This is a genomic window from Streptosporangium pseudovulgare (genome assembly GCF_014648055.1).
Classification (GTDB): domain Bacteria; phylum Actinomycetota; class Actinomycetes; order Streptosporangiales; family Streptosporangiaceae; genus Streptosporangium; species Streptosporangium pseudovulgare.
In genome coordinates, this window is sequence record NZ_BMQJ01000024.1 from 55855 (window position 1) to 97566 (window position 41712).

General features: G+C 73.6%; 35 protein-coding genes (1 of these 35 only partly in view). 19 read left to right on the forward strand and 16 right to left on the reverse strand.

Features of this window, described 5'->3' with window-relative positions; translation table 11 throughout:
• Positions 1 to 624, reverse strand: partial view of a sulfite exporter TauE/SafE family protein gene (locus IEZ10_RS33490; protein ID WP_189250529.1) — the 5' portion only. The gene continues 354 nt to the left of window position 1, outside the view; 624 of the gene's 978 nt are visible here — the first part of the coding sequence; the start codon lies at positions 622 to 624; its stop codon lies beyond the left edge, outside the window.
• 259 nt (positions 625 to 883) lie between these two features.
• On the opposite strand from IEZ10_RS33490, the gene dhaK reads away from it, so the two are divergent.
• Genes dhaK through dhaM form a run of 3 tightly spaced genes read left to right on the forward strand, consistent with a single transcriptional unit; the run spans position 884 to position 3145 of the window.
• Positions 884 to 1876, forward strand: a complete 993-nt coding sequence (dhaK, locus tag IEZ10_RS33495) for a dihydroxyacetone kinase subunit DhaK (RefSeq protein WP_189250530.1) — start codon at positions 884 to 886, stop codon at positions 1874 to 1876.
• 58 nt (positions 1877 to 1934) lie between these two features.
• Positions 1935 to 2774 (forward strand): dihydroxyacetone kinase subunit DhaL, encoded by an 840-nt coding sequence (dhaL, locus tag IEZ10_RS33500; RefSeq protein WP_189250531.1) that lies wholly within the window; start codon positions 1935 to 1937, stop codon positions 2772 to 2774.
• Positions 2774 to 3145: a dihydroxyacetone kinase phosphoryl donor subunit DhaM gene (gene dhaM, locus IEZ10_RS33505; RefSeq protein WP_189250532.1), complete on the forward strand. Its 372-nt coding sequence runs from the start codon at positions 2774 to 2776 to the stop codon at positions 3143 to 3145. The genes dhaL and dhaM overlap by 1 nt, the downstream gene beginning before the upstream one ends.
• Before the next feature lie 30 nt (positions 3146 to 3175).
• Here the strand turns inward: dhaM and IEZ10_RS33510 are convergent, their stop codons facing one another.
• The gene (locus IEZ10_RS33510) at positions 3176 to 5026 is read right to left on the reverse strand and encodes a glycoside hydrolase family 15 protein (protein WP_189250533.1); all 1851 of its coding nucleotides are present in this window, start codon (positions 5024 to 5026) and stop codon (positions 3176 to 3178) included.
• Between the two features lie 368 nt (positions 5027 to 5394).
• On the opposite strand from IEZ10_RS33510, the gene IEZ10_RS33515 reads away from it, so the two are divergent.
• Positions 5395 to 6768 carry a condensation domain-containing protein gene (locus IEZ10_RS33515; protein ID WP_189250534.1) on the forward strand — a complete coding sequence of 458 codons (1374 nt, stop codon included), beginning with the start codon at positions 5395 to 5397 and terminating at the stop codon, positions 6766 to 6768.
• Between the two features lie 59 nt (positions 6769 to 6827).
• On the opposite strand, the gene IEZ10_RS33520 is transcribed toward IEZ10_RS33515, so the two are convergent.
• The 9 genes from IEZ10_RS33520 to IEZ10_RS33560 are packed head-to-tail and all read right to left on the reverse strand — an operon-like array spanning position 6828 to position 18573.
• Positions 6828 to 8420 (reverse strand): amylo-alpha-1,6-glucosidase, encoded by a 1593-nt coding sequence (locus tag IEZ10_RS33520; protein ID WP_189250535.1) that lies wholly within the window; start codon positions 8418 to 8420, stop codon positions 6828 to 6830.
• A gap of 2 nt (positions 8421 to 8422) precedes the next feature.
• Entirely contained in the window at positions 8423 to 9286 is an 864-nt protein-coding gene (locus tag IEZ10_RS33525) for a carbohydrate ABC transporter permease (protein ID WP_189250536.1), read from the reverse strand.
• A gap of 10 nt (positions 9287 to 9296) precedes the next feature.
• On the reverse strand, positions 9297 to 10235 hold the full coding sequence (locus IEZ10_RS33530) for a carbohydrate ABC transporter permease (RefSeq protein WP_189250537.1): 939 nt from the start codon (positions 10233 to 10235) through the stop codon (positions 9297 to 9299).
• 5 nt (positions 10236 to 10240) lie between these two features.
• Positions 10241 to 11542: an ABC transporter substrate-binding protein gene (locus tag IEZ10_RS33535; RefSeq protein WP_189250538.1), complete on the reverse strand. Its 1302-nt coding sequence runs from the start codon at positions 11540 to 11542 to the stop codon at positions 10241 to 10243.
• A 42-nt stretch (positions 11543 to 11584) separates the two neighbouring features.
• Positions 11585 to 12340, reverse strand: coding sequence for an SDR family NAD(P)-dependent oxidoreductase (locus IEZ10_RS33540; RefSeq protein WP_189250539.1), 756 nt, complete (start codon positions 12338 to 12340; stop codon positions 11585 to 11587).
• Positions 12337 to 13629 (reverse strand): ATP-NAD kinase family protein, encoded by a 1293-nt coding sequence (locus tag IEZ10_RS33545; RefSeq protein WP_229811901.1) that lies wholly within the window; start codon positions 13627 to 13629, stop codon positions 12337 to 12339. The genes IEZ10_RS33540 and IEZ10_RS33545 overlap by 4 nt, the downstream gene beginning before the upstream one ends.
• Positions 13626 to 15185 carry an aminomethyl-transferring glycine dehydrogenase subunit GcvPB gene (gene gcvPB, locus IEZ10_RS33550; protein WP_189250540.1) on the reverse strand — a complete coding sequence of 520 codons (1560 nt, stop codon included), beginning with the start codon at positions 15183 to 15185 and terminating at the stop codon, positions 13626 to 13628. The genes IEZ10_RS33545 and gcvPB overlap by 4 nt, the downstream gene beginning before the upstream one ends.
• On the reverse strand, positions 15182 to 16564 hold the full coding sequence (gcvPA, locus tag IEZ10_RS33555; RefSeq protein ID WP_189250541.1) for an aminomethyl-transferring glycine dehydrogenase subunit GcvPA: 1383 nt from the start codon (positions 16562 to 16564) through the stop codon (positions 15182 to 15184). The genes gcvPB and gcvPA overlap by 4 nt, the downstream gene beginning before the upstream one ends.
• Positions 16561 to 18573 (reverse strand): beta-galactosidase, encoded by a 2013-nt coding sequence (locus tag IEZ10_RS33560; RefSeq protein WP_189250542.1) that lies wholly within the window; start codon positions 18571 to 18573, stop codon positions 16561 to 16563. Before IEZ10_RS33560 ends, gcvPA begins: the two co-directional genes overlap by 4 nt.
• Positions 18574 to 18682: 109 nt before the next feature.
• Between IEZ10_RS33560 and IEZ10_RS33565 the strand changes: the two genes are divergently transcribed.
• Together IEZ10_RS33565 and IEZ10_RS33570 are read left to right on the forward strand one after the other, a co-directional pair.
• Positions 18683 to 19321 carry a GntR family transcriptional regulator gene (locus IEZ10_RS33565; RefSeq protein ID WP_189250543.1) on the forward strand — a complete coding sequence of 213 codons (639 nt, stop codon included), beginning with the start codon at positions 18683 to 18685 and terminating at the stop codon, positions 19319 to 19321.
• A 62-nt stretch (positions 19322 to 19383) separates the two neighbouring features.
• A complete protein-coding gene (locus tag IEZ10_RS33570; protein WP_189250544.1) occupies positions 19384 to 19545 on the forward strand; it encodes an SDR family NAD(P)-dependent oxidoreductase in 162 nt (53 codons plus the stop codon).
• Between the two features lie 91 nt (positions 19546 to 19636).
• On the opposite strand, the gene IEZ10_RS33575 is transcribed toward IEZ10_RS33570, so the two are convergent.
• A complete protein-coding gene (locus IEZ10_RS33575) occupies positions 19637 to 20206 on the reverse strand; it encodes a TetR/AcrR family transcriptional regulator (protein ID WP_189250545.1) in 570 nt (189 codons plus the stop codon).
• Between the two features lie 205 nt (positions 20207 to 20411).
• Between IEZ10_RS33575 and IEZ10_RS33580 the strand changes: the two genes are divergently transcribed.
• The gene (locus IEZ10_RS33580; RefSeq protein WP_268246402.1) at positions 20412 to 21719 is read left to right on the forward strand and encodes a DHA2 family efflux MFS transporter permease subunit; all 1308 of its coding nucleotides are present in this window, start codon (positions 20412 to 20414) and stop codon (positions 21717 to 21719) included.
• Between the two features lie 94 nt (positions 21720 to 21813).
• Here the strand turns inward: IEZ10_RS33580 and IEZ10_RS33585 are convergent, their stop codons facing one another.
• Positions 21814 to 22068 carry a Smr/MutS family protein gene (locus tag IEZ10_RS33585; protein ID WP_189250546.1) on the reverse strand — a complete coding sequence of 85 codons (255 nt, stop codon included), beginning with the start codon at positions 22066 to 22068 and terminating at the stop codon, positions 21814 to 21816.
• Positions 22069 to 22407: 339 nt separating this feature from the next.
• Here IEZ10_RS33585 and IEZ10_RS40350 point away from each other — a divergent pair, with 339 nt between their 5' ends.
• On the forward strand, positions 22408 to 25749 hold the full coding sequence (locus IEZ10_RS40350; RefSeq protein WP_308426330.1) for a S8 family serine peptidase: 3342 nt from the start codon (positions 22408 to 22410) through the stop codon (positions 25747 to 25749).
• Between the two features lie 164 nt (positions 25750 to 25913).
• Here the strand turns inward: IEZ10_RS40350 and IEZ10_RS33595 are convergent, their stop codons facing one another.
• The gene (locus IEZ10_RS33595; RefSeq protein ID WP_189250547.1) at positions 25914 to 26342 is read right to left on the reverse strand and encodes a CBS domain-containing protein; all 429 of its coding nucleotides are present in this window, start codon (positions 26340 to 26342) and stop codon (positions 25914 to 25916) included.
• A gap of 172 nt (positions 26343 to 26514) precedes the next feature.
• Positions 26515 to 27714, reverse strand: a complete 1200-nt coding sequence (locus IEZ10_RS33600; RefSeq protein WP_189250548.1) for a PucR family transcriptional regulator — start codon at positions 27712 to 27714, stop codon at positions 26515 to 26517.
• Positions 27715 to 28006: 292 nt separating this feature from the next.
• Here IEZ10_RS33600 and IEZ10_RS33605 point away from each other — a divergent pair, with 292 nt between their 5' ends.
• The 7 genes from IEZ10_RS33605 (at position 28007) to IEZ10_RS33635 (ending at position 36419) form a co-directional block, all read left to right on the forward strand.
• A complete protein-coding gene (locus IEZ10_RS33605; protein ID WP_373287445.1) occupies positions 28007 to 28840 on the forward strand; it encodes an ABC transporter ATP-binding protein in 834 nt (277 codons plus the stop codon).
• A 37-nt stretch (positions 28841 to 28877) separates the two neighbouring features.
• On the forward strand, positions 28878 to 29858 hold the full coding sequence (locus IEZ10_RS33610; RefSeq protein WP_189250550.1) for an ABC transporter ATP-binding protein: 981 nt from the start codon (positions 28878 to 28880) through the stop codon (positions 29856 to 29858).
• Complete coding sequence (locus IEZ10_RS33615) at positions 29855 to 30745, forward strand: branched-chain amino acid ABC transporter permease (RefSeq protein ID WP_189250551.1); 891 nt, start codon at positions 29855 to 29857, stop codon at positions 30743 to 30745. The genes IEZ10_RS33610 and IEZ10_RS33615 overlap by 4 nt, the downstream gene beginning before the upstream one ends.
• 97 nt (positions 30746 to 30842) lie before the next feature.
• A complete protein-coding gene (locus IEZ10_RS33620; protein WP_229811908.1) occupies positions 30843 to 32048 on the forward strand; it encodes a branched-chain amino acid ABC transporter permease in 1206 nt (401 codons plus the stop codon).
• A 9-nt stretch (positions 32049 to 32057) separates the two neighbouring features.
• On the forward strand, positions 32058 to 33374 hold the full coding sequence (locus IEZ10_RS33625) for an ABC transporter substrate-binding protein (RefSeq protein WP_189250552.1): 1317 nt from the start codon (positions 32058 to 32060) through the stop codon (positions 33372 to 33374).
• A 241-nt stretch (positions 33375 to 33615) separates the two neighbouring features.
• On the forward strand, positions 33616 to 35034 hold the full coding sequence (locus IEZ10_RS33630; protein WP_189250553.1) for an aminopeptidase P family protein: 1419 nt from the start codon (positions 33616 to 33618) through the stop codon (positions 35032 to 35034).
• Between the two features lie 773 nt (positions 35035 to 35807).
• A complete protein-coding gene (locus IEZ10_RS33635; protein ID WP_229811903.1) occupies positions 35808 to 36419 on the forward strand; it encodes a hypothetical protein in 612 nt (203 codons plus the stop codon).
• A 17-nt stretch (positions 36420 to 36436) separates the two neighbouring features.
• Here IEZ10_RS33635 and IEZ10_RS33640 read toward each other — a convergent pair whose 3' ends face one another.
• On the reverse strand, positions 36437 to 37426 hold the full coding sequence (locus IEZ10_RS33640; RefSeq protein WP_189250555.1) for a cation diffusion facilitator family transporter: 990 nt from the start codon (positions 37424 to 37426) through the stop codon (positions 36437 to 36439).
• 154 nt (positions 37427 to 37580) lie between these two features.
• On the opposite strand from IEZ10_RS33640, the gene IEZ10_RS33645 reads away from it, so the two are divergent.
• The 4 genes from IEZ10_RS33645 (at position 37581) to IEZ10_RS33660 (ending at position 41461) form a co-directional block, all read left to right on the forward strand.
• Complete coding sequence (locus IEZ10_RS33645; protein ID WP_189250556.1) at positions 37581 to 38171, forward strand: malonic semialdehyde reductase; 591 nt, start codon at positions 37581 to 37583, stop codon at positions 38169 to 38171.
• Positions 38172 to 38505: 334 nt separating this feature from the next.
• The gene (locus IEZ10_RS33650) at positions 38506 to 38985 is read left to right on the forward strand and encodes a MarR family winged helix-turn-helix transcriptional regulator (RefSeq protein WP_229811904.1); all 480 of its coding nucleotides are present in this window, start codon (positions 38506 to 38508) and stop codon (positions 38983 to 38985) included.
• 207 nt (positions 38986 to 39192) lie between these two features.
• A complete protein-coding gene (locus IEZ10_RS33655) occupies positions 39193 to 39873 on the forward strand; it encodes an LppX_LprAFG lipoprotein (RefSeq protein ID WP_189250557.1) in 681 nt (226 codons plus the stop codon).
• 4 nt (positions 39874 to 39877) lie between these two features.
• Positions 39878 to 41461 (forward strand): MFS transporter, encoded by a 1584-nt coding sequence (locus tag IEZ10_RS33660; RefSeq protein ID WP_189250558.1) that lies wholly within the window; start codon positions 39878 to 39880, stop codon positions 41459 to 41461.
• The last annotated feature ends 251 nt before the right edge of the window (positions 41462 to 41712 follow it).

Below are 41712 nucleotides of genomic sequence, written 5' to 3' on the forward strand. Positions count from 1 at the left end.
GCGCTCCTCCGCTCCCGCGTCGCGGGGCGTGCCGTACGGCGTGTCGTACGGCGGGCCACCCGCGGGATCGCCCGCACCGCCCGGCGGGTCGTCGTCCGGGCCGCCGGAAGGACCGCGGGAAGGACCGCAGGAATGACCGCGGGAAGGACCGCGGGAAGGACCGCGGGAAGGACCGCGGGAAGGACCGCGGGAAAGGCCGTCGGAAGGACCGCCGGGCGGGCCGCCCGCCGTACCGGGGCGGGCGCCGGCGGCCAGGCCGGGCAGCCGGGGCGGGCGGATCAGCGTCAGCGAGGCGACCGCGACCAGCCACGGCACGATCGCCTCGAATGTCCGCGACGGCGTGAGCAGCAGCAGGGCCGCGCCCGTGGCGCCGCCGAGCGCCGTCACCCAGCCCATGCGCAGCACCAGCCCGCCCTGCCCGGCCAGTTCGGGCCGCGACCCGGCGGCCGCCCCGAGGCCGGTGAAGACCAGCGCGGTCGTGTTGGTGACGTTCGCGGTCAGCGGGGGCAGTCCGAACGCCAGCAGCGCCGGGTAGGAGACGACGGACGCCAGGCTCACCACCGTGCTGACCACACCGGCCAGCACCCCCACCCCGGCGAGTCCCAGCACCTCGGTGACGTTCACAGGGATCAACCCAACCACACGGCGTTCCGGTCCCGGACACCCGGTGAGGCGGCGGCGCCCGGCGGTGACACGGGACGCCCGGTGAGGGCACTGGACGCCCGGCGGGAGCGCGGAACGCCCGGTGGGGACGAGGGACGCCCGGCAGGGGCGCGGAGCCCCGGACCGTCCGGCGGCGGGCAGCGGCGCGTCCGGTGGCGGGTGCCGAGGTTTTTCGGTCACGGCGCTTGCCCTCCCCGCCGAACGGGCAGATCTTCGGGATGTGAAGAAGCTCATCAACAGTGCTGATTCGGTGGTCGCCGACGCGCTGCGCGGGCTCGCGGCCGCGCACCCGGACCTGCGGGTCGACGTGAAGAACCAGTTCGTGACACGCGCCTCCGGGCCGCGCCGGGGCAAGGTCGGCCTGGTCTCCGGCGGCGGCTCCGGACACGAGCCGCTGCACGCCGGTTTCGTCGGGTACGGCATGCTCGACGCCGCCTGCCCCGGTGAGATCTTCACCTCGCCCGTGCCCGACCAGGTGATCGCGGCCAGCACCGCCGTGGACGGCGGGGCCGGGGTTCTGCACGTCGTGAAGAACTACACCGGCGACGTCCTGAACTTCGGCATGGCCGCCGAGCTGTGCGCCGACGAGGGCGTGGAGGTCGCGGCCGTGGTGGTCGACGACGACGTGGCCGTCCGCGACTCCCTCTACACGGCGGGCCGTCGGGGAACCGGCGCCACGGTCTTCGTCGAGAAGATCGCCGGAGCCGCGGCCGAGGCCGGGGCGCCGCTGGCGGAGGTACGGCGGGTGGCCGAGGAGGTCAACTCCCGAAGCCGGTCGTTCGGCATCGCGCTGAGCGCCTGCACCACCCCCGCCGCGGGCGTGCCCACCTTCGAGCTGGGCGACGACGAGGTCGAGCTGGGCATCGGCATCCACGGAGAGCCGGGCCGCGCCCGGTCGGCCATGCGCGGGGCGCGCGAGCTGGTGCGCGTCGCGATGGACGCCCTCCACGAGGACATGCCGCTCGACGGGGACGTCCTGGTCATGGTGAACGGCATGGGCGGCACCCCGCTGATCGAGCTGTACGTCGCCTTCGCCGAGGTGGCTGCCTACCTGGAGGAGAAGGGCGCGACGCCGTCGCGCAACCTGGTGGGCGACTACATCACGAGCCTCGACATGCAGGGCTTCTCGGTCACGGCCTGCCTGCTGACGCCGGAGCTGACCCGGCTGTGGGACGCGCCGGTGCAGACGCCCGCGCTGCGGTGGGGCCGCTGACATGGCCGGGCCGGACGACCGCGCGCGTGGCACGGGCGGCACGGGGAACGCCGACGGAATGAGCGACACGAACGGCACAGGCGGCACGGGCGGCGCACACGAGGCGAACGCCGCGAATCACACGACCCGGGCGGGCACCGCGAGCGGCGTGAGCAGCGCGAGCGGCGCGGCCGGCGGCACGGCCGACGCGGGCGGCCTGGACGCCGCCCTCTTCGCCGCGTGGGCCGAGGAGATCGCCGCGGCGGTCCGGGCCGACCGGGACCGGCTGACCGCGCTGGACTCCGCGATCGGCGACGCCGACCACGGGGCCAACCTCGACCGGGGCTTCACCGCGGTCGCCGAGGCGCTGGCCGGCGGCCGGCCGGACACCCCGGGAGCGCTGCTGTCCCTGGTGGGCAACACGCTGATCCGCAAGGTCGGCGGGGCGTCCGGGCCGCTGTACGGCATGGCGTTCCGGGAGGCGGGCAAGGCGCTGGGCGACGCCCCCGAGGTCTCCCTCGCCGACCTCGACGCGGCCCTGGCCGCCGGGCTGGCCGGGATACGGAGGCTGGGATCCGCCGCAGAGGGCGACAAGACCATGGTGGACGCGCTGGCCCCGGCGCTCCGGGCGCTGACGCAGGCCGTACAGGAGGGGCTGGCCCCGGCGGAGGCGGTCGGCGCGGCGGCGGAGGCGGCGCTGGCCGGGGCGCAGGCCACGATCCCGATGCAGGCCCGCAAGGGCCGGGCCAGTTACCTCGGCCCGCGCAGCCTGGGGCACGAGGACCCCGGCGCCGCGTCCACCGCCCTCATCGTCCGGGCGCTGCACGCGGCGGTGTCCCGTACGGCGGGCGCCCCGGGTGAGCGGTCCGGGCCCGCCCCGGGAGAGACGTCCCGGCGGGCCCCGGAAGGACCGGCGTGATGGTGGGCATCGTCCTCGTCTCCCACAGCGGCCCGCTGGCCGACGAGCTCGTGCGGCTGGCCCGGCAGATCGGCGGCGCGGACGTGCCGCTGGCCGGGGCGGGCGGCACCGACGACGGCGGGCTCGGCACCAGTCCCGACCTGGTGTCCAGGGCGATCGAGGAGGTGGACCGGGGCGACGGGGTGGTCCTGATCCCGGACCTGGGCAGCTCGGTGCTGACCGCCCGGCTCATGGAGGGTCCCGGCGTGGTGATCGCGGACGTGCCGTTCGTGGAGGGCACGATCGCGGCGGTCGTCTCGGCGGGCTCCGGCGCCTCGCTGGAGGACGTGGTCGCCGCGGCCGAGGAGGCCAGGACCTTCCGCAAGCTCTGAGGGACGCCGGCGAGGCTTCTCACCATGAGGTCAGCCGAGGGCGCGGTCGAGGTTGACGGCGGCGCTGATCAGGGAGAGGTGGGTGAACGCCTGCGGGAAGTTGCCGAGCTGCTCGCCGGTCCGGCCGATCTCCTCGGCGTACAGGCCGAGGTGGTTGGCGTAGGTGAGCATCTTCTCGAAGGCGAGCCGGGCCTCGTCGAGCCGTCCGGCGCGGGTGAGCGCCTCGACGTACCAGAACGAGCAGATCGAGAACGTGCCCTCCTCGCCGCTCAGCCCGTCGGGGCTCTCCCCGGGGTCGTAGCGGTACACCAGCGAGTCGGCGACGAGGGTACGGCGGAGCGCGTCGAGGGTGGACAGGAACTTGGGGTCGGTGGGGGCGATGAACTTGGTCAGCGGCATCATCAGCACGGCGGCGTCGAGGACGTCGCCGTCGAAGTGCTGGACGAACGCGCCCAGCCGGTCCGACCAGCCGCGCCGCATGACCTGCCGGTAGATCTCGTCGCGGGAGCGCTGCCAGCGCTGCGTGTCGGCGGGCAGCCCGCGGCGGCGGGCCATCCGCATGGCCCGTTCGATCGCCACCCAGCACATCAGCCGCGAGTAGACGAAGTCGCGGCGTCCGCCGCGGGTCTCCCAGACGCCCTCGTCGGGCTGGTCCCAGTTGGCGCACACCCAGTCGACCAGCGTGCAGGTCTGTTCCCACTGGTCGCTGGAGATCGGCTGGTACAGCTTGTCGTAGAGGTAGACGGAGTCGATGAGGGCGCCGTAGATGTCGAGCTGGAGCTGTCCCGCGGCGGCGTTCCCGGCCCGCACGGGAGCGGAGCCGCGGTAGCCCGCGAGGTGGGACAGTTCGACCTCGGGCAGGTCGGTGCGGCCGTCGATGCCGTACATGATCTGCAGGGGGCCCGCCGAGCCGTCGCAGCCGCAGCTGACGTGCTCGGACAGGAAGCCCATGAACGCCGCGGCCTCCTCGTCGAAGCCCAGCCTGATCAGCGCGTACATGCAGAAGGCCGAGTCGCGGATCCAGACGTGGCGGTAGTCCCAGTTGCGTTCGCCGCCGACCCGCTCGGGCAGGCTGGTGGTCACCGCGGCGACGGTCCCGCCGGTCGGCGCGTAGGTGAGCAGTTTCAGCGTCAGCGCCGAGCGGTGCACCATCTCCCGCCAGCGGCCCCGGTAGCGTGACCGGGACACCCAGCGCCGCCAGTAGGCGACCGTGGCGGCGAACTCATCCTCGGCCTCGGTGAGAGGACACGCCCGCATCTCGACGCCGTCGCCGTACCGGTCGAGGGCGAACACCGCGCACTCGCCCTCGGTCAGCTTGAACACCGACAGCACGTCGCGGCCGTCGGTCTCCAGTGGCGCGCTGGAGGTCAGGGTGAGCGAGAGCGACGGCGAGGTGAAGACGGCCCGGCCCTCGCGCAGGTCCACGGTGTGGGTCTGGCGGCCGTAGTCGAACCGGGGGGCCACCCGCGCGCGGAACGGCAGCGTCCCGCGCACGCACCTCACCCGGCGGATCAGCCGGTGCCGGTCGATCTCGCATGTGTCTCCGGTGACCGGCATGAAGTCGTGGATCTCACCGACCCCGTCGGGGGCCATGAACCGGGTGATCAGCACGTTGGTGTCGGGGAAGTAGAACTGCCTGGTCCTCGCGGGCACGTCGGCGGTCAGCTCGAACGCCCCGCCCCGGTCGGCGTCCAGGATGGCGGCGAACACGCTCGGCGCGTCGAAGCGCGGGAAGCAGTACCAGTCGATCGTGCCGCGCGTGTCCACGAGCGCGGCGGTGCGCAGGTCGCCGATCAGCCCGTGGTCGGCGATGGGCGGATACCGACCGGCGTCCGGCGCGTCCGGCGCGTCCGGGCGGTCCGCGAACTCGGCTGCCGTCATCTGCGGCCTTCCGTCGTCGGGCCCTTATGACCTCACGGTAATGCCGCCGCCCGCGGCCCCGGCCCGGCCGGCGCCAAGGGACGGGCAGGTTTCGGGAAAGCGAGGGGGCGTGGTGGCCGGGGACGCCCTGTGCGGGGGTCCACGGCCACCGGCCGCGGGGCGACCCCTCTGACCTGCGGATGAACGGATTCCCCGACCCGGTGTGTCAAGGGCCGCCGGAATCGGGCGGTGGATGCCGTGAACCTTGACGGGGCGTCGGCGCTGTCTCTAGCCTGCCCAGGACTGGGAGCGTTCCCACCGGAACCGCCGCCGGACCCCGGCCATGATCGGCTAACCGGCGGGACCCGCGATCCTCTGGGAGGACGAGCATGGAGGCCCGCTTCGCCACGGAACGGGCCGGGACGGTTCCCCTGGCCTGGGGACAACGGGCCATCTGGGGCGCGATACGCGACGTCGGCCCGGGAAGCGACCATTACTACAACGTGCCCAGGATGGTGCGCCTTCCGCGCAGCTGGAGGATCAGCCCCGACGCGGCGGTGGCGGCGATCGGGCGGTTGCTGGCCCGGCACGACGCGCTGCGCAGCCGCCTGTGCCAGGAGGGGCAGGCCGATCCCCTGCAGACGGTGGAGGCCCGCGGCGCCATCGCCGTCGAGGTGACCGAGGCTCCCCCGGACGGCGCCGGCGCCGCGGCGGAGGCGCTCCGCGGACGACTGGCCGGCCGCCGGTTCTCCTACGCCGAGGATCCGCCGTTGCGCGCCGGCCTCGTGACCGGCGGCGGCGTCGTCAGCCACGTGGTCCTCGTCCTGTGCCATCTGGCCGCCGACGCCTTCGCCGCCGACGTCGTCGTCCGTGACCTGCGGCTCCTGCTCAGGGGCGGCGCGCCGCCCGCGCCGCATCAGTTGATGGACCTGGTCGCCGCCCAGGGCGGGCGCGCGGCGCGCGGAAGCGCCGCCGCGCTCGAATACTGGGCCGGCCACTATCGGGCGATCCCGCACACGATGTTCCCGGAGGCGCGGGGAGCCCCCGGGAGCCCGCGCTTCCAGCAGGCGGTGATCGTGTCCCGGGCGATCGGCCTGGCGGCCGGGACGCTCGCCCGGCGGCACGGCGTCAGCACCGCGACCGTCCTGCTCACCGCGGTGGCGGCGCTGGTCTCGGCCGTCTCGGGCCACCGGACGGTCGCGGTCACCCCGCTGGTGAACAACCGGTTCGTGCCGGAGAGCAGGACGCTCGTCACCTCACTGTGCCAGCTCGGCCTGTTCGTGCTCGACGTCGAGGCGACCGGGGCGGCGACGTTCGACGAGCTGCTCGCCCGGACCAGGCACCTCGCCCTCCAGGCCTACCGGCACGCCCGGTACGACCAGGCCGAGTGGTACCGCATGGTGGACGCGGTGAGCGGGGAACGCGGGCTCCCGGTCTTTCCCGGCTGCTGCTTCAACGACCAGCGGGCCGCCGACCCGCCGGGGCGGGACGCGCCCGTGGATCCCCGGCAGGTGGTCGCGGCCCGGGCGGAGACCCGCATCCGGCGGCCACCCGGCGTGGAGCGGCTCAACTGCGGGTTCTGCGTTCACCTGGTCGACGACGAGGGCGGTGTCCCGGGCGTCAGCCTGACCGCGGACACGGTCACCATGCCACCCGACCTGGTGGACCGGTTCCTGTACGCGGTCGAGGCGCTCGTCGTCGGCGCGGCGACGGCGGGCACGCCGCTGTCGGCGCTTCCGGCCCTGGTCGACGGCGCGCCCTGACCCCGGCCTCGCCAGACGGAACGCCTCGCCACGCGGAACGCCTCACCGCGCGGAACGCCTCACGGGCGGCGCCCGGCCCGGCGGTGGGCCAGGTCCAGGAAGAGCGCGGCGGACCAGCCGAACCCGGTGGTGGCCCCGCGGGCGCGGGCGCCGGTGAGCGGGTTCCAGTACTCGTACAGGCCGCCGCCGGCGTTCACCATGTCCAGGGTCCGGCCGGTCAGCTCCTCGGCCTCGGCGGCGAAGCCGGAGTGACGCAGACCCTCGATCAGCAGGTAGTTGACGTTGAGCCAGACCGGGCCGCGCCACATGGCGTCCGGGTCGAAGGCCGGGTCGTCGAAGGCGACCGTGGGCACCGGGCGCTCGCCCCAGAAGGCCGGCGACAGCAGGTCGGCCACCAGCCGTTCGGCGATCTCCCGGGGCAGGCGGCCGGTGAGCAGGGGCATCAGCTCCAGCGGGGTGCGGGTGGCGACCTCGGCCGCGGCGCCGGACGCGAACTTGGTCAGCGTGACGAACCGGCTGCCGTTCCAGCGGCGGGCGACCAGCAGTTCGACGTGCCGGGCGGCCTGCCGCCGCCACTCCCCGGCCTCCGCCGTACGGCCCAGCGCCTCGGCGATGTCGCCCAGCCGGTCGGCCTGCAGGGCCAGGTAGGAGTTGAGGTCCGGCGGTTCCGCCCGGGGGCCGTGGTCCCAGATGGGGCTGTCGTCCAGGCCGGAGGAGTAGGGGTGGAGGTACTCGGCGAGGCCGTCCCCGTCGGGGTCGGAGACGGTCAGCCACCACCGCTGGGAGCGGGCGATCGGCCGGTAGACCTCGTCGAGGAAGCCGAGGTCGGGGGCGGCCTCGTGGATCTTCCAGGCGGCCCAGGCGGTCAGCGGCGGCTTGGTCACCGGGACGACGCCGCCGATCGGCTCGCCCGGCGCGGCGGGGCCGCCGACGTGCTGGGCGAGCCGGTCGTGGTCGGAGCGGGGCAGGTCGGTGGTCTCGGCGAGCACGCCCCGGTCGTGGACCACGTCGGGGATGAGTCCGTCCGGGCGCTGGTGGTCGAGGAGGATGCGGAGCTGGTCGCGGGCCAGTTCCGGGTCGGCGTGGCGCAGGGCGACGGCGTGGAAGTAGGAGTCCCAGTTCCAGATGCCGACGTATCCCAGCTTGGAGGGGACCACGCCTTCGCGGCCCCCGGCGAACGCGACGGGCAGCAGGTTCACCCCGAGCGTCCACCACGCCTGCTCGGCCCGTTCCCGCAGCTCCGCGGGTACGGCCGGCATCCGCGCGAACCACTCCCGGCGGCGCTCCGCGGCCCGCGCCAGCAGCTCCCCGGCGTCGTACGGGCCCGCCCGGCCGACGAGCACGAGGGTTCCGTCGATCTCGCCCGCGCCGCCGTCCCAGACGGCCCGCGCTCCCGAGCCGGTCAGCACCAGCGTCCCGGGGTCGGCGAAGAGCAGGTCCACCCCGGCCCCGAAGGAGACCCGGTCGGGGAGGGCCCGCCGTACCGGCAGCTCGCGGTCGCCGGAGAACAGCCGCAGCCCGGTGAGCACGGTCGTCTCCGACAGCCGGGTCTCGTACTCGGCGCGGGCGACGCGGAGCGAGCCGTCGGACTCGGCCAGCACCAGCAACCGGGAGCCCCGCTCGGTGAAGGGGGTCGCTCTCAGGTCGAGCATCGTCAGCGTCCTCCCAGGCCGGACATGGCCATGCTGTTGAGAATGCGCCGCTGGCCGATCAGGAAGGCGATCATCATCGGGATGACCGAGATGGCCGAGGCGGCGAGGGTGAGGCCGTAGTCGGTGGCGCCGTGCTGCCCGGCGAACTGGCTGACCAGCAGCGGTACGGTGGCCAGCTCCGGCGAGTTCAGGAAGATCAGCGGGAAGAAGAAGCCGTTCCAGCTCGCCAGGAAGACGATGATGCCGAGCGCGCCCAGGCCGGGCCGGACGTTGGGCAGCACGATGCGCCAGAAGATCGTCCACCGGCCGGCTCCGTCGAGGCGGGCGGCCTCCTCCAGCTCGATGGGCACGGCCCGGATGAATTGCCGCAGCAGGAACACCGCGAACGGGTTGACGAAGCCCGGCACGATCAGCGCCAGGTGGGAGTCGACCCAGCCCAGCTCCGCCAGCATCAGGTAGAGCGGGACGACGGTCACCTGCTGCGGCACCATCTGGGTCGCCAGGAACAGGCCGAACAGCAGTCCGGAGCCGCGGAAGCGGATCCGGGCGAAGGCGTAGGCGGCCATCGCGGAGGTGAACAGGGTGAGCACCACGTTGAGGACCGCGATGTAGAAGCTGTTCCAGTAGGCCTGGGCGAAGGGCAGCGCGCCGAACGCGTCGGGGTAGTTCTGCGCCCGCCACGGGTTCGGCAGCCAGTCGAGCGGCGTGTTGAGCATCTGGTGCGCGCCCTTGAACGAGGTCAGCAGCATCCAGACGAACGGGAACAGCATCAGCAGTCCGCCGGCGGCGAGCGCGGCGTGCAGGCCGATCCGTCCCAGACGGCGGGCACCGGGACGGGAACCGGGAGAGGCAGGGATCACAGCCATCGACGGTCCCTCAGGAGTCGTAGTGGACGAGGCGCTTCTGCGCCGCGAACTGGACGAAGGTGACGAGCAGCGTCAGCGCGAGCAGGATCAGCGCGGCGGCGCTGCTCATCCCGAACTCGAACTTCTGGAAGCCCAGGTCGTAGACCTGGTAGACGATCGTGCGGGCCCCTTCGTTGTGGTCGGGGTTGACCAGCACGTAGATCTGGTCGAACGCCTGGAAGGAGCTGATCACCGCGACGACGGTGGAGAAGAAGATCGTCGGGGAGATCATCGGCAGCGTCACCGAGCGGAGGACGCGGACCGGGCCGGCGCCGTCGATGCGGGCGGCCTCGGTCAGCGACGGCGGGATGGTCTGCAGCCCGGCCAGGAAGATGACCACGTTGAGGCCGAGCGAGGACCAGATCGTCACGACCGCGATGGCCACGATGACCCAGCCCGGGTCGTCCAGCCAGTCGGGCGGCGTGACGCCGAACCACCTGTGGAGGGTGCTGTTGAGCACGCCGTAGTCGCCGCTGGCCAGGATGACCTGCCACATCACGGCCACCGCGACGGAGCTGGTCACCACGGGCAGGAAGTAGACGACCCGGTAGAAGGTCCTCCCCCGCACGTTGTTCAGCGCGAGGGCGACGAGCAGCGCGAGCGTCAGGCCGATCGGGACCGTCAGCAGGGCGAGCTTGACGGTGTTCCAGACGGCCGTGCCGAACTCGGGGTCGGTGAGCTGGGCGGCGAAGTTGTCGAAGCCGACCCAGGACTTCTCGCCGAGCCCGTCCCATTTCATGAACGCGAGCACGACGGCGAAGCCGAGGGGGAAGACCAGGAACGCCAGCAGGCCCAGCACCTGCGGCGCGAGGAAGAGCGCGGCCCACCAGCCGTCCCGGTTCCGCACGCGCTGCGCCGCGCGCGCGGGCCGGGTCCTGGGGGTGGGGCGCGCCGGGGTGACGACGCCCACGGCCGTTATCCGATCCTGCCGTCGACGAGGGCCTGCAGCTTGGTCATGCCCTCGTCGAAGCCGACCTTGCCGGTCCAGACCTTCATCAGCTCGTCGTTGATGTCCTTGGTCAGGCCGGGCACCGCGACCTCCTCGGGGTAGTTCGCGAAGCCGGTGTCCCGGACGTCGAGGAGGGTCTGGGCGTGCGCCGGGTAGCCACCCTCCAGCACGACCTGCTCGGCGCCCTTGATGGAGGGGACCGCGCCGCCGCTCTTGAGCCGCAGGAGCTGGCCTTCCTTGCTGACGAACTCGGTGAGGAAGGTGAACGCCTCGTCGGGGTTGCGGGAGTCCTTGTTCAGCGCGAGGTAGGAGGCCGCGACCGCGCCGGGCATCGGGGCGCCGGTCTCCGACGGGAACGGCACGATGTCGTAGTTCGCCTGGTCGCCGCCCTTCTTGATCACTTCGATCATCCACCGGCCGCCGGCGTAGAAGCCGGCCTTGCCGCGCAGGAACTGGGTGTTGGCTCCGTTGCTGGCGGGCAGCACGTCGGCCGACAGGAAGGTCTTGTCGGCGTATCCCTTGGCCAGGGCCGAAAGGGCCTCGCGGGACTTGGGGTCGGTGGTGGCGACGAACCTGCCGCCGTCCCAGACCTTGCCGCCGAAGCCGCCGATGACGCTGTAGGTGGAGCCGTACCAGTTCCAGAAGATCGAACCGGCCTTGCCCGCGGCCTTGAGCTTGGCGTTCATCTCCATGTACTTGGCCATGGTCCACTTGCCGGCGGCGTTCAGCTCGGCGGGGTCCTCGGTGATCCCGGCCTCCCGGAGCGCCTTCTTGCCGTACCAGAGCACCTCGGGGTTGGTGTCGTTCGGGACGCCGTAGATCTTGTCGTCCTTCTTGGCGCCACCGTAGACGCCCTCGAAGAAGTCCTCGGGCCTGCTCTTGCTGGCGGGGCCGGCGAGCCGTTCGTTGAGCGGGGCGAGCACCCCGGAGGCGACGAACTTGCCGATGTTGTCGTCGCCGACGAAGAAGACGTCGGGCGCGGTCTTCGAGGTGAGCTGGGTCAGGAGCTTGGGGTGGTAGTCCTCGTACTTGGGGACCGTCTCCATCTTCAGCACGATGTTCGGGTGGCGCTTCATGAAGTCGTCGTTGAAGGCCTTGTACAACGCGACGTCCTCGGCCGACCCCCAGGTCGACCAGCGGATGGTGACCTTCCCGGCGGTGGCCGGGCCTCCGGCGCCGCTGCCGCTGCCGCTGCACGCGGTCGCGACGGCGGCGGTCAGGGCCAGTGCCGCCGCGGCGAGGGTCTTCTTGGACGGAGGGAAAGACACGGGGTGCCTCCTGGGGGGGTTTCGCGGGGGGTGGGGGGTGGGTCAGGCGAGTCCGCCGCCGTCGACGACCAGGGCCGCGCCGGTGACGTAGCTGGCGGCGTCGCTCGCCAGGAAGAGGACGGCCTGGGCGATCTCGTCGGGGGATCCGGCGCGGCCCATCGGCCGGTCGGCGGCGTCGGCGGCGAAGGCCGCCCAGTCCTCCGAGAGCTGGCGGGCCTCGTCGCGGAGCATCGGGGTGTCGGTGTCGCCGGGGTTGACGGAGTTGACGCGGATTCCGGCTTTGGCATGGTCGATGGCCAGGGCCCGGGTCATGTTGACCACGGCGGCCTTGGAGGCGCAGTAGGAGATGGCGTTGCCGCCGCCCTTCAGGCCCCAGCCGGAGCCGGTGTTCACGATCGAGCCGCCGTCCTTCATGGCGGGGATCGCGTGCTTGCACATCAGGAAGACCGATCTGACGTTGACCGCCATGACGCGGTCCCACTCGTCGGCCGACAGGTCCAGCGCGGTGGTGCGGCGGATGATCCCGGCGTTGTTGAACAGCACGTGCAGCCCGCCGAAGGTCTCCACCGCGGTCCGTACGGCCCGCGCGCAGTCGGCCTCGGCGGCCACGTCCGCCTCGACGGCCACGGCCCTGCCGCCCTCGTTCCCGATCTCCTCGGCGACCGCCACGGCGCCGGCGGCGTCGATGTCGGCGACCACCACGGCCGCGCCCTGGCGGGCGAAGAGCAGCGCGGTGGCCCGGCCGATGCCGGAGGCGCCGCCGGTGACGATGGCGACCTTGTCAGTCAGGGCGGTCATGCTGTGAACTCCTCGGTAGCGGGTCGGATCCGGTACACCGCGCTCTCGCGGTGCCCGGTGATGACGGAGACGTGGCCCGCGACGAGGGCGTCCGCCTCCGGGTCTCCGGTGTCGGCCAGCAGCGGCCGGCCGCCGAGACCGGCGAGCTTCTGCTGGGTGGCCAGGACGAGCAGCCCCCCGGAAGCCATGATCTTTTTGAGTACGGCGGGGCCGATCTGCTGGTTGCCCCGGCCGAGCACGAAGCCCTGCCCGCCGATGACCGACAGGACCGCGCAGGTCTCGTGCCCCTCGACGAGGCCGAGCAGCCGCCGTTCGGTCACGTCCGCGGCGACCAGCTCGCCGTCCTGGACCACGTCCACGCCGAGCAGCGTGGTGTCCAGGCCGAGCAGCCGCCCCACGGCCATGGTGGTGGCGCCGGGGCCGAGGACGTAGCGGACGCCGGGCCGCATCCGGGCCGCGACCTCCCGGGCGATCGCCTCGGCCGACCCGGGGGCGGCGGCGGAGGAGCCGACCTTGCGGCCAGACAGCCGCGCCCGTGCGGCGGGTACCCGCAGGGTGCCGTAGAGCAGGGGGCTGACCCGGCCGCTCCGGTAGGCGTCCTCGTCGAGATCCACCACCTCGGCGGCGAGGGTGCTCCCCGTGCCTCCCGTGCTCGTTGGGCTGCCCGTGCTTCCGGCCCGTCCGGCGTCCCGGCCGAACTCGGCGGCCGTGGTCCCCGCCGCGGCGGGGCTGACCGCGAAGCAGCCGGAGTAGACCTTGACGCCAGCCGGGACGCCGAGCACCGGGCAGGACGGTGAGCCGTCGAGGACGTCCCTGGCGGTGCCGTCCCCTCCGGCGAACAGCAGCAGGTCGACGTCCCGCATCGCCTCGACGGCCGCCGTCGTGTCCCGGGGCGAGGAGGGGTCGCCGGGGGCGAGCCGTAGGAGTTCGGGGACGCCTCCGGCGGCGCGCACGCTGTCCTCGCCCATCGGGCCCGCGACGGTGACGATCCTGGTGTCCGGGCGGCGGGCCAGCAGCGCCCGTACGGCCAGCGCGGCCCGCTCGCCCGCCCGGGGGGACGCGCCCCGGGCGAGGGCCTCCAGCTGCACGCCGGCGCCGTCGCTGCCCTTGAGCCCGGCCGGGCCGCCGATCCCCGCGACCGGGTTGACGATCAGCCCGACCGTGAAGGCCGCGCCGCCCGGGGGGCCGGGGCGGGCGGCCCGCCCCGGGTCCCCGGTTCCCCCCGCGGCGCGGGAGGAACCGGGGTGCCCGGCGGCGGTGCGGGAGGGATCCGGCCGGTCGGTGGTCATGACAGGTGCTTGCGGGTGTAGGCGCGCCAGGTGGGCGACCACCGCTCGGGATCGTCCAGCGACGACGGGTCGATCCGGTGGACCGTCTGGTTGTACGGGGCTCCCTTGACGAGCCCGGGGTCGCGGCGGGCCTCGTCGGCGACGTGCTCCAGGATCGCGGCGTACTCGTCGAGGTCCTCCTTGGAGTACGACTCCGTCGGCTCCAGGGTGAAGGGCTCGGGGACCACGTAGGGGTGGTGGCTGGTCCAGTAGTGCACGCCGAAGTCGGCGGCGCGCACGCCGATCTCCTCCGAGTGGACGCCCGTCTCCTCCGACAGCTCCTGCCAGGAGTAGCGGACCTGCTCCAGGCGGTTCCGCCCCCAGGGCGCCGAGGCCCCCTTGATCTGCAGGATCCTGTGCATCAGGTAGTTGTTGTTGAGCACCGCGGTCTCGGCGACCTCGCGCAGGCCCGCGGCGCCCAGCGCCATGATCCAGGCGTAGGCGCGGACCACGTTCGGGGTGACGCCGAGGAACGGGCGCATCTTGCCGACGGAGAGCGGGCGGTCGGCGTCGAGGTGATACCGCGATCCGTCGAACTCCACGGTCGGTCCCGGCAGGAACGGGGCGAGCGCCTCGGACACGCCGCTCGCGCCGGCCGCCGGTCCACCGCACGCGTGCGGGGTGGAGAAGGTCTTGTGCAGGTTGAAGTGGCACAGGTCGAACCCGGCGTCCGCGGCGCGGGTGACGCCGAGCAGGCCGTTGGCGTTGGCCTGGTCGTAGCAGGCCAGGCCGCCCGCCTCGTGCACCAGCGCGACGAACTCGGCGATGCGCGGGTTGAAGATGCCGGTGTCCTCGGGGTTGGTGATCATCAGGGCCGCGGTGCGGGGCCCGACGGCGGCGCGCAGCGCCTCGATGTCGGGGCATCCGTTCTCGTCCGGCATCAGCGTGATGACCTCGTACCCGGCGGTCTTGGCGCAGGCGGCGTTGGACGGGTGCGAGAACATCGTGGTGATGACCTGGTCGCGCCGCTCCCCCTCGCCGCGGGAGGCGTGGTAGGCGCGGATCATCGCGACGTTGGCGTAGATCGCCGCCGACCCGGAGGCGGGCTGGAGCGAGACCCGGTGCATGCCGGAGATCTCGGCGAGCATCCGCTCCAGCCGCCAGTAGATCTCCAGTACGCCCTGCACGGTGTCGTCGGGCTGGAGCGGGTGCAGCTCGGCCACCTTGGGGTCGGTGACGAAGCGGTCGTTGACCTTCGGGCTGTACTTCATCGTGCAGGTGCCCTGGCCGACCGCGATGGCCTGGTCAACGCCCAGGTTCTCCTGCGACAGCCGGACGTAGTGCCGCAGCACGTGCAGCTGCGACATCTCCGGCAGCCTGGGCGGCTCGGCCCGCCGTACCGTGTCGGGCAGTTCCACCGCGGGCACGCCCGGGGCCGGTACGGCGATGCCCCGCCGTCCGGGGCGTGACTGCTCGAAGATGATCGGCTCGTCCCAGCGGGCCTGGTGGAACCGGCGCAGCCGCGGCTTGGGTGCGACCGGCAGCTCGGCGAACGGCTCGCCCGCGTGCCCGCTCACGCCGTCTCCCCCGCCGCCGGCGTACCGGCGCCCTCGATGGTTCCGCTCACGCCGATCCCCTCCCGCACGGCTGCCGCCAGCCGGTCGATGTCGTCCCTGGAGTGCCGCTCGGTCACGCAGACCAGCAGCGTGCGGTCGTCCAGCCGGACGCCGCCGAAGATGCCGTGCTCGCGCAGCGCGGCGAGGAGGCCGTCCGCGGAGGGCACCTCGATCGCGAACTCGCGGAAGTGCACCGCGTCGGGGTGCAGCACCCGGGCGCCGGCGGCGGCGAGCCGCTCCATCGCGTAGCGGGTGCGGGCCAGGATCGTCTCGCCGAGCTCGCGCATGCCCTCGGGGCCCATCAGCGCGAGGTAGACCCCGGCGGTGATGCCCCACAGGGCGGCCGCGGTGCCCACCCACTCCTTGCCCTCCTCGCGGTGGGCGAAGGAGGTCCGGTCGTAGAAGACGTCGCCGAAGCCGTACTCGCCGGGGACCTCGGTCGGCGCGAGGCCGAACAGCCGCGAGGGGAACTCCGCGACCAGGCGTTCCTCGTCGCGGGTGGCGATGTACCCGGCGTGGCCGCCGCCGTGGGCCTGGTGCATGCCGAGCGACTGGATGTCGCCGCAGGCGATGTCGGCGCCGTAGGCGGCGGGCGGGGCGAGCACGCCCAGCGAGATCGGGTCGGCGGAGACGACGAGCAGCGCGCCGGCGGCGTGCGCGAGCTCGGCGAGCTCGCGGCCCCGGGTCTCCACGACGCCGTAGACGTTCGGGGTCTCCAGGTAGATCGCGGCGAAGGTCTCGTCGATCCGCGCGTCGCCGATCTCGCCGCCCGGCCCGACCGGGGCGACGACCAGCTCGACGTCGTGGTCGAGGAAGTCGCGCAGCTTGCTCATCTTGTCGGCGGCGACGGCCCCGCTGACCAGCACCTTCGACCGGCCGGTGTAGCGGACGGCCATCCGGATCGCGGTTCCGGCCGCCTGGTAGCCGTCGTAGGTGGGGACGTTGACGACGTCCATCTCCAGCAGCTCGGCCATCATGCTGACGTACTCGAACAGGGCCTGGAACCGGCCGTGGTCCTCGTACGGCTCGCCCGCGTAGGCGGTGAGGAACTCGCCGCGCCCGTTGATCTCGTCGCAGACGGCCGGCACGTGGTGCGGGTAGCAGCCGTGGCCGAGGAAGCTGAGCGCCTCGGTGGTGTCGGTGTTGCGGCCCAGCAGCCCGCGCATGTGCGCGACCAGCTCGTGCTCGGAGGCCAGCGGCTCGGGCAGGTCCAGCGGCCGGTCCAGGCGCAGGTCCGCCGGGATGGCGGCGTAGAGCTCCTCGACGCTCGCGGCGCCGATGGCCGCCAGCATCTCGGCCCGCACGCCCGGTTCGGCGTTCGGGATGTAGGGGTGTGTCACCGTTCTCCTTCGGTCGGTCCGGCGCCGGTGCGGAGCACCACCGCGTCGCGGGCCGGGATCTCGATCCGGCCGCGCAGCTCACGGCCGGTCAGCAGGTCGGTCCCCGGCTCGGCGAGGTCCATCCGGGCGGGGGTCGTCGCGTGGTTGAGCAGGAAGAGGTAGGGGCCCCGGCGGGTGGCCTCCACGCCCTCGGGAACGTCGGCCACCGGCCGGACGCCCGCGGCGGCCAGGACCTCCGACAGCACCGGGGTGACGTCGTCGAGCAGGCAGCTCAGGTAGGTCGCCCGCCCGCGGCGGGTGATCGCCGGCTGCCCGTCGAGGTCGCCGCCCTCGTAGCGGGCGAGCACCTCGGCGTCCTCGACGCGCAGCCACTCGGCCCAGGTCCGCGCCGGTACGGCCGCCGCGTCGGCGCACGCCCCCGTGACCGTCCCGGTGACGGGCCGGACCCGCTGGACCTGTCCGTCGGGGAGCGGCCAGAACTCGTCGACCGTCAGGCCGAGCAGTTCGCGCAGCGGGCCGGGGGCGCCGCCGTCGTGCACCTGGTCGGCCGTGTCGACGACGCCGCTGAACGGTCCGACGACGAGGTGCCCGTCGAAGGCGGCCAGGTGCCGGGCCTGCTCCGGCGTGCACAGGTAGAGGTTGGGCGCGATGGCCACCCGGTAGCCGGACAGGTCTCGGCCCGCGGGGACGAGGTCGACCGCGACGCCGCGGGCGTGCAGCGGCCGGTACCAGGACAGCAGGAGGTCCTTGAGCCTGAGCCGGTCGGACGGCATCGACTCGGGGGCCTCCAGGCCCCACCAGCTGTCCCAGTCGAGGAGGAGCGCCACGTCGGCGCGTGTCCCGGTTCCGGCGATTTCGGCGAGGCGCCGCAGGTCGGCGCCGAGCCGGAGGGTGTCCCGCCAGCCGCGGGCGGCGGTGCCGCCGTGCGGGAGCAGCGCGGAGTGGAACTTCTCCGGGCCGTAGCGGGCCTGCCGCCACTGGAAGAACATCGCGCCGTCCGCGCCGTGGGCCAGGGCCTGCAGGCTGTGCAGGCGCATCATGCCCGGCGGCTTGGGCGCGTTGACCTCCCGCCAGCTCACCGCGCTCGCGGCCTGCTCCAGCAGGATCCACGGCCGCCGCTTCAGCGAGCGCATCAGGTCGTAGCTGAGCGCGACCGCCACGTGCGATTCGGGGTCGGCGGGGTCGGGGTAGGCGTCGTCGCTGACCACGTCCTCGGCGGCGGCCCACTTCCAGTAGTCCAGGCCGTGCAGGATGCTCATGAAGTTGGTGGTCACCGGCACGTCCGGGGTGACCTCGCGCAGTACGGCCCGCTCCAGCTCGAAGCACTCCAGCAGCGCGTCGGAGCAGAAGCGGCGCCAGTCGAGGACCTGGGTGGGGTTGACCGGCCCGGGGGCCTTGCGGGGCGGTTCGACCTGGTCGAACGCGGTGTAGTGCTGGCCCCAGCAGGAGGTGCCCCAGGCGGCGTTCAGCCCGTCGACCGTCCCGTAGCGGCTCTCCAGCCAGGTCCGGAAGTGCCGGGCCGACTCGGCGCAGAAGCATTCGAGGACGTGGTCGGCGTACTCGTTGCTGATATGCCACAGGGCCAGGGCGGGGTGCCGGCCGTACCGGGCGGCCATGGCGCGGACCAGGCGGACGGCGGCGTCGCGGAAGACCGGCGAGCTGGGGCAGTAGCTCTGCCGGGAGCCGAACTCCAGGCGCGTCCCGGCGGCGTCCACCGGCAGCACCTCGGGGTGGTCGCGGACCAGCCAGGGCGGCGGGGTCGCGGTGGCGGTGGCCAGGTCGGCGGCGACGCCGTGCTCGTGCAGCAGGTCGAGGACGCGGTCCAGCCAGCCGAAGTCGTACTCCCCGGGACGCGGTTCGAGCCGGGACCAGGAGAAGACGGCGACGGTCGCCATGTTGACGCCCGCCTCGGCCATCAGCCGGACGTCCTCCTCCCAGACGTGCTCCGGCCACTGCTCGGGGTTGTAGTCACCGCCGAACAGCAGACCGGAAACCCTGGTCAGCCCCACCCGAAACTCCAATCTGTGACATGTAATATTTTGTATGCAGAATTCATAGTGCAGTGTGCTGAATGCCGTCAAGCGGTAGGCTTCAGCCGAGATCAATCCAAGGAGTGCAATGGCGATCGAGCGGCGCCCCCTCCGCGATCAGATCCGCGAGGAGCTGATGCTCCGGCTCGAACGGGGCGACTTCGCCGCGGGGACCGACATCAACGAGGCCGTCCTGGCCGGAGAGCTCGGCGTCAGCCGGACCCCGCTGCGCGAGGCCCTGATCACCCTCGCCGGCGAGGGCGTGCTGGAGAGCAACCAGGGCAGGGGATTCCGGTTCGCCCCGGTCAGCCGCAAGGAGTTCAGGGAGCTGTGCGCGATCGTGGCGGCCCTGGAGGCGCTGGCCCTGGAGAGCTCCGACCCGGCCCACCTGCGCGAGATCGCCCCGGAGCTGCTCCGGCTCGCCCGGGAGTTCTCCGTCGACGTCGCCGCGCGCCAGGAGATCGAACGCCACGACGACGAGTGGCACGACCTGCTACTGAGCGGCTGCGGCAACGAACGGCTGCTCGATCTGATCACCAGCGTCAAGGCGGGCATGCGCCGCTACACCCATCTGATGTCCGGCGACGGCACCCCGACGGCGCGCGCCGCCGAGGAGCACCGCCGGATCGCCGAACGGCTGCTCGAAGACGACCTTCAGGGCGCGGTGAGCGCCCTGCGGGACAACTGGGTCAACGGCATGGAGCGGATGATCCCCCGCATCCCCTGACCGCCGCCCGGCCCGGCCCGCCCGCCGGGGGGCGAGTGGCGGGAGCGATCCTCATCATCCGGGTGGAGGGTTCCACGAGGGTCTGGTTCGTCACGGGCGCCTCGCGTGGGTTCGGCCTGGAGATCGCACGCGAGGCGCCGGCCGAGGGGGATGCGGTGGTCGCCAGCGCACGGAACGCCGAACAGGTCGAGGCCGAACTCGCGGGTACCGGCAGGCTCCGTTGACCGAGCGGGTCCGAACACGTCGCGGGACTCAGACCTCGCGGCCGGGTCCCGTTCCCCGCCTCGGCGCCCTCACGCGCCCGCGCCGGACCGATCAGGCGAGCAACCGGTCGGCCAACCCGTCGAGGTAGTCAGGGGTGAGCGGGCCCACGTCGAACAGGACGCGCATGTAGATCGGCGCCAGGAGATGGTCCAGCACCTCCAGCGCGTCGGGCGGGTCCTCACCGCGGTCGCGGGCGCGGTCGAGCATGGCCTGCAACTGCCTGGTGCGGTCGGCCAGGAGCTCGTCGCGCGCCTGAAGGCCCGGCTGACCCTCGCCCGACAGCGCGATGGTCAGCCGCACCACCGCCAGGCCGTCGGGTCCGGTGACCTCGCGGGCCACGATGGCGGCGTAGGCGCGCAGGTCGCCGGCCAGGCTCCCGGTGTCAGGCATCGGCGCCTGCGCGTTGAGCCGGGTCAGCAACACGTCGCTGAGCAGGGCTTCGAGGTTGCCCCACCGGCGGTAGAGGCTGGTGTCGGCCACGCCCGCGCGGGCCGCGACCTCGCCGACGGTGAAGTTTCCGTAGCCGCGCTCGCCGACCAGGTCGGTAACGGCCTGGTGCACCGCCGCGCGGACCCGGGCGCTGCGCCCGCCGGGCCGCCTGGCCCGCCCCTGCTCATCCATACCCCACATTAAAGCAGTCGAGACTTGCGTTAGAGTCTCCCCCAAACGCAGCCAATAACTGCTTTTAGGAGAGATGTGCGGAAAGCGTTGCTCACCCTGACCTGCGCGGGTCAGTTCATGGTGTTGCTCGACAACACGATCGTCGGCGCCGCCCTGCCCGACATGCAGCAGCGGCTCCACACCGGGCTGACCGGATCTGCAGTGGATCGTCGACGCCTACGTGCTGCTGGTGGCCATGCTGCTGCTGTCGGGCGGCGTCTTCGCCGACCGGTTCGGCCGCAGACGGGTGTTCCTGGCCGGGGTGGTGGTGTTCACGGCCGCGTCGGTGGTGTGTTCGCTCGCGCCCTCGATCGGCTGGCTGATCGCCGGGCGGGTACTGCAGGGCGCCGGGGCCGCGGCGCTGAGCCCCGCCTCACTGGCGCTGCTCACCGCCGCGTATCCCGCCCCGGGGGAGCGCGTCAGGGCGATCGGGTTGTGGGCCGGGTTCAGCGGCATCGGCCTGGCCGCCGGACCGCTGGCGGGCGGGATCCTGGTGGAGGCCTTCGGCTGGCCCGCCATCTTCCTGGTCAACGTGCCCATCGGGGCGGTGCTGCTGCTGGCCGGGCTGCGCGTGCTGGGGGAATCCCGCAACCCGAGCGCGCCGCCGATCGACGTCCCCGGCACGGTCCTGTCCGTCGCGGGCGTGGGCGCCGTGACCTACGGCCTGATCGAAGGCGGTTCCCGAGGGTGGACCTCGCCGGTGATCCTGGGCGGCTTCGCCGCCGGACTGGTGCTCCTGGCCGCGTTCGTCGTGGTCGAGAGCCGTGTGGCGACGCCGATGCTGCCGCTGCGGCTGTTCCGCCGGCGGCTGTTCACGGTGTCCAACACGGCGATGGTCGTGGTCGGGTTCGCGCTGATGGGGTCGTCGTTCTTCTTCTCCCAGTTCTTCGTCTACGTCCAGGGCACTTCGGTCCTGGTCGCCGGGCTGCGGACCCTGCCCACCTCGCTGGCCATGGTGATCGTCAGCCCGTACGCGGGCCGGTTCGCGGCCAGGTACGGCTTCCGCGTCGTCGTCAGCATCGGCCTGGCGCTGGCCGGGCTGGGGCTGCTGGCGCTGGGCTCCGTCCACGCCGATACCGGCTACGGGAACGTGTGGTGGCGGCTGGCGGTCGTCGGCATCGGGTTCGCTCTCACCATGTCGCCGCTGACCGGGGCCGCCATCCAGGCGGTCAGCCCGCAGGAGGGCGGCCTCGCCTCGGGCGTCAGCAGCACCACCCGGCAGATCGGCGCGGTGCTCGGCGTGGCGTTGCTCGGGGCGATCGTCCACACGCGGGAGTCCGGTGGCGCCTCCTTCGAATCCGGCCTCGACAGCGCCTTCCTCGCGGCAGGTGCCGTGACGCTGGCCTGCGCCGTGTTCACCGGCCTGATGCTGACCGCGACCCGGACGCCGAGGAGCGTCCGGGCCGAACGGCCAGGAGGCCATGCGGTCAGTGAGCCGCCGCTGACGGTTCCTCCCGGTCGGCCCGCGTCCTGAGCCGCTCGGCGTAGGACCGCCGGGTCATCCGCAGCCCTCGGCGCGGGCCGGCGCGGCCTCGGCGGAGGACGCCCGTCCGCGCCGGCGTACGCGGCTACTTGTGGCGGAAGTAGACGAACAGCCGGCCGTGGTTCTTGGAGTCCTTGTCGATGCGGTGGTAGAGGGCCTTGATCTCCTTCTGCTCCAGGAAGCGCAGCACCTTCTTCTTGAGCTGGCCGGAGCCCTTCCCGGGGATGATCTCGACCTCGGTGGCCCTCTTCCTGATCGCCTCGTCGATGACGCCGCGCAGCGCCTTGTCGATCTCGCCACCGCGGTTGAAGATCGGGTGCAGGTCGAGCTTGAGCTTCACGGTGTTCCCTCCGCCGGGCGGTCCTCGTCGCCGGGCACGCCGGCCCCCTCAGGCTACGGCCCCGCCTCCGGTTTCGGGGAGGCCGCCCTGCCGTCGGCGATCACGTGATCAGATTTGCCCAAGCAGGGTGTTTATTGTGGCAATTTCCGTCTCTAGCCAAGCAAATGGCCGCTGACTAGTCTCCCAGTCAGGTCGGCCGCCCTCACGGACGGTCGATCGCTCGTCACCCACGGGGAGGGCCGAGACCTCCTCAGCCATGCCCGCGGCCGGGCACGGCCGGGTGACCCGGGACCTCCACGCGGGGTGACGCGCCCATGTGTCCCCCACAGGGAGGTCTCCTTGCCCAGTACCCCCCAGCCGCCCGGGATCAGGCGGGTGGCGGTGCTCGCCGCCGCCCTCGGGCTCGTCGCGGCGATGACGCCGCCGGCGAGCGCGGATCCCGCCCCCACTCCGGCCCCGAAGAAGTGGACGGCGACCCCGCTGACCGGCGGCGAGCCGGTCCAGGGGGCCAAGTCGGCGACCGGCAGGCTCGCCCGGAGCGACACGGCGCTGCTGAAGTCGACGTCGAGCGCCCCCGTCAACGTGATGGTCAAGCTCGACTACGACTCGTACGCCGCCTACCAGGGCGACCTCGAAGGGCTTCCCGCCACGAGTCCCGCGAAGACCGGCAGGGCGCTCGACGTCAGGGGCGCGACCGCCAAGAAGTACGAGAAGCACATCGAGCGGGTGGAGAACGCCTTCCTCGCCGAGCTGGCCAGGAAGGTTCCGGGCGCCCGGGCCGGGCAGAAGCTGCGCACCGTCTACGGCGGCATCGCGCTGCGGATCCCCGCCGACAAGGCGGCCGAGGTGCTGAAGCTGCCCGGGGTCGCGGCGGTCCAGCACGACAAGCCCGAGAAGCCGCTGACCGACTCCAGCTCCGACTTCATCGGGGCGCCGGCGATCTACAGCAAGCTGGGCGGCAGCTCCTCCTCCGGCAAGGGCGTCGTCGTCGGCGTCCTCGACTCCGGCGTCTGGCCGGAGCACCCCCAGTTCGCCGACCCCGGCAACCTGCCCGCCGCGCCTCCCACCCGGGACGGCTCCCCGCGCGTCTGCGACTTCGGCGACAACCCGCTGACCCCGGCCGCCGACCCGTTCACCTGCAACGACAAGCTCATCGGCGGCGCGCCGTTCCTGGAGACCTACAACGCGGTGTTCGGCGGCGAGGTCTACCCTGACAGCGCGCGCGACTCCAACGGCCACGGCACCCACACCGCGACCACCTCGGCCGGCGGCCCGGTGGCCGACGCCGCCCCCCTGGGCATCAGCCGCGGACCGATCCACGGCATCGCCCCGGCGGCGCACGTGTCGATCTACAAGGTGTGCGGGGTGGAGGGCTGCTTCCCCTCCGACTCCGCGCAGGCCGTGGGCCGGGCGATCCTGGACGGCGTCCGGGTGATCAACTTCTCGATCTCCGGCGGCGGCTCCCCCTACACCGACCCGGTGGAGCTGGCCTTCCTCGACGCCTACGCCGCGGGCGTGTTCGTGTCGGCCTCGGCGGGCAACTCCGGCCCCGGCGCGGGGACCACCGACCACCGCGGCCCGTGGGTGACCACGGTGGCGGCCTCCACGCAGTCCAGGACGTTCCAGTCCACCGTCACGCTGACCGGCACGGGCGGCGCGACGGCCACGCTCAAGGGCGCCTCCATCACCGCCGGGGTGACCTCCCCGCTGCGGGTCGTGCTCGCCTCGGCTCCGCCGTACTCCAACCCGCTGTGTACGGCCCCCGCCCCTCCGGGCCTGTTCACCGGCAAGATCGTCGCCTGTGAGCGCGGCCCCGGCCGGGTACTGAAGGGCTTCAACGTACGCCAGGGCGGCGCGGCGGGAATGATCCTCTACAACACCACGCCGCTCGACGTGATGACCGACAACCACTGGCTGCCCACGGTCCACATCGACAAGCCGGAGACCGACGCCCTGCTGGCCTTCCTGTCGGCCGACCCAGGCGCGACCGCGTCGTTCCCGCAGGGGGCCAAGACCACCTGGCAGGGCGACGCCATGGCCACGTTCTCCTCCCGCGGGCCGGGCGGGGACTTCCTCAAGCCGGACGTCACCGCGCCCGGCCTGCACATCCTGGCGGGCCAGACGCCGACGCTGGAAGGCCCGGCCGGCGGCCCGCAGGGCCAGCTGTACCAGGCGATCGCGGGCACCTCGATGGCGTCGCCGCACGTCGCGGGCGCCGCGGCCCTGGTGTTCGCGCTGCACCCCGGCTGGACCCCGGGCCAGGTCAAGTCCGCGCTGGAGACCACGGCCAGGACGTCGGTCACCAAGCAGGACCGCGTCACCCCCGCCGACCCGTTCGACCTCGGCGGCGGCCGCATCGACCTGACCAAGGCCGGCGACCCCGGGCTGACCCTGGACGAGACCGCGGAGAACTTCGCCGCCTCGGCCACCGACGAGCGGAACCGCATCAACCTCAACCTGCCGTCGGTGAACGCCCCGACCATGCCGGGGCTCATCACCGTCAAGCGGACGGTCACCAACGTCACCGACAGGACGCTCACCTACACCGCGACCGGCAGGACCGTCAGCGGGGCGAAGATCGCGGTGCTGCCGCCGCTGTTCAGCGTCAAGCCGGGCAAGAGCGCGAAGATCTCCGTGGTGGTCACCGCGCCCGACCTGCCCGACGGCCAGTACTTCGGCCAGGTGGACCTCAAGCAGGTCGGCGGGAACCGCGACCTGCACCTGCCGGTGGCGTTCTTCCGCAAGGAGGGCGCCGTCCCGGTCGACCAGACCTGCACGCCGGACACCATCGCCCGGAACACCGGCGAGTCCACCTGCACGGTGAGCGTGCGCAACGACACGTTCAACGACACCGAGGTGACGGCGGTCAGCACGCTGGACGCCAGGCTGCGCCTCAACGGCGTCACGGGGGCCACGAAGATCGGCTCCCAGATCGCCACGGCGAAGGCGACCCTGGCGGGCAGGCAGCCGGACAGGCCCGTCGTCACGCCCGGCACCGGGCCCGCGCCGTACCTGCCGCTGGACGCCTTCGGCATCGCGCCGACGCCGATCGGCGACGAGCAGGCGCTCAACTTCACCGTCCCGGCGTTCACGTACGCGGGGCGGACCTACACCCGGATCGGCGTCGTCTCCGACGGCTACACGGTCGCGGGAGGCACCTCGGGCTCCGGCGACATCGAGCCCGTCCCGCAGACCCTGCCCGACCCGGCGGCTCCCAACAACGTGCTCGCCCCCTACTGGACCGACCTGGACGGCACCGGCGCGCCCGGCGTCTACGTCGCGACCCTCACCGACGGCGTCGACGACTGGCTCGTCGTCGAGTGGCGGGTCAACCTCTACGGCACCACCGACGCCAAGGTGTTCCAGCAGTGGATCGGGCTCAACGGCACCGAGGACATCACTTACACCTACGACCCGGAGCGGCTGCCCGGTGACACCCCGGCGGGCTACGGCCTGACCGTGGGCGCCGAGAACACCGAGGGCACGGCCGGAACGCAGATCAGCGGCCCGCCGACCCAGGACCTCCGGGTGAACAGCACGCCCGGCGCCCCGGGCGGCACCCTCACCTACACGATGAAGGTCAAGGGGGTCGCGACGGGGGTCGGCACGGTGACCACCGGCACCTCGACGCCCGAGGTGGAGGGCCTCACCATCGAGGTCGACAGGATAACCGTCCGGTAGCGGCACGCGACGGCGGTCCGTGGGGCCCGGCACCCGGTGCCGGGCCCCACCGGCGTCCGGCGGGCGTCCCCGCCGACGCCCGCCGGGGGCCCGTGCGGGGGCCCGTGCGGGGGCCCGGCCGGCGACGCGGCGGGCCGGGCGGAACGGGAGCCGGGTGGAGCCGTTCAGCGGTGGAGGTAGTCCACCAGGTGCGCCTTCTCGGTCTCCAGCGCCTCGATGGCGCTCTTGACCACGTCGCCGATGCTGACGATCCCGGCGAGCCGGTCGTCCACCACCACCGGCACGTGCCGGATGCGGTGCGTGGTCATGGTCTGGCGCAGGTCCTCTACCTTGACGCCGGGACCGCAGGTGCGGACCTCGGTGGTCATGATGGCCGACACGGGCGCGTCCAGCACGGCGGCGCCGCGCTCGTTGAGGCCGCGGACCACGTCGCGCTCGGAGACGATGCCGCTGATCGAGGAGCCGTCGTCGGACACCACCGCGGCGCCGATGTTGTTGTCGGCCAGTACGGCCAGCAGCTCCGTCACCGTCGAGCGGGGACGGACGGTGACCACGTGGTTTCCCTTTTTGGCGAGGAGCGCACCGATGAGCATCGAGACCACCTGGGTGTGCGGGCTGGGTGGGGGTGTCTGTTTCCTGCCCGGCGGGCTTCCGGGCTAAGCCTCCGCCCGTGCCCTGTCCCGGTGACGGGACCGTCCGTCACGGCCGCCGGGGACCGGTGCCTCGTGACGCGGGGGCGGCGTGTCACGGCGCGGGGGCGGCGTGTCACGGTGCGGGCAGCAGCCGGACGGCGTCGAGGGCCAGGGCCAGCTCCACGATGTCCAGTGGGCGGGTCAGCGAGCGCCCGGTGAGCTGCTCGATGCGCCGGATGCGGTTGAAGACGGTGTTGCGGTGGCAGTACAGCCGCCCGGCGGCGCGCACCGCCGACCCCTCGCAGCGCAGCCACGCCTCCAGGGTGCCGAGCAGGACCTCCCGGTCCCCCGGGTCGAGGGCGAGCAGGGGCCGCAGGACGGCCGCGCTGAGGTGCCCCGCCAGCTCGGGCTGGCTCACCACCAGGGCCGCCGGCAGCCGGTCCTCCAGCCTGGCCACCTGCGGCCCCTCCCCCGCGCAGGTCCGCAGGGCCACCTCGGCGAGGCGGCGGGCCCTGCCCAGCTCGGCCAGGCTCCCCACCACCGGACTGATCCCGGCGTGCCCGGCGACGTGGGGCTCCAGTCCGCGGGTCAGGTCGCCGGACTGCGCGTCGTGCAGCAGGACGACGGCGACCTCGTGGTCCGAGCGCATCCGCCACAGCAGCCGCATGGTCCCCAGCACGGCCGGCCGGGGGGCGTCGCGCCCGTGGCCCTGGCGTCCCGGCGGCCGGGTGACGACCACGGCGTAGCGGGCGAGCTCCGGCACGTCGAGCGCGGCGGCGGCGCTGCGGACCAGGGCGGCGTCGGCCCGGTCCTCCAGGAGGGCGTCGAGCAGCGCCTGGATCCGCTCCGCCGTACGGCCGCACATCTCGGCCTCGCGGCGGCGGTAGGCGTCGGCCGCGGCGACCGCCTGGCGGTCGATGGCGTGCCAGAACCGGGTGGCGCCGCGGACGAGCACCGGCAGGCTCTCCGGCTCCTCGCCGGCGACGGCCTCGATGAGGCCCTCCCACACCACCTGGGCGGAGGCCCGGTAGCTGCGCAGCAGCGAGTCCATGGGCAGCCCCTGCTCGGCGCGGCGCCGGGCGGTCGCCTCGGCCTGGGTGACGTCGCGGCGCTCCTCGCGGGGCAGCAGGATCGCGCCGATCCCGTGCCGCATGGCGTCGTGGACGCTCTGCCAGTGGTCGTCGGCGGGCACCAGCCGGCGGTACGCCTCGTCGGTGTCGCGCGTCCTGGCGACGAGCTCGTCGGTGAGCTCCGAGAGGCGTCGCAGCAGTTGTTCGGCGGCCAGGGACATGATCCGGCCGACCTCGGCGTCCACGGCTCCGCGTGTCCCCATCTGTCAATCGTGTCAGGACCCGCCGTTGCGGAACAAGATTCTGTCCCGTTTGTGATCCGTCGCTGTGCAGGCGCACAACCTCCACCCGCCGCGTGTGGGCGTGAGCCCCGACTTCACCCGGGCCTATGGACGGCGGCGGGCCGCCTGGGTTGGGTGCGTTCATCGGCTGTCAGGAGGCCACGGGAGGCAATGCATGGAGGCCCGCCGTCAGGAGGCGCGCACGGACGCCCACGATTCCCCGCCACCGGCGGAGCCCCGGGATCCCCCGGAGCCCGCGCGACCCGCGGGACCCGTGAGAACCGCGGAGGCCGCGGAGGCCGCGGAGGCCGGGCTGGTCGTCAGGGACCTGGCGGCGGGCTACGGCCCGGTGACGGCCCTGCGCGGTGTCTCACTGGAGGTGCCGCGCGGCTCGGTCGTGGCGGTGCTCGGCGGCAACGGAGCCGGCAAGTCGACCCTGCTGCGCGCCGTCTCCGGCACCCTTCGCTTCCACCGGGGCGGGATCGCGGCGGGTGAGGTCTCCTTCGGCGGGAGGAGGCTGTCCGGCGCGGACCCCTCGGCGGTCGTGGCGTGCGGGGTCGTCCAGGTGCCCGAGGGGCGGCGGATCTTCGCGCGGATGACCGTGGCGGAGAACCTGCGGGCCGGCGCGCTCGGCGCACGCGGCGCGCGCGGCCGCCGGGCCGCGGCCGAGGCCAGGGACCGGGTGCTGACGCTCTTCCCCGTGCTGGCCGAGCGCGCCCGGCAGCGCGCGGGCCTGCTGTCCGGGGGCGAGCAGCAGATGCTGGCCATCGGCCGGGCGCTGATGGCCAGGCCGGTGATGCTGCTGCTCGACGAGCCGACCCTGGGGCTGGCGCCGATGGCGGCGGCGCGGATCGCCGACACCGTCCGCGAGATCAACGCGCAGGGGACGACGGTGCTCCTGGTGGAGCAGAACGCCGCCATGGCCCTGTCGCTCGCCCGCCACGCCTACGTGCTGGAGGTCGGCGAGGTGGCCCTGTCCGGTCCCGCGGCCGAGCTGGCCGCGAGCGACGAGGTGCGCCGCCGCTACCTGGGGATCGGCGACGACCCCGCCGCGCCGGCCGGCGGAGCCCCCGCGACCCGGCCCGCCCTGGCCAGGTGGCCGGGATGACCCTCGACGCGTCCCGGCAGCCCTTCGGAGAGCACCCATGAGCGAGACATACCAACCGGACGGTACGGCTCTGCCCACCGGGGCCCGGTCCTCCCACGCCGAAACCCCCGCCGAAACCCATGCCGGAGCCCCCGGCTCCCACGGGGGCGCCGGGGGCTCCGGCGGCCGCGGGGACGGCGGCCCGCCCGCGCGGCTCACCGTACGCGACCTCACCGTGCGGTTCGCCGGGCTCACCGCGCTCGACGCGGTCGGATTCACCGTCGAGCCCGGCAGCGTCCACGCGGTCATCGGCCCCAACGGGGCGGGCAAGTCGACCTGCTTCAACGTGCTGTCCGGGGTCTACCGGGCCACCTCGGGCAGCGTGCGGTTCGGCGACGCGGAACTGACCGTCCTGCCGCCGCACCGCATCGCGGCCCTGGGCGTGGCGCGGACGTTCCAGAACATCGCCCTGTCCCCCCGCCTGCCGGTGCGGGACAACCTCATGCTCGGCAGGCACCGGCTGACCCGTGCCGGGTTCCTGTCGTGCGGCCTGCGGCTGCCGTCCGCCCGGCGGGAGGCCGCCCGGCACGGCGAGCGGGTCGAGGAGATCGCCGCCTTCGTCGGCCTCACCGGCCTGCTCGCCACACCGGTCGGGCTCCTGCCGTACGGCGTGCAGAAGCGGGTCGAGCTGGCCCGCGCCCTGTGCATGGAGCCGCGGCTGCTGCTGCTCGACGAGCCGGTGGCCGGCATGACCGGCGGCGAGCGGCGCGACATGGCCGGGCTGATCGCCGCCGTCCGGGAGAGCCTCGGCATCTCGATCCTGCTGGTGGAACACGACATGGGGATGGTCATGCGGCTCGCGGACACCGTCACGGTCCTGGACTTCGGCCGGCGCATCGCGCACGGCCCTCCGGAGGAGGTCCAGTCCGACCCCGGGGTCGTCCGGGCCTACCTGGGCACGGCGGGCCCGGACGAGACGGCGGACCGGAACGGGACCGTGGACTTACCCGGGGAGGCGGACGGGGAGGGCGCCCCGTGACCACCTTCCTGGAGCTGCTGGTGAACGGGGTCTCCATCGGCGCGGTGTACGCGCTGATAGCCCTCGGATTCGTGATCATCTTCAGGGCGACCGAGGTGGTGAACTTCGCCCACGCCTCACTGCTGCTGGCCGGCGGCTACGTCGTCGCGCGGCTGCACCCGTCGATCGGCTTCTGGGCCGCGCTGGCGGCCGGCGTCGCGGCCGCGGCCGCCGTCGGGGCCCTGGTCGAGTTCCTGATCATCCGCCGGGCGAACACGGCCTCCCACGGCGTCCTCGCCATCGTGACGATCGGCGTGGACATCGTGCTGACGACCGAGCTGACCCGGCGGATCGGCACCGACGTGCTCGCCCTGGGCGACCCGTGGCGCGACCGGGTGGTGCGCCTGGGGCCCGTCAGCGTCGCCGAGACCCGCCTTGTCGCGCTGGCCGTCGCGGCGGCCCTCATCGCCGCGTTCCTGCTGGCGTTCCGGCACACCGGCTGGGGGGTGGCCATGCGCGCCACCGCCGAGGACGCCGAGGCCGCCGCGCTGATGGGCGTGCGGCGCGGGCGGGTGTCGATGGGCGCCTGGGCGGTCGCCGGGGCCCTCGCCGCCGTCGCGGCCCTGTTCCTGTGCGTGTTCCCCACGCCGGGGCTGGACCGCGGCACCGCCTTCGCCGCCATGAAGGCGTTCCCCGCGGCGATCCTCGGCGGCCTGGACTCGACCACCGGGGCGCTGGCGGGCGGCCTGGTCATCGGGGTGACCGAGACCCTGGTGACCGGCTACCAGAACGACCTGGCCTTCCTCGGCCGGGGCGCCGGTGACGTCGCGCCGTTCCTGGTGATGGTCGTGGTGCTGCTCATCCGCCCCGCGGGGCTGTTCGGGACGAAGGAGCCGGCGCGTGTCTGACAGGCCCACCGAGGACAGGCCCACCGGGGACGGACGCGCCGAGGGCGGACGCGCCGGGGCGCTCCCCCGCGGGCTCACCGGGAACGGTCTCGCCAGGATCCTCACCCGGTCGGCGGCGGTCGCCGTCGCGGTCGCCGTGCCGTTCTACCTGGAGGGCTTCTGGCTCCAGGCGGGGCTGTTCGCGATGTCGGCGGCCGTCGGGGCGATCGGCCTCAACCTGCTGACCGGCGCGACCGGCCAGCTGTCCATGGGCCACGCGTTCTTCCTCGCGGTCGGCGCCTACTGCTACGTCCACCTCTCCGCCGAGCCGGAGGGCGGCCTGGGCGGGCTGGGCCTGCCCACCCCGCTGGCGGCGGTGCTGGCGGTGCTCGCCGCGGGCGTCGCGGGCGGGGTGTTCAGTCCCATCGCCGGCCGCCTGAAGGGCGCCTACCTCGGCATCGCCACGCTCGCCCTGATCTTCCTCGGCCAGCACGTCCTGTTCAACGCCACCCCCGTGACGGGCGGCTACAACGGCCGCCCGGTGCCGCCCATGGAGCTGTTCGGATTCGTCTTCGCCGACTCCCCGGCCCTCGTCGTCGCCCGGGTGCCGTTCGGGGCGCTGGAGCGGCTGTGGTTCCTCGGGCTGGCCGTGCTGGTCTGCGCGGCCGTCTTCGCCCGGGGGGTGCTGGCCGGGCGGCCGGGCCGGGCCATGAACACCATCCGCGACCACGAGATCGCGGCCGGGGTGATGGGCGTGCCGGTGGCCCGCTACCGCGCGGGCGTGTTCGTGCTGTCGTCGATGTACGGCGGGCTGGCCGGGGTGCTGCTCGCCCTGGCCTTCCAGCGGACGGTGCCGGAGTACTTCGGCCTCCTGCTCTCCCTCGACTACCTCGCCATGATCGTCATCGGCGGGCTCGGGTCGGTCGCGGGGGCGGTGGCCGGCGCCGTCTTCGTCTCGATGCTGCCCCAGTTGCTGACCCGATACGGCGACGCCCTGCCGCTGGTCGCCCAGCCCGGTTCCGGCGGCGTCTCCCCCGCCGAGGCCGCCCGGATCCTGTACGGCGCCGCGGTCGTCGCGGTCGTGCTGTTCCTGCCGGGCGGGCTGCTGGGCCTGGCGGGCCGGTTGCGCCCCCGCCCGGCCCGCAGTACCTCCTCCGTTCGCCGTACCTCCCCGGCGGATCCGGCGCGCCCGGCGGACCCGGCGGGCCCGGACCGCCGGGCCGTACCCGCCGCGGAGACCGGGCGGGCCGGGAAGCCCGGGAAGCCGGAGAAGTCCGACAGGACCTCGTTCAAGACCTCGTTGAACCCGTCCCCCGATGATTAGGAGCCGACGTTGCCCTCCACCCTCCCCTCAGCTCCCCCGCCGGGCCGCGCGGGCACGCCCGCGGCCCCGGCCCGGCGGATCGCGGCGCTCGCCGTCCTCGTCCTGGCCCTCGCCCCCGCGGTCGCCTCGTGCGCGAGCGGGAAGGCCACCGGCGGCGGTCCGGCCGTCGGCGGCGACGGGGTGAAGACCGGCCCCGGCGTCACGGCGGACACGATCACGGTCGGCGTCATGACCGACCTGACCGGCCCCTACGCCTCCTTCGGCAAGAGCCTGACCCAGGCGCAGCAGCTGTACTTCGAGCAGGTCAACGCGGCGGGCGGGGTGTGCGGCCGGAAGATCCAGGCCGTGGTGCGCGACCACGGCTACGACGTGCAGAAGGCCGTGACCGCCTACACCGAGATCGCCCCGAGGTCGGTGGCGATCGCCCACTTCATCGGCTCTCCCATGGTCGTCGCCCTCAAACAGCGCATCGAGGCCGACCAGATGTTCACCGTCCCGATGGCCTGGGCCACCGGACTGCTGGGGAGCAGGCCCATCCAGGTGACCGCCACCACCTACGACATCGACATGATCAACGGGGTGGACTTCCTGGTCAGGAAGAAGGGGATCAAGAAGGGGGACAGGATCGGCCACCTGTACTTCGAGGGGGACTACGGCGAGAGCGCGCTGAACGGCTCCAGGTACGCCGCGGAGAAGCTCGGCCTGGAGATCGTCGAGCAGAAGATCAAGGCGACCGACCAGGACATGAGCGCCCAGGTCGCCGCCTTCAAGGCCGAGGGCGTCAAGGCGGTGCTGGTGTCGGTCGGCCCCCGGCAGACCGCCTCCCTCGTGGGCGTCTCGCTGGCCAGGGGCATGGACGTGCCGTTCGTCGGCAGCAACTCCGCCTACTCCCCGCAGCTGCTGCCCACCCCGGCCGGGCCCGCGCTGCTGAAGGACTTCTACGTCATGACCGGCGGCGCCCCGATCAGCTCCCCGCTGCCCGCGATGAGGAAGCTCGCCGCCGACTACCGGGCCAAATATCCGGGGCAGACCGTCGACAGCGGCGTGGCCACCGGCTACTCCGCCGCCGCGATGGTCGGCGACGCGCTGCGGGAGGCGTGCGCGGCCAAGGACCTGAGCCGCGCCGGCGTCGTGGCCGCGCACCGCACCCGGTCCTCCTGGGGCGGCGAGTACGGCGTGCCGATGGACTTCACGGTGTTCGACCGGCCCGCCTCCCGCGCGTCGTTCGTCACCAAGCCGGACAAGGACGCGATCGGCGGCGCCGTGGTGTTCGAGGAGGCGGCGGTGTCGGACCTGGCGAAGGAGTACCGGGTGCCGGTCGGCTGACCGTTCACGCGAAGCGGGTCACCGGCCGGCCGCCCGGCCCGGCGAGGCGGGCGCCGGCCGCCCGGCCGGGTGGGGAAGCGCCGGGTGGAGAAGCGTCGGGGGAAGCGCCGGGAGGGAAGCGCCGGATGGCGGCCACCCGCCTCGCCGGCCGCCGCGGTCCGCGTTCCCGTATCGGGGATGCGGGCCGCATCTCCCGGTTGTAGCGTGTGAAATACCACAAGCCTTCGCTCCCGGGGATCCGATGACCGACAAGCTGAACACCGGCAGCCATGACCTGCCCGTCTCCGACGCACTCGCCGAGTTCATGACGACCGGCTGGGCCGACAGCCGCCGTGACGACGTGGCGGCGCTGCCGGTGGCCGCCTACACGGCCAAGCGACGCGCCGCGCTCGCGGCGCGGTTCCCCGGTGAGCGCCTCGTCATCCCGTCCGGCACGCTCAAGGTCCGCAGCAACGACAACGACTACCGGTTCCGCCCGCACAGCGCGTTCACCTACCTCACCGGTGACCAGGAGCCCGACGACGTCCTGGTGATCGACCCGTCCGGGGAGGCGACGCTGTTCCTGCGTCCCCGCTCGCCGCGCTCGGCCCCCGGGGCGGCCGGGCAGGAGTTCTACCGCGACCGCCGCTACGGGGAGTTCTGGGTAGGTCGCCGCCCCGACCTCGCCGAGGCCGAGGCGCTCTACCTCCTCGACTGCGCGCCGATCGACCGCCTGGACGACGCGCTCGGCGGCCCGGCGCGGGTGCTGCGCGGGGTGGACGCCTCGGTGGACGCCCGGGTGGCCCCGCACGACGGGGACGCCGAACTGGAGGCGTTCCTCTCGGAGATGCGGCTGATCAAGGACGAGTGGGAGGTCGCCGAGCTGCAGTTCTCCGTGGACGCGACCGTGCGCGGCTTCGAGGACGTCGTGCGGGCGCTGCCCGCGGCGCTGGCCCACCGCCGCGGCGAGCGCTACCTGGAGGGGGTCTTCGGCCTGCGGGCCCGCCTGGAGGGCAACGCGGTCGGCTACGAGAGCATCGTCGCCTCCGGCGCCCACGCGTGCGTGCTGCACTGGATCCGCAACGACGGCCGGCTGAACCCCGACGACCTGCTGCTGCTCGACGCGGGCGTGGAGACCGACGGCCTCTACACCGCGGACGTCACCCGGACCATGCCGATCTCCGGGCGGTTCGGCCCGGTCCAGCGGCAGGTCTACGAGCTGGTCTACGAGGCCCAGAGCGCGGCGATCGACGCGCTGCGGCCCGGGGCGCGGTTCCGCGACTTCCACCGGACGGCCATGCGGGTCATCGCCGAGGGGCTGCGCGACTGGGGCGTGCTGAAGATCAGCGCGGACGAGGCCATGGAGGCCGGCAGCGGCCTGTACCGCCGCTACACGCTGTGCAGCAGCGGCCACATGCTCGGCATGGACGTCCACGACTGCGCCAGGGCCCGCGCGGAGGTCTATCTGGACGGCGTGCTGGAGGAGGGTCAGGTGCTCACCGTCGAGCCCGGCCTCTACCTGCAGCCGGACGACCTGACGCTGCCGCCGGAGCTGCGGGGCATCGGCGTGCGGATCGAGGACGACCTCGTCATCACCGCCGACGGCGCCCGCCTGATGTCGGCGGGGCTGCCCCGCCACCCCGACGAGATCGAGGGCTGGATGGCCGCGCTCTCCGCCTGACCGCCCGCCGTACGGTGACGTCCGTACGGCATGCCCGGGCAGCGACGTCCGCACGGCGCGCCCGGGCGGTGACGTCCGTACGGCGTGTTCGGACGGCGGTCTTCGGGCGGCGGGGAACCATGATCGCCCGGCCGGAGCGCACAAAACGTACCAAATTAGGACGGTACGTGACGTGCCGGGCACGCTCCGCCAGGGAAGACTTGCCGTGGAGGGCCGCCGTACGGAGGCCCGGAGGCGATACGGCGAGCCCCGCCGCCCGCCGGTCGCCGCACCGCCGCGATCGGGAGCAGGGCCGCCGTGATCAGGAGCAGCAGTTGAGCCAGGCGCCTCGGCAGCCGGGCGAGGGGGCTGCTCCCCGGGGAGCGGACCCGGCCCGCGGCGGGGCACCCGACCACGGTGAAGCTCCCGACCACGGTGAAGCTCCCGGCCACGGTGAAGCTCCCGGCGGCGACCTGGTCTCCGGCGACGGGGGACCCCCCACCCAGCCGAGCCCGGAGGCCAGGCCGGGCGGGACGGACCCGGGACACCCGGCCGCCCGTCACACGGCCGCGGCCCGGGCGGGTCCGCACCGGTCGAGCACCGGCCCGGACCAGGTGGAACCGGACATCGGTCCCGACCAGGTGGAACCGGACATCGGTCCGGTCCGGATGGAGCCGGACCGGGCGGGCCCCGATCCGGGCCGGGCGGACGCGGGCACGGCGGTTCCGCACCGAGCGGGCGCGGGTCCGGTGGTTCCGGGCGGGACGGCCGCGGCCCGGGTGGGCAGGGGTCCGGTGGCCCCGGGCCGGGCGACCGCCGGCCGGGCCGGCGTCATCGCGGCGGCGGCCGTGGCGGGGATGCTCGCGGCCACCGCGACGGCCGCGTTCCAGTGGAGGACCGCCGACCGGCTCCGGCAGGAGGAGTCCGAGCGCGCGGCGGTGGCGGCGCGGGCGCGCGAGTTCGCCGTGGCGCTGCAGACCTACGACTACGCGGACCTGCGGGCCTGCCGCGACCGGGTCCGCGCCGTGTCCAGTGAGCGGTTCGAGAGGACCTATGACGAGGTCTTCGCGAGGCTCAAGGACGCGATCATCTCGCTGCGAGCGCGTTCGGCCGCCTCGGTGCGGGACGTCTACGTCTCCGGGGTCGCCCCGGAGCGGGCGAGGGCGGTCACCGTGGTGGACTCCACGGTGACCAGCACCGCGGGCACCCGGCGGCTCCTGGGCACCTACCTGCGGCTCGACCTGGTCAGGGCGGGCGGGCGCTGGGAGGTCGACGGCACGACGGTCATGGGCACGGCCGACGAGCTGGTCACCGACTCCCAGGGCCGGACCGTGACGCCGTCCCCCGGCCCTTCCGGGAACGCCGCGGGAGACGGCTCCGCGGACGGCTCCGGAGAGGACGAGTAGGACCCGGGTCCCGCCGTTCAGGAGTCGCGGTCCGCCACCCGGCGATGGCCACGGGACGGCCTGCCCGGGGTGGGGTCGAGGAAGACGTGCGAGATCGACGGGAAGCGCTCCCGGAGCCGCTCCTCCACCCGGTCGGCGGCCCGCTCCAGGGCGGCTCCCGTGGTCTCGTCGAGGAAGTCGACGCGGGCGGCGACCATCACCTCGGACGGCCCGAGCATCATGGTCAGCAGCTCCACCACGTTCTCGACCTCGGGCTGGGCGAGCATCTCCCGCTCGATCTCCTTCCTGATCCGCTCGGGCGCGGCCTGGCCCATCAGCAGGGAGACGTTGGCGTAGATGAGGTGGGCGGCGACGCCCAGCAGCAGCAGGCCGATGGCCACCGAGGCGACGCCGTCCCACACGGGGTCGCCGGTCATCTCGTAGGCCAGCAGGCCGCAGGCGGCGATCACCAGGCCCGCCAGCGCGGCGGCGTCCTCGAAGAGCACGGCCTTGACCGCGGTGTCGGAGGTCCGGGCGACGTAGCGCTGCGGGGTGACCCTGACCCGGGCCGCCTCCGAGCGCACCTGCGACAGCGCCTTGAAGAAGGAGACCGACTCGATCACGAACGAGATCACGAGGACGGCGTAGGAGACCCTCAGGTCGGCGAGTTCCTCGCCGTTGATGATCTCCTGCACGCCGTGGGTGATCGAGAAGCCGGCGCCGCCGATGAGGGTGGCGAAGGCCGCCATCAGCGCCCAGAAGAACCCCGCCATGCCGTGCCCGAACGGGTGGCGGGCGTCGGGAGGGCTGTCGGACCGGCGGACCGCGACGAACAGCAGTGCCTCGGTGACCGTGTCGGCGGCGGAGTGCGCGGCCTCGGACATCATCGCCGCCGAGGAGCTCATCAGGCCGGCGACCAGCTTGGCGATGGCGATGGCGAGGTTGGCGAGGCCGGCCACGACGACGGTGCCGAGGCTCTCCGAGCCGGGCTTCTCCTGGCCGTTCCTGTCCGCTTCGGGGTCGTTCACTGGAATCTCCGCTGTCTGGCCACTGTACGCCCGGGGTCTCGTTCCTCCCAGCCGGAGGGCGAAACCTCACCGGCCGGGGCGGACCCCCCGGGAATAGTTGAATCTTCACCCATGTTGCGAAGAAAAAAGGGACACAAGCCGCTTAGGAGTACATATGTCGCTCACCCTCTCCCCCGAAGCACAGGCCCTCCTCTTCCGCGACGCCCGCACGGCGAACACCTTCAGCGACGAACCGGTCACCGAGGATCAGGTGCGGGCGATCTACGACCTGGTGAAGTACGCCCCGACCGCCATGAACGGCCAGCCCCTCCGCATCGTCCTGGTGCGCTCCGCCGAGGCCCGGGAGCGCCTGGTGTCCCTGATGGCCCCGGGCAACCAGGCGAAGACCGCCGCCGCCCCGCTGGTCGCCATCCTCGCCGCCGACCTGGACTTCCACGAGGAGCTGCCGAAGGTCTTCCCGCACGCGGCGGGCGCCAGGGAACGGTTCGCGGCCGACGAGGCGAGCCGGGCCCGCACCGCCACGTTCAACGCGGCCCTGCAGGTCGGCTACTTCATCCTCGGGGTCCGCGCCGCGGGCCTGGCCGCCGGGCCGATGGCCGGCTACGACGCCGACGGCATCGACAAGGAGTTCCTCGACGACGCCCACACCGTCATGGCGGTGGTCAACATCGGCAGGCCCGGGGAGAACGCCTGGTTCGACCGCCTTCCCCGCCTCCCCTACGACGAGGTCGTCACCACCGTCTGAGAACCGCCCGCCCGGGGAGCCGCCCGCCCACGAACCCCCGCCCCGGAGCCGCCCGCCCACGAACCGCCCGCCCCAGAATCGCCCGCCCGCGAACCACCCGTCCGCGAACCGCCCGGAGGATGGGACCCTACGGAGGACGGAACCGTACGGAAGACGAGAGCGTACGGAGGACGCCCGCCCCGCCGGTGTGGCGCGTCCCCGCCCCGGGGAAAGGGCGTTCCACCGTTTTCCGGTAAGTTCTGATCCATGGACGGGGAGCGGAACCGGCACGGCGGGCGCGGCGGGCGTCTCGCCCGGGCCGTCCCGTGTGGCGGGGAGAGAAGGTGATCGGCCGGTGAACGACGAGGAGACCCGCTGGCTCAGCTCCATGGAGCAGCGCGCCTGGCGTGCCTACCTCGACGCCTACCGGCTCCTGGAGCACCGCCTCGATCGCGAGCTGCACTCCTTCGGGCTGTCCATCAACGACTACCAGATCCTGGTCAACCTGTCGGAGAGCCCCGAGCACCGGATGCGCATGAGCGACCTGGCGAGCGCGACGATCCAGTCCCGCAGCCGCCTCTCCCACCAGATCTCCCGGATGGAGGCGGCCGGGCTGGTCACGCGGGAGAACTGCGCCGACGACCGGCGCGGCACCTTCGCCGTGCTGACCGAGCACGGCTGGGCCACCATCCAGAAGGTCGCCCCGCACCACGTGGCCAGCGTTCGGCGGCACTTCATCGACCTGCTCACCGACGACCAGCTGCACGCGCTGGAGTCCGCCTACTCCCCGGTGGTCGAGCACCTCAAGAGCCTGCGGACGGCGAGCGGAGGCTGACGGGCCCCGGGCCCTGCCGGGAACGGTCCTCCCGGGGCGACGGCCCGCCGGAAGCGGCCCCGGTGCCGCTCCACGGGATCGGTCCCCGGCTCCGCTTCGCCGGGAGCCCTCCCGCCCGCGCCGGGCCGTCCGCGCGGGAACCGGAGGAGGCGAAACCGATATCGCTCCGGCATCGTCCGGCGGCTCCGCGATCGTTACTATCCGGCCATGCCTGGTCGCCGGATCCCCCTCGCCGCGGTGCTCGCCGCGGCGCTCGCCGTACTGTCCCTGACCGCCGCGTGCGGCGGCTCCGACGGGCCGAGCCTGCCCGGCGGGCCGGAGCTGGTGCGGAAGTCGGCGGAGGCGATGCGGGCGGTCACGTCCGTGGCCTTCTCCCTGGAGACCGAGGGCAGCCCCGCCGTGCCGGTCAAGAAGGCGACCGGCCGCCTCAGCGGCACCGGCGACGCCGACGGCACCATCCAGCTCAGTCTGATGGGCACCCTCCAGGAGATCCAGTTCGTCCTCCTCGGCGAGACCGTCCACTTCAAGGGCGTCACCGGCGGCTTCCAGAAGATGCCGCGCAGCCAGCTCGCCACGATCTACGACCCGTCCGCCATCCTCGACCCGGGCAGAGGGGTCGTCCAGCTGATGTCCGGGGCGGTGAACCCCCGGACGGAGGCCGCGGAGAAGGTGGACGGCTCCGACGCCTACAAGGTCTCGGCCACGCTCCCCCACCGGATCCTCGTCACGATGGTCCCGGGCCTCGGCCAGGACGTGAACGGCACGCTCTGGATCGACCGCGCCACCAGCCGCCTGCTCAGGGCCGACCTGCCGCTGGACGGCGGGAAGGTCACCGTCGCCTTCCACGACTACGGCGTGCCGGTGCGGATCACCGCGCCGGCCGGGTGACCCGGTGACCGCCCCCGTCCCCGCTCCCGCCGACGCCCCCTCCCCCGCGTCCCGGACCGCCGGGCGCCGCGCCGCCCTCGGCGTCGGCGGCGTCGCGGTGCTGCTGGCGGCCCTGGACGCCTACGTCGTGGTGACCATCCTGGTGGACGTCGCCGGGGACGCCGGGGTGCCGCTCAACCACCTGGAACGCGCCACCCCGATCGTCACCGGCTTCCTGCTCGGCTACGTCGCGGCCATGCCGCTGCTCGGCGGCCTGTCCGACCGGTACGGCAGGCGCCCGCTGATCCACCTGTGCCTCGCGGGCTTCGCGGCCGGATCGGTCGTCACCGCGCTGGGCGACACCGTCCCCTGGCTGGTGGCCGGGCGGGCGCTGCAGGGCGTCGCGGGCGGCGCGCTGCTGCCCGTCACCATGGCCCTGGTCGCCGACCTGTGGGGCGACCGCGACCGCCCGCTGGCCCTCGGCGTGCTCGGCGCGGCCCAGGAGCTCGGCAGCGTGCTCGGCCCCCTGTACGGCGCGGCCCTCGCCGCCGCGGTCCCGGTGTCCCTGCGGCTGGGCGGTCTCCCGCTCGGCGGCTGGCGGTCGATCTTCTGGCTCAACGTCCCGCTGGCCGCCGTGGCCGCGCTGGCCGTACGGCGGGCCGTGCCGCCCCGCGACCGGGCCGCGTCCCCGGCCGCCCGCGTCGATCTCGTCGGCGGGCTGCTGCTGGCCGCCGCGCTGGGCCTGCTCGTGGCGGGCCTGTACAACCCCGACCCGGGGCGGTCGGTCCTGCCGCCGTGGGGGCCGGCCCTGGTCGTGGCCGGGGCGGTGGCCGCCGCCGGGTTCGCCGTATGGGAGCGGCGGGCCCGGGTCCGCCTGTTCGATCTGGCGGGGGTGGCGCGCACGCCCTTCTTCGCCACGCTCGGGGTGAGCGCGCTGACCGGCGCGGCGCTCATGGTCACGCTCGTGGACGCGCAGCTGACCGCGCAGACCCTCCTCGGGCTGGACGCGCTGGACGGCGCGCTGGTGCTGTCGCGCTTCCTGGTCGCGCTCTGCGTGGCCGCCCTGCTGGGCGGCCCGCTGGTCCGCCGGTACGGCGAGCGCGCGGTGGCGGTCGCCGGGCTGGCGGTGGCCGCGGCCGGTTACCTCCGCATCGGCGGGTGGCCGCTCGACCTGGCCTCCGCCGGTCTCCGGGTGGACGTCGACCTCGCCGTGGCCGGGCTCGGCCTCGGCGCAGTGATCGCCCCCGTCTCCTCGGCGGTCCTGCGGGCCGTGCCCGCGGCCCGGCACGGCGTGGCGTCCGCGGCGGTGGTCGTGGCCCGGATGATGGGCATGCTGCTGGGGATCGCCGCGCTGTCGGCCTGGGGGTTCCACCGGTTCCAGTCCCTCACCGCGAACCTGGACACGCCGCTGCCGTTCGGTGTGGACCCCGCCGTCTACGCGCGGCGGCTCGCCGCCTACGAGGCCCAGGTCAAGGCGGCCCTGCACACCGAGTACGGCGAGATCTTCCTGATCACCGCCGTCCTGTGCGTGATCGGCGCGCTGGCCGCGCTGCTGCTGCCGCGTGGCCGTCCCGCCCCGGCGGAGCCGGATCGTCCCGGGAGACCGTGAGTCTTCCGCACGGTGATCCTCCGCCCCGGCGAAGCCGTCGTCCCGGGTGGCCCTGAGCCTGCCGCGAGCGGGGCGAGCACGTCGTGCGTACCCGCCCCACCGGCACGCGGAGGCCCTACGGCAGAGCCGAGTTCTCCAGTATGGCCGTCAGACCTCTTCGACGCTGCTCGGCTCACGCCGGGACAGGTCGATGCCGAGCTCCTCCGCGGCGCGGAAGACGTCCTCGTCGGTGTCGCGCATCTCGATGGACA

Coding starts and splice junctions, on each gene's coding strand:
- IEZ10_RS33520 (WP_189250535.1), bottom strand. CDS start 8,420: ATGCTCGACCTGAGAGCGACCCCCTTCACCGAGCGGGGCTCCCGGTTG.
- IEZ10_RS33525 (WP_189250536.1), bottom strand. CDS start 9,286: ATGGCTGTGATCCCTGCCTCTCCCGGTTCCCGTCCCGGTGCCCGCCGT.
- IEZ10_RS33575 (WP_189250545.1), bottom strand. CDS start 20,206: ATGGATGAGCAGGGGCGGGCCAGGCGGCCCGGCGGGCGCAGCGCCCGG.
- IEZ10_RS33600 (WP_189250548.1), bottom strand. CDS start 27,714: ATGGGGACACGCGGAGCCGTGGACGCCGAGGTCGGCCGGATCATGTCC.
- IEZ10_RS33595 (WP_189250547.1), bottom strand. CDS start 26,342: ATGCTCATCGGTGCGCTCCTCGCCAAAAAGGGAAACCACGTGGTCACC.
- IEZ10_RS33545 (WP_229811901.1), bottom strand. CDS start 13,629: ATGACCACCGACCGGCCGGATCCCTCCCGCACCGCCGCCGGGCACCCC.
- IEZ10_RS33630 (WP_189250553.1), top strand. CDS start 33,616: ATGACCGACAAGCTGAACACCGGCAGCCATGACCTGCCCGTCTCCGAC.
- dhaM (WP_189250532.1), top strand. CDS start 2,774: ATGGTGGGCATCGTCCTCGTCTCCCACAGCGGCCCGCTGGCCGACGAG.
- IEZ10_RS33540 (WP_189250539.1), bottom strand. CDS start 12,340: ATGACCGCCCTGACTGACAAGGTCGCCATCGTCACCGGCGGCGCCTCC.
- IEZ10_RS33510 (WP_189250533.1), bottom strand. CDS start 5,026: ATGACGGCAGCCGAGTTCGCGGACCGCCCGGACGCGCCGGACGCGCCG.
- IEZ10_RS33515 (WP_189250534.1), top strand. CDS start 5,395: ATGGAGGCCCGCTTCGCCACGGAACGGGCCGGGACGGTTCCCCTGGCC.
- IEZ10_RS33610 (WP_189250550.1), top strand. CDS start 28,878: ATGAGCGAGACATACCAACCGGACGGTACGGCTCTGCCCACCGGGGCC.
- IEZ10_RS33565 (WP_189250543.1), top strand. CDS start 18,683: ATGGCGATCGAGCGGCGCCCCCTCCGCGATCAGATCCGCGAGGAGCTG.
- IEZ10_RS33655 (WP_189250557.1), top strand. CDS start 39,193: ATGCCTGGTCGCCGGATCCCCCTCGCCGCGGTGCTCGCCGCGGCGCTC.
- dhaL (WP_189250531.1), top strand. CDS start 1,935: ATGAGCGACACGAACGGCACAGGCGGCACGGGCGGCGCACACGAGGCG.
- IEZ10_RS33645 (WP_189250556.1), top strand. CDS start 37,581: ATGTCGCTCACCCTCTCCCCCGAAGCACAGGCCCTCCTCTTCCGCGAC.